Source organism: Nonomuraea sp. NPDC051941 (assembly GCF_044593615.1).
The window spans coordinates 57672-115342 of the sequence record NZ_JBIUCF010000027.1 but is presented as its reverse complement, the minus strand read 5'-3'; the positions used below and the strand labels follow the sequence as shown (position 1 = coordinate 115342).

Below are 57671 nucleotides of genomic sequence, written 5' to 3'. Positions count from 1 at the left end.
TCTGCCGTACGGTGCTGTCGGCCAGGACCAGGTTCTCCTGCGTGTACGGCGCGGGCGGCAGGTTGCCCGGCTCGGTGAGCTGCGGCATCGCCGTCCACGTGGTGACCCAGTGCCCACCGGGCGACGCCGTCCCGTCGGCCACCCCGGCAGTGCCCATGGCGAGTCCCAGAACCCCGACGACGGCCAACTTCAGCGCCCTACCCATAGATCTGGCCTCCCGAAAATTTCGGGCAGAAATCGAACATTTCGGTAGGGAAGGTATGACACGCCGCCCTCGCGGTCAATGCCGGGGGCGGAACATCCTGCGCGACCGGCCGATCCGCGCCTTCCGGGCCGCGCACAAAGACACTACAGATCCCGAAGTTTACTTACCCTTGCCAAGCGAACTACGAAAAATATAGTACTCTTCGGGCATGGAACTAGGTATCGCCCTGCCCACGTCGGGCCCGCTGGCCGGCCCGGAGAACATCGCCCGCGTCGCACGCGAGGCCGAACGACTCGGGTACGACTCGGTGTGGACCTACGAGAGGCTGCTGCGGCCCGTCGCACCCGTCTCGATGGGCGGCGGGGAGCCGCAGCCCGTGCCCGAGGTCTACCGGCAGACCTACGAGCCGCTGGAGACGCTGAGCTACGTGGCCGCGCTCACCTCACGCGTCAAGCTCGGCACCAGCATCATCGACGCCCTGCTCCACCCGGCCGCCGTCCTGGCCAAGCGCTTCGCCACCCTTGACCAGTTCAGCGGCGGGCGGGTCGTCGCCGGGCTGGGCCAGGGGTGGATGCCGCAGGAGTTCGAGGCGGCCGGGGTGCCGATGAGCCGGATCGGGCCCGGCATGGACGAGGTCGTGGCCGCCATGCGGGCCTGCTGGGGGCCGGACCCCGTCTCGTACGACGGGAAGTTCACCCGGATCGCCGAGTCGGAGATCAACCCCAAGCCGGTGCAGGCGCGGGTGCCGATCCTGCTGGGCGCGATGACGCCGGGCGGGGTACGGCGGGCGGCCCGCATCGCCGACGGGCTCAATCCGGTGGCCGTCTCGCGTGACGCGCTGCTCGGTCTCGGCAAGGCCTTCCGGGCGGCGGTCGAGGAGTCCGGCCGCGACCCGGAGTCGGTCACCGTGGTCGCCAGGGCCAACGTGCCGATCACCGCCGAGCCGATGGGTGACGACCGGCCGTTCCTGGGCGGCTCGCCGCGCCAGATCGCCGACGACCTGGCCGGGCTCGAAGGCACCGGCGTGGACCACGTCCTGTTCGCCACGTCCGGCCGCAGCCCCGAGAGCGAGCCGGGCATCGACGAGACGCTCGGCTTCTACGCCGAGCTCATCGACCTCGCCCGGCGCTGAAGCCCGCCGATCAGGGGGCGCACTGCTCGTGGATGTTGTTGCGGGCGGCCCAGGCGTGCAGCTCCTGGAAGGCGCCGCGCAGGTCCTCGCCGATGGGGGTGAGCCGGTAGAGGACCGCCGTGGCGGGGCCGTCGGCCAGCTGGCGCTCGACGAGGCTCGCCGCCATCAGCTCCCGCAGGCGATCGGACAGGATGCCGTCGGTGATCCCGGAGATCGACTTGGCCAGCTCGCCGAAGCGCGCGGGCCGCTGCATCAGCGCGACGAGGATCATGCCGTTCCAGCGCTTGCCGAGCACCTTGAACACATCGACGAACTGCACGTCGCACGAGATGCCATGCGGGCTCCCGTCCGTCGCGACGGTCTCGGAGACGTGTTCAGCCATGGTGACCAGCCTACCTCCCGGTACCACCCGGAACCGGGCGTGCTATTGATTCCATAGCACACTAGCTCATTGCGAGCCTAGCCCCGTGACCTGCCCTCTCACGCGCCGCCGCCGCCGAACAGCACCCAGCCGAACACGTACATGACCGACCCGAGCACGGCCAGCGCCGCCCACAGCAGCGCGGACATCAGGCCCCTCAGGTACGGGTTGCCGCGCGGCGCCGTCCGGCCGTCGGCGATCTCGGCCCAGCGGGATTCGACCAGCACGGCCACCCGCTCGGCGCGCGCGTTCCCGTCCGCGGTGAGGATGAAAGTCTCGCCTGGCATCTGCGGCCCCTCCCGGGAGAAGTCGGATGAGCACCCCGCCGCCCGGCGGGGGTCCGGATGCCCTGCTGGGCGTCCACGGGGCAACGTTAGGCAGACGCACTTGTCGCGGACTTCGCGACTTCTTGGACGCGCGCCGAGCCGCGCCCAACCCGCGGCCAAGTCACGGACAAGCGCGCCACCCAGCCTTGCCCGGTGGCCGGCCCTGGACGGCGGTCAGCGCTGGATGGCGGTCAGCGTGGGTCGGATCGCAGGGCGCCGAGGAGGCCGCAGACGGCCGTGACGAGGTCGTCGCCCAGTCGCCGCCAGGCCGTCGCGGCGGACGCGGCGGTGGCGTGACCGGTGGCCAGATCTCGTCCCCATGCGGTGGTGTCGCCTGCGGCCAGGTCGCGTTCCAGTTCGGCGCACATGTGCACGATGAGCACGCGGGTCATGGCCTCCCGCCGTGCGGCCCGGCCTGGATCGGGCTCGCCCGGCTCCCGCGTGGCGTCGTACAGGCGACGCAGGGACGGCCGCTCCAGGTGAACGCTGACGGCGTACTCGCGCAGCGCGGGCTCGACGACGACCTGGGCGAGGAAGCGGCCGTACCAGGAGGGGACGCCCAGGTCGACGTGGCGTTCGATGTGGGGCAGGACGACGCAGCGGATCCGGTCGCGCGGCGACATCTCACCGGGATCGCCGAGCCGGCTCATCATCGCCAGCCGGTGCACCTCCATGGCCTCGGCGTGCTCGGCCAGGATGGCCTTGACGAGTTCGTCACGGGAGGTGAAGTGATACTGCACCGCGGACTTGTTGCGCTGCCCGGCGGCTTCGCCGATCTGCCGGATCGACACCCCGGCGAAGCCTTCGGTGGCGTACAGGCGTTCCGCCGCACGCATGATCGCGCTCCTGGCGGTCACCGCGCGCGCGGACGCCTGAACGGTCATCGCGAGCTCACCATGTGACCCACACGTCCTGGAGCCCGCCCGACAGCAGCCCGGTGCGCAGCTTCAGCTCGTCGGCGCTGTCGCGCAGGCGCAGGGTGGGCAGCCTGCGGGCGAGCGTGCCGAGCACGACCTGCAGCTCCAGCCTGGCCAGCGGCTGGCCGAGGCAGTAGTGCGGGCCCGCACCGAACGTCAGGTGCTGGTTGGCGTTGTCCCTGCGCGGGTCGAACGCGTCCGGATCGGCGAACTTGCGCGGGTCCCGGTTGGCCGCGGGCCGGCACGGGATGACGGTGCTGCCCACGGGCACCGCGGTGCCGGCGAACTCGGAGTCCTGGGTGGCGACCCTGGGGAAGCCGACCACGCTCAGCGTGCTGTCCAGCCGCAGCACCTCCTCGACGGTGCCGGGGATCAGCTCCGGGTCGTCGACGACCGCCTGGTAGCGCTCCGGCTCAGCCAGCAGCATCGCGGCCATGATGGCGATCATGTTGGACGTGGTCTCGTGCCCGGCCAGCAGCAGCGCCATCACGGTGGTGATCAGCTCTTCGTGGCTGAGCCGGCCGTCCTCGCTGTCGGAGATCTGGGTCAGCTCGCTGAGCAGGTCGTCGCCGGGGTCCGTCCGCTTCTCCTCGACGAGGGCGGAGGTGTACGCGCCGAACTCCTCGTACGTCTTCAGCACCTCCTCCTGCGTGTAGCGCGTCAGCGTCAGCATGACCTGGGACCAGTGCGCGAACTTGTCCTGGTCCTCGCTGGGGGCGCCGACGAGGGCGCAGATGACCCGCACCGGCAGCGGCAGGCCCAGCTGGACCGACAGGTTGGCGGGCGAGCCGGACTTGAGCAGGTCGTCGATGAGCTCGTCGGTCATCTGCTGCACCCGGGGGCGCCAGGACTCCATCTTGCGGATGGTGAAGGACTTGCTGAGCAGCCGCCGCCACCGCAGGTGGTCCTCGCCCTCCCGCATGCGGGTGGTGCTGCTGCGGGAGAAGATCCCACCGTCGTCCGTCGTGGACACCCGCGCCGCGCCCTCGCCTCCGCGCTGGAAGCTGGTGTCGGTGAGCAGCGCGCGGACGTCGTCGTAGCGGGTCAGCAGCGTGGCGGCGTCGCCGCTGGGCAGCCGCACGTGGGCCACGGGGCAGCGGTCCTGCAGCTCGGCCCACTCCTTCGGCGGCTCCAGTGCCGTCGTGCGCGGAAAGGGGTAATCGGGCATGGTTTCGGTCATGACGCCCCCATTGTCGTTGACGAGTCGCCCTCAACCCTAAGGCGACTGCCTTAATAAGGGAAGCACCTTAAACGCCCGTCCCACCGCACGAGGTTGCCCTCCTTCCGGGGAGCGGAGGCAGCCCGCCTCCGCCGCCCATCGCGCCCTGAGCCGCTCCTCCCGAAGGGTGGGCGGGCCGGTCAGTGGTCGGCGGGCTGGTAGTCGAACCAGTCGAAGCTCGCGCTCCCCTCCGTCGCGTACATCCCGATCACCCGCCCCGTGAACCCGGTGGCCACCTCGGTGGACAGGTAGCGCCCGTCCAGCTCGGCCAGGAGCGTGCCGTCCGCCGAGAAGGCGATGGTGTCCGGCCCCCGGCCGTCCACCCCCACCGGCTCGTCGGCCGGTGAGATGACGGACGGCGGCAGGATGTCGCGGGTGCGGATGTCGAGAGCGAGCGTGAGCGGCCCAGGCGGCACCGGACGCTCGGCCAGGCACTGCCGGAGCGGGCCGATGCGCGCGACCACCCGCACCAGCCCCCCTTGGACCTCCAGGTCGTAGTGGTGGGCCTCGTCCATCCGGACCGACACCCCGGCCGTGCCCTCGCCCGGCTCCAGCAGGGCGGTGACGCGGCAGTCGTGGTGCTGCTGGCGGCGGCCGATGAAGGTGTGGCCGGGCCGGTCGAGGGTCGGGCCGGTGGCGTGCAGGGTCAGCCGGCCGGGCCGCTCGGTCAGCGACCAGGAGCCGTCCGGGCGGCCGCGCGGCGAGATCCAGCAGGGCCGTAGCGAGGGCTCGTCGAAGTCGTCGCGGGAGGGCTCGGGCGGGAGCGGGTGCCAGGCGGCGGGCGCCGGGTGGCGTTCCTCGACGGGGCCCACGACCGGCCAGCCGTCCTCCCACCGTACGGGCGTGAGGAACGTCTCCCGCCCGAGCACCTGGTACTCGGGGGTGTAGCCGCGCGGGCGGGTGCCGAGCAGGACCATCCACCAGGTCCCGTCGGCGGCCTGAACGAGGTCGGCGTGGCCGGTGCTCTGGATGGGCCGGTCGGTGCCGCGGTGCGTCAGGATCGGGTTGACCGGGCCGGGCTCGAACGGGCCGCGCGGCGAGCGGGCGCGGGCGATCGAGACGGCGTGGCCGCGCTCGGTGCCGCCCTCGGACATGAGCAGGTACCACCAGCCGTCCACCTGGTAGAGGTGCGGCGCTTCCGGATATTTCCCGCCGGTGCCGGACCAGACCTGGTACGGCCCCTCCAGCACCTTCCCTTCGGCCGGATCGACGCGCGCCACCTGCGTGCCGGAGAAGGCGCACCAGCAGGCGCCGTCCTCGTCCCAGGTCAGGTCGGGGTCGATGCCGGGCAGGTCGATCCAGACCGGCTCGGACCAGGGGCCTTCGGGGCGTTCGGCGGTGACGATGAAGTTGCCGCCGGCCCTCACGTTGGTGGTGATCACATAGAAGCGCCCGTCGTGGTGGCGGATGGTGGGCGCGTAGATGCCGCCGGAGGCGGACACGTCCGGCGGCAGGTTCAGCTGCGAGGGCCGGTCGAGGACGTTGCCGATCTGGCGCCAGTGCACGAGGTCGCGGCTGTGGAAGATCGGCACGCCCGGGAAATACTCGAAGCTGGAGCACACCAGGTAGTAGTCCTCGCCGACCCGGCACACGCTGGGGTCCGGGTGGAACCCGGCGACGACGGGGTTGCCGTACGTACGCACGTTCAGCCCTTCTTCCCGGGATCGACGACCAGCCGGATGGACGCGCTCAGCGGCAGGTCGGCGGCCGACGGCCCGGAGGACAGCACGATCTCCCCCGGTTCGACGATCCGCCGCCCGCCGAGCCCGGTGAACGAGAACGCCTCGGCGGGCACCTCCAAGACCACCTCGCGGCTCTCCCCCGCGTCCAGGGGCACGCGGGCGAAGCCGACCAGCCACTGGACGGGCCGGGCGACCTGGGCCACCGGGTCGGTGGCGTAGACCTGCACGACCTCCTCGGCGCGCCGGTCACCGTCGTTGCGCACGGTCACCCGCACGTCGACCACGCCGGCCGTGCCGTATTCCGCCCTCGACGTCCGCATGGCCTCGTACGTGATCGCCGCGTACGACAGCCCGTGCCCGAAGGGAAAGGCCGGGGTCGGGTCGAGCACCGTGATGCCCTCCGCCTTCTGCCCCAGGGGCGGCTGGAGGTAGGTGGACGGGTTCACGAACGGCGAGTACGGGATCTGCACGGGCAACCGCCCGGACGGGTTCACCCGGCCGCTGAGCACGCCGGCGACCGCGGCCGCACCCTCGACCCCGGGGAAGAACGCCTGGACCGCGGCGGCCACCCGGTCCTGGTAGGCGCCGAGCGCGTAAGGCCGCCCCGACACCACGACCAGCACGGTCGGCGTGCCCGTCGCCAGGACCGCCTCGACCAGGTCGGCCTGGCGGCCGGGCAGCCGCAGGTCGGCCGCGTCGCAGCCCTCGCCCGACGTGCCGCCGCCGAACATCCCGGCCCGGTCGCCGACGAACAGCAGCACGAGGTCGGCCTGGGCGGCGACCTCGGCGGCTTCGGGGATCCCCGACGCGTCGTCGCCCGACACCTCGGCTCCGAGGCAGTGGCGCACGTCGGCGTGGGGGAACTCGGCCGTCAGGCCCTCCAGGATCGAGGCGACCGGCAGGCCCATGCCGCTCTCGGGGAAGCGGTCGAGCACGTGGTTGGGGAAGGAGTAGCAGCCCATGAGGGTACGCGGGTCGTCGGCGCACGGCCCGATGACCGCCAGCCGCCGGGTCACGAGCGGATCGACGGGCAGGACCCGGCCGGGGTTGGACAGCAGCACGATGGAACGTTCCGCGACCTCGGCGGCCAGCTCACGGTTGCGCGCGCTGTCCAGGTCCACCTCCTCGGCCCCGTCCGGGACGAGCGGGCCGCCGTCCAGCAGGCCGAGGTCGACCTTCTGCCGGAGCACGCGGCGTACCGACTCGTCCACGAGCGCCTCGTCGACGTGGCCCGCCTTCACCTGCTCGAGCAGGTTGCGGCCGTACCCGCGGGTGTCGGGGAGCTCCACGTCGATCCCGGCCGACAGCGCGATCGCGCCCGCCGCCGCGACGTCCTCGGCCACCCGGTGCATGGACGCGAGGAACGGGACGGACCAGTAGTCCGACACCACCGTCCCCTCGAACCCCCACTCGTCCCGCAGCAGCCGCCGCAGCAGGTCCGCGCTGGCGGCGGCCGGGACGCCGTCGAGGTCGGTGTAGGAGTTCATCACCGAACGCGCGCCGCCCTCGCGCAGCGCGACCTCGAACGGCGGGAGGATCACGTCGGCGAGCTCGCGCGGGCCGATGCTGACGGGGGCGTGGTTGCGGGCCGCGCGCGAGGCCGCGTAGCCGGCGAAGTGCTTCAGGGTGGCGATGATCCCGGCGTTCTCGAGCCCGCGCACGTAGGCCGCGCCGATCTTGCCCACCAGGTACGGGTCCTCGCCCAGCGTCTCCTCGACCCGCCCCCAGCGATAGTCGCGTACGACGTCCAGCACCGGTGACAGGCCCTGGTGCACGCCCGCGGCCCGCAGATCGGCGCCGATCGCCGCCGCCATGCGCTCGACGAGACCGGGGTCGAACGTCGCCGCCCAGGCCAGCGGCGTCGGGTACGCGGTCGCCCCGAACGTCGCGAACCCGGTCAGGCACTCCTCATGGGCGATCGCGGGCACGCCGAGCCGGTTCGAGGTCACCACGCGCTCCTGCAGCCCCCGCAGCCGGGCCGCTCCCTCGGCCGCGGACAGCGGCTCGGTGCCGTACACGCGGGTGAGGTGCCCGACCCCGTCGCGCAGCCGCTCCTCCAGTCCCTCCACCGCGGCGAAGCGGTCCTGCAGGGGCGCCACGTTGCCGGGGTCGTCGGTCTGGATCCACACGGAGCCGAGCTGCGCGACCTTCTCCTCCAGCGTCATCTCGGCCAGCAGGGCCTCGACGCGTTCGGCGGACGGGCGGCCGCGGTCACGCCACGGCTCATTCACGAATGTCATGACTTCCTTAATGTGAGTTCTCAGCCCTTGAAGGCGCCGTCCATGATCCCCGCCACCATCCGCCTGCCGACGAACACGAAGAGCACCAGCAGCGGCAGGGTGGCCAGGAAAGAGCCCGACATGGCCAGGCCGAGGTCGACGTCGAGGCTGTTCTGCAGTGCCTTGATGGCGATCTGCGCGGTGTACATCTCGGGCGACTTCAGCACGATGAACGGCCACAGGAAGTCGTTCCACGAGGTGACGAAGCCGAGCAGCCCGAGCACGAACGCGGCCGGCCGCACCAGCGGGAACGCGATGCGCCAGAAGATCTGCCAGGTGTTCGCCCCGTCGATGCGGGCCGCCTGCAGGATCTCGTCGCTGATCGTCGTGGACAGGTGCTGGCGCATCCAGAAGATGCCGAACGCGCTGGCCAGGCCGGGCACGATGAGGGCCTGCAACGTGTCCACCCAGTCCAGGGAGGAGATGATCATGTACTGCGGGATGACCGCGAGCTGCGTGGGCACGGTCATGGTGAGCACGACGATCAGGAAGAGCACGTTGCGGCCGGGGAAGCGCAGCTTGGCGAAGGCGAACCCGGCCAGGGAGCAGAGCACCGCGTGCCCGACGGCGATGGTCCCGGCCACGATCAGGCTGTTGACGATCGAGCGCACGAACGGCACGGTCGTGAACACCAGCTCGGCCAGGTGGAAGAAGTTGCCGCCCGGCGTGATCTTCGGCGGCAGCTGGGTGGCGGTCGCCGAGTCGGTCGTGGCCACCACGAACATCCAGTACAGCGGGAAGATGCAGGCGAACGCGGCCAGCCCCAGCAGGAGGTAGGTCCACCAGGGGACCCGATTGCTCTTGGAGGTCATCAGCGCTCCGGGCGGATGCGGGTGGACAGGAGGTAGTTGACCGTCGCGGCGACGATGACGAGGACGAACAGGGCCACGCCGATGGCCGCGCCGTAACCGAACTGGAACTGGCCGAAGCCCTGCTCGTACAGGAACAACGTGAGCGTCTGGCACTGCCGGATCGCCCCGCAGGTCTGCGACCGGGAGATCAGCAGCGGCTCGGTGAAGATCTGCAGCCCGCCGATCGTTGAGGTCACGACCGTGAAGACGATGACGGGACGCAGCGACGGGATGGAGATGTGGCGGAACTGCTTCCACCCGCCCGCGCCGTCCACCGCCGCCGCCTCGTAGATCGCGCGCGGGATCGCCTGCAGCGAGGCCAGGTAGAGCAGGGTCGTGTAGCCGAACCAGCGCCAGGTCACCATCACGGCGATCAGCAGGTGGCTGCCCCAGACCGACTGCTTGAAGTCGATGGGCTCCACGCCGATGAACCCCAGCAGCCAGTTGAGCAGGCCGTAGTCGCGGTCGAACATCTGGGCGAAGACGATCGTGGTGGCCGCCACCGAGGTGATGTACGGCACCAGCATCGACATCCGGAAGAAGACCGCCAGCCGCAGCCGCGCGTGGTTGAGCAGGTGGGCCAGGAGCAGCGCCAGGACCAGCTGCGGGACGGTGGACAGCACCCAGATGCTGATCGTGTTCTTGAGCGCGTTCCAGAACCGGGCGTCGGCGAGCAGGCGGCTGAAGTTGTCGAAGCCGATGAAGACGTGCTCGCCGATGGGGTTCCAGTCGAACAGCGCCACGTAGAACGTGAACAGCAGCGGAACCAGGCCGAAGACCGCGAAGATCAGGAAGAAGGGGGCGATGTAGAAGTAAGGGGCGATGCGCTCGCCGATGCTCTGCCGCACCCGAGTCGTGAGCGCGGGCGGCGTCTCCACCGCCCGCGACGTGCTGAGGCTCGTCGTCACGCTGGTCCTACTTGCCGATGGCCGTCTTGACGTTGGCCAGCGCCGTGTCCCACGCCTTGGCCGGATCGCCCTTGCCCTGCTCGACGTTCGTGATCGCGTTCTGCAGCTCCTGGCCGATGGCGGAGCTGTCCGGGCCGATGTAGAACGGCTTGAGCCCGAGCAGCGAGTTCGTGTAGATCGCGCCGATCGTCGCGCCGGAGAAGAACTCGTCCTTCAGCCCGGTGAGCTTGGCGTCCTTGTAGACCGACGGGGTCGTGGGCAGCGAGCCGGAGTCCAGGAAGTGCGTCAGCTGGCCCTGCGGCGACTGGGTCTTGGTGATGTACTCCCAGGCCGCCTTGGCGTTCTTGGCGCCCTTGGGGATCGCCAGGTAGCTGCCGCCCCAGTTGCCCGCCCCGCCGGGGATGGTGGCGACGTCCCACTTGCCCTTGGTGTCGGGGGCGTTCCTGCGGATCGCACCCAGCATCCACGACGGCGCGGAGATCACCGCGAACTGGCCCTTGCCCATGCCCGCGGTCCAGCCCTCGGTGAACGAGCCCTGCTTGGCCGTGATCCCGGCCTGCACGGCCTTGAGCGACAGGTCGAAGGCCGTCTTGACCTGCGGGCTGGTGCTGTAGACGACGTTGCCCGAGGGGTCGTAGTACTTCTGCGGCCCCTGGTTGACCGCCTGGTAGAACACGCTGGTGGCCGCGTTGTCCATGAACGCCTTGCCGGTCTTGGCGGTGTACTTCTTGCCGGTCTCGATGAAGGCGTCCCAGGTGGGCCAGAGCTTGCCCACCTCCTCGCGGTCGGTCGGCAGCCCGGCCTCCTTGAACAGGTCGGCCCGGTAGGCGACGGCCATGCCGCCCACGTCCGTCGGGATGCCGATGATCTCGCCGCCCTTGGCGGTGCTCGCGCTCATCACCCAGTCGAGGTAGTCGCCCTTGATCTTGTCGGCGCCGAGCTGGCGCAGGTCGTAGAAGTTCTGGGGCTGCTGGACGAACTTGGGCAGGTCGTCGCCCTGGATGAGGACGAGGTCGGGCACCTTGCCGCCGGCCAGTGCCGTGGTGAGCGCCTGCGCCGTCTCGACCGAGCTGCCCACCTCGGTGAGCTTGATCTGCACGCCCGGGTTCTGCTTCTGGTAGTCGTCGACGGAGGCCTTCTGGTCGATCCCGGAGAAGGACCAGAACTCGAACGACTTGCTGTCGCCGCCCGACGGCTGGGACGGGGTGCCGCCACCGCCGCCACCGCAGGCGGCCGTGGACAGGGCGAGGGCCGCGGCGAGCACGACCGGGGTTACGTTGCGGAGCTTCACGTCGGTCTCTTTCGGTGGGGGCCGGCGCTCAGGAGCGGAGCGCTGGGGCGATGTCGTAGTAGGCGGGCGCGGCCGTCACGCCGCGTTTGGAGACAGGTCGATGCATGCCGCGCTCCTTCGAATGGGGGGTTCGCCAGCGCGTCGGAAAGTTTCGGTCCAAGGTCCGATCGTTAAGCCCGGACTCTAGGTCGAATTCCCGAAATCCGTCAAGAACCTCCTCGTAAGACCGCCGAAACAATCGGTCCCACATTCCGAAACCATCCGGTTAGACTGCGGCCATGACCGCCACCGAGGAGCCGTCCGCCACGCCACAGCCGCTGACCATCACGCAGCTCGCCGAGCTGGCCGGCGTGTCCACCGCGACCGTCTCCAAGGTGGTCAACGGCCGTTCCGAGGTCGCCCCCGAGACCCGCGCCCTCGTCGAGGGCCTCATCCGCCGCCACGGCTACCGCCGCCAGCGCCGGCGCGTCACCGCGTCCGCCCTGGTGGAGGTGGTGTTCCACGCTCTGGGCGGTGACTATCCGATCGAGATGATCAGGGGGGTCGACCAGGTCGCCCGCGAGCATCACCTGGCCGTGGTGATCTCCGACATGCAGCAGCGCTCGGGCTCCGGGCACGGCTGGATCGAAGGCGTGCTGAGCCGCCGCCCGGCGGGCGTGATCGCGGTGTTCTCCGGCCTGACCGAGGAGCAGCGCGACCAGCTCGTCACCCGCGACATCCCCATCGTGCTGCTCGACCCGTCGGGCGACCCCGGGCCCGGCGTCCCCTCGGTCGGCGCGGGCAACTGGAGCGGCGGCCTCTCGGCCACCCGCCACCTGCTCGACCTCGGTCATCGCCGCATCGCCCTCATCACCGGGCCCGACTGGGCCCTGTCCAGCCGGGCCCGGCTCGACGGCTACCGCACCGCGCTCGACCTGGCCGGGGTGCCCGTCGACCCCGAGCTGATCGGCTCGGGCGACTTCATCATCGAGGGCGGCCTCGCCCAGGCCCACCGGCTGCTGCGCCTGCCCGACCCGCCGACCGCGATCTTCGCCTGCAACGACGGGGAGGCCGTCGGCGTCTATCGCGCCGCCTACGAGCTGGGCCTGCGCATCCCCGGTGACCTGAGCGTCGTCGGCTTCGACGACCTGCCCTCGGTGCAGTGGGCGGTCCCGCCGCTGACCACGGTCCGCCAGCCGCTCACCGAGATGGCCGCCACGGCCACCGCCATGCTCATGAAGCTCGCGCAGGGCGAGCCGCTGGCGCAGACCCGGGTCGAGCTGGGCACCGAGCTGATCGTCCGGGCCAGCACCGCGCCACCGTCACGCTGACCGAAACTTTCTGGATTCTTGCCGTACGTATCGGCGCTACGCCACCGTCTGGAAGGACCGCTTGGAGAATCCGATCATGTAGCCGTCGATGACCGTCGTCACCGGCCGGTCCACCCGGCCGCTCGCCCCCAGCGTGACGAACAGCGGGATGTAGTGGTCGACGGTCGGATGCGCGTACGGCATGCCGGGCGCGCGGGTCCGGAACGCCGCCAGCTCCCCCACGTCACCCCTGGCCAGGGCGTCGGCCGCCCAGGCGTCGAAGTCGGAGGACCAGGCGGGGACGACACCCCGGTGGAGCATCTCCGAGGTGACGAAGGGGAGCCCGTGCGTCATGAACCCCGAGCCGATCACCAGCACGCCCTCCTCCCGCAGCGGGGCCAGCCGCGCCCCGAGCTCCAGCAGCCGGTCGGGGTCGTGGGTCGGCATGCTGAGCTGCAGCACCGGGATGTCGCCCAGCGGGTACATGGCCATCAGCGGCACCCACGCCCCGTGGTCGAGGCCGCGGCTGGGGTGCTGGTGGACCGGCTCGCTGTCGGGCATCATCGCGGCCACCCGCCGGGCGAGCGCGCCGGCGTCGGGGGTGTCGTACGTCATCGCGTAGTAGCGCGGGTGGAAGCCGCCGAAGTCGTAGACCAGCGGGGTGCCGGCGGCAGGCGCGGACAGGGCCAGCGGCGCGGCCTCCCAGTGGGCGGAGACGATGAGGATGCTCCTGGGCTTGGGCAGCGACTGCGCCCAGGCGAACAGCTCGCCGATCCAGGGCCCGTCGTCGAAGAGCGGGGGCGCTCCGTGGCTGAGGTAGAGAGCGGGGAGCGGGCCGTCGGCGGGCGTCCAGGGGCGCTGGGCGCGCGCCCGGGGCAGCGCGCCGGGCAGGAAAGCGTCGTAGGCCCCGGCGGGGATGTCCGGGTTGAGGATGGACGTCATGAGGGCTCCCGGTTGGGGATTGAGTCGGGGTCGGGCTCCGGGCGCGCGGTGGCCGGGTGCCGGTCGAGGCAGCCGTCGCCGGGGTCGATGGCGTGGGTGATGCGGCGGCCGATCTCGCGCAGCTGCCGGATCTGCGCCTTGGTGAGGGGGTCGAAGACGAAGCCGCGTACGGCCTCGACGTGCCCGGGGGCGGTCTCGACGACCTTCTCCCAACCCTCCCCGGTGAGGATGGCCAGGGTGTAACGGCCGTCGTCCGGGTCCGGGGTGCGGCGCACCCAGCCGCGCTTCTCCAGCCGGTTGACGACGTGGGACAGGCGGGACAGCGACCCCTCCGAGATCACCGCCAGGTCGCTCATGCGCATGGTGCGTTCGGGGGTCATCGACAGCCCGGCCAGCACCTGATACTCGAAGTGGCTGATCCCGGCGTCGCGCAGCAGCTGCCCGTCCAGCGCGGCCGGCAGCTTGATCAGCACGGTGACCAGAGCCAGCCAGCTCTCCATCTCCTCGGCGGTCAGCCAGCGCGGCTCCTGAGGGTGCTCCATGTTCTCCACTCTAACTTGATGGATCAAGTGATCACGCGCCGCCTCACGCTTGACGCTTCAAGTGCGACGTGCGTATCTTCCGGTTGAAGCTTTAAGTCATCTCGCCATCGATCGGACTCCCGATGAACGTCGTTTTGTGGATCATCGCCGGCCTCCTCGCCCTGGCCTTCCTCGGGGCCGGGCTGATGAAGCTGTCCCAGCCGAAGGAGAAGCTGGCCACCTCCGGCCTGGCCTGGACGGAGGACTTCTCCGCCGGCGCCGTCAAGGGCATCGGCGCCCTGGAGGTGCTGGCCGGCATCGGGCTCATCCTGCCCGCGGCGCTGGGCATCGTCCCGGTGCTGACGCCGCTGGCCGCCGCCGGCCTGGTCATCGTCATGATCGGGGCCGCGGTCGTACACGTCCGCCGCAAGGAATACCAGGGGATCGCCATCAACGCGGTGCTCCTCCTGCTGGCCGCCGTCGTGGCCTGGGGTCGCTTCGGCCCGTACTCCTTCTGACCTGACGCCCGCGCGTCAGGCGGGCGGGGCGGTGGAGCGGCGGGTCACCAGGGTGGGCGTGACGGAGAAGCGCACCGCCGTCGTGCGGCCCTCGATCCGCTCCAGCAGCAGCCGCCCCGCCGTCTTGCCCATGATGATCCCGTCCTGGTCCACGCTGGTCAGCGAGATGTGGGAAAGGGCCGCCGCGCGCGCGTTGTCGTAGCCGACCACGGAGACGTCGCCGGGTACGGCCAGCCCGGCCTCGTGGATGGCCGCGAGCGCGCCGAAGGCGGCCTGGTCGGCGCCGGCGAAGATCGCGGTGGGCCGGGGCGTGCGGGCCAGCAGCTCGCACGTCCCCTGGTGGCCGCCCTCCTCGGTGTAGGCGGTGGCGGCGAGAGCGATGTGCTCGGCCAGGCCGTGCTCGGCCATCACCCGTTCGTACGTCCTGGCCCTGATGGTGTGCAGCAGCGTCACGGAGCGGACGGCTCCGACGTCCTTCTGCGTGATGTGCGCGATGCGGCGGTGGCCGAGCGCGATGAGATGCTCGACGGCCAGCTCGGCCCCCGCCTCGTCGTCGTCGAGCACGGAGTCGTAGACCGCCGAACGGTCGTGGCGGCCGAGCACGACGGTGGGCGTGTTCCTGGCCATCTCTTCGAGGCGGGCCCTGGCGATGACGGCGGCGACGACGAGGATCCCGTCCACCTGCCGGTCCACCAGGGCGTCGATGGCGCGGACCTCGGCCTCGGCGTCCCTGCCGCTGCCCTGGACGATGATGGCCTGGTAGCCGGCGCCCGCGATCTGCTCGTCGAAGCCGTCGAGGATGTCGGCGAAGAACGGGTTTCTGATGTGCGGCAGCACCACGCCGAACGTGAACGTGCGCCCCCGCATCGCCCGGGCCGCGGCCTGCGGCCGGTAGCCGAGCTCGTCGATGGCGGCCTGCACTTTGACGCGCATCGCCTCGCTGACCCCGTACGCATTGCGCAGCACCTTCGACACGGCGGTGGTGGAGACCCGGGCGTGGCTCGCCACATCGGTGATCGTCACCCGTCGCCGCCCGTCGCGCGTGACCATGTGACGCACCCCGTTCGACTCGACGCGACCCGATTGTACGAGCTCCAGGCCGGTGCCGCGATGAATAACGTTACCCATTCAAGAGATCGGATATCCAAGAGTCCACCCACTCCACGTGGATCACGATTGGGGACCGTTCCTCAAATCGAGCCTTGACCGCCAGGCCCTGTAACGCTTACGTTAACTCGCATCGGGGGGCGTTAAAACGATTCAACGGACCCGGAGGGGCGTTGTGAAGACCTCTCACCGCGCGCTGGGAGCGGCTCTGGCCGTTCTCACGATGACGGCCCTGACCTCCTGCGGCTCGAGCTCGGGCGCCGAGCCGGCAGCCGACGGCACAGTCACCCTGAAATACCTCGTGGACAACGGCCAGGGCTCGGTCGACACGGCCAAGGCCATGACGGAAGCCTTCATGAAGGCCAACCCCAAGATCAAGATCGAGATGGAGACGCGACCGCCCGGCAGCGAGGGCGACAACATCGTCAAGACCAGGCTCTCGACGGGCGACATGACGGATGTGTTCGCGTACAACTCCGGGTCGCTGCTGCAAGCGCTCAACCCGTCGCAGACCCTGGTCGACCTGGCCGGCGACCCGGCGATCCAGAACGTCCAGAAGGACTTCCTGCCGGTGGTGAGCCAGGGCGACCACGTGTTCGGCGTGCCCTCCGGCACCGCCCTGGGCGGCGGCATCCTCTACAACCGCAAGGTCTACGAGAAGCTCGGCCTGCAGGTCCCGAAGACCTGGGACGAGTTCATGGCCAACAACGAGAAGATCAAGGCGGCCGGGATCGCGCCGGTGATCTCGACGTTCAAGGACACCTGGACCTCGCAGCTGTTCGTGCTCGGCGACTTCTACAACGTCCAGGCCGCGGTCCCGAACTTCGCCGCCGACTACACCGCGGGCAAGGCCAAGTTCGCCACCACGCCGGCGGCGCTGGCCGGGTTCCAGCACCTGGCCGACGTCAAGGCCAAGGGCTACCTCAACGAGGGCTTCGGCTCGGCGACCGCCGACCAGGGCATGAAGATGCTGGTCGAGGGCAAGGGCGCGCACTACCCGATGCTCAGCGCCCAGGTGCCGCCGCTGGTGGACACGATGCCGCAGGCGGCCACCGACGTCGGCTTCTTCGGCGTCCCCGGCACCGACGCGGCCAAGAACGGCGCCACCCTCTGGGAGCCGGGCGGCGTCTACATCCCCAAGAGCACCAAGAACCTGGATGCGGCCAAGAAGTTCCTGGCCTTCGTCGCCTCGCCGGCCGCGACCGAAGCGGTCAGCAAGGTCGTGCAGCCCTCGGGGCCGTACCGCATCACGGGCGCCAAGCTGCCGGACGACGCCGTACAGGTGGCCAAGGACCTTCAGGCGTACATCGACAAGAGCGCCACCGCGCCCGCGCTGGAGTTCCTCTCCCCGGTCAAGGGCCCGTCTCTTGAGCAGATCACCGTCGCGGTCGGCTCGGGGCTGACGCCGGCCGCCGAGGGGGCGGCCCAGTACGACAAGGATGTCGAGAAGCAGGCCAAGCAGTTGGGGCTCGCGGGGTGGTGACCAGGCAGGACGCCGGGCCCCGCTCGGGGCCCGGCCCGGCACTCGCGCGGCCGCCCGCCGGCCCGGCCAAGCGCAGGTCGGCCTACCCGTACGCGCTCTACCTGCCGGCCGCCGTCGTCTACCTGGTGATCTTCCTGGTGCCGACGGTGATGGCCTTCTACTTCGCGCTGACCCGCTGGACCCTGTTCGACAGCACCTTCGTGGGCCTGGACAACTTCCGCGACTTCCTGTCCGAGCAGAACCTGCGCATCGGCTTCACCAACACGCTGTTCTACGCCGTCGTCACCAGCGGCCTCAAAGTGATCCTCGGCCTGCTGCTCGGCGTGCTGCTCACCAGCAAACTGCGGCTGCGCGGCTTCCTGCGCTCGGTGGTGTTCTTCCCCGTCCTGGTCTCCACGGTCGCGGTCGGCATCACCTTCAGCGCCCTGCTCAGACCCGACACCGGCCTGGTCAACAAGGCCCTGGCCGTGGTCGGCATCGACGGCCCCGACTGGCTCGGCGACGCCGGCACCGCGCTGCTGTCGGTCGCCCTGGTGGATGTGTGGAAGGGCGTCGGCATCGCCACCGTCATCTACATCGCCGGCATCCTGTCCATCCCCCGCGACTACTACCAGGCCGTGGCCGTGGACGGCGGCGGGGCCTGGCACCGCTTCCGCCACGTCACCCTGCCCCTGTCCTGGCCGGCCACCTACTCGGTGATCATCCTGTCGTTCATCGGCGGCCTGCGCTCCTTCGACCTGATCTGGACGATGACCCGCGGCGGGCCCGGCTTCACCAGCGACACCATCGCCTCGATCATCTACAAGCAGTACCAGGCCGGCTTCTTCGGCCTGTCCACCGCCGGCAACGTGCTGCTGTTCGTCGTGGTCACCGCCATCGTCGTCCCGCTCAACTACGTCCTCGGCAAAAGGCAGGTGCCCGCATGACCGCGCTGAGAAGGCTCGGTGCCGAGGCGATCGCGCTGGTGCTGGCCGGGGTGATCTTCCTGATCCCGTTCGCGCTCATGCTGCTGACCGCGGTCAAGGACCAGACGCAGGCCACCGACCTGGACTTCGCCTGGCCGGCCAACTGGCCGATCGTGCAGAACTTCGTGGACGTGATCGAGGCCCGCGACTACGTGCTGCTGCGCGCCTACGTCAACAGCACCGTCCTGACCGTCGCGTCGGTCGTGCTGATCGTCGTGTTCGCCTCCATGGCCGCGTTCGTGCTGCAGCGCCGCACGGGCAGGCTCGGCTCGGTGGCCAACTTCCTGGTGCTGACCGGGCTGATCATCCCGCCTGCGATCGTGCCCACCATCTGGCTGCTGCAGGCGCTCGGCCTGTTCAAGACCCTGCCGGGGCTGATCCTCATCGAGGTGGCCTTCCACATGGCGTACTCGGTGCTGCTGTTCCGGGCGTTCATCGCGGCCATCCCGCGCGAACTGGACGAGGCCGCCCAGATCGACGGCTGCACCGGGCTCGCGCTCTTCTTCCGGGTGATCTTCCCCCTGCTCAAGCCGGTCACCATCACCGTGGTCCTGACCACCTCGGTGGCCATCTTCAACGACTTCGTCAACCCGCTCTACTTCACCCCCGGCGACGACAACGCCACCGTGCAGGTGACCCTCTACAACTTCCAGAGCCAGTACAACACCCAGTGGAACCTGCTGTTCATGGACATCGTCCTGATCACGATCCCACCGCTGCTGCTCTTCATCTTCTTCAACCGCAAGATCGTCGCCGGCATGACCGCCGGCGCCATCAAGGGCTAGGAGACCCGTGACCCTCGTGCATGTCGAAGCGCCCGTCTTCGAACACCACCACGACCCCATCGGCATCGGCGAAAGCGCTCCGCGTCTGTCGTGGACCGTCGCCACCGAACTCCCCGGCTGGCGGCAGCAGGCGTACGAGATCGAGCTCAGCGACGGCACGGCCACCGGCCGGGTCGAGTCGGCGGAATCCGTGCTCGTGCCCTGGCCGGACGGCGAACTCGGCTCGCGCGAACGGCGCGGCGCCCGGGTGCGCGTGCACGGCCGCGACGGCTCGGTCAGCGACTGGAGCCCCTGGTCGTGGGCGGAGGCCGGGCTGCTGGAGCCGGCCGACTGGACGGCGGGCGCGGCGGCGCCGCCGCTGGAGCTGCTGGGTCTCCCCGACGGCCCCGCGCTGCTGCTGCGCCGCGACTTCACCGTCCGCGGCCCGATCGAGCGGGCCCGCCTGTACGTCACCGCCCACGGCGTCCACGAGACCGAGATCAACGGCCGCGTCGTGGGCGACGACGTCCTGGCCCCCGGCTGGACCAGCTACGGCCACCGCCTGCGCTACCGCACGCACGACATCACCGACCTGCTGACCGAGGGTGCCAACGCGATCGGCGCCACCCTCGCCGACGGCTGGTATCGAGGCCGGATCGGCTTCCGGGGCGGCAAGAGCGACCTGTACGGCGACCGTACCGCGCTCATCGCCCAGCTCGAGATCGCCTACGCCGACGGCACCACCGACGTGCTGGCCACCGACGGGAGCTGGCGCTGCGCGACCGGGCCCGTCACCGCCGCCAGCCTGTACGACGGCGAGAAGTACGACGCCCGCCTGCTGCCGTCCGGCTGGTCGGGCCCCGGCTTCGACGACGCGGCCTGGCTGCCCGCCGACTCCCTCCCGCACGACCCGGCCCTGCTCGTCGCACCGACGGGCCCGCCGGTCCGGCGCATCGAGACGCTGGCGCCGGTGGAGACGCTGACCGGGCCGGACGGGGAGACGATCCTCGACTTCGGCCAGAACATCGCCGGCCGCCTGCGCATCCGCGTCCAGGGCCCGGCCGGGCACACGGTCACGCTCCGGCACGCCGAGGTCCTGGAGAACGGCGGGCTGGCCATCCGCCCGCTGCGCGACGCCGCCGCGCTCGACCAGTACACGCTGCGCGGCGACGACGGGCCGGAGGAGTGGGAGCCGCGCTTCACCACGCACGGCTTCCGCTACGCGCAGATCGACGGCTGGCCCGGCGAGCTGGACCCGGCCTCCGACGTCGTGGCCGTGGTCTGCCACACCGACATGCGCAGGACCGGCGACTTCACCTGCTCGGACCCGCTGCTGTCCCGGCTGCACGACAACGTCGTGTGGAGCATGCGCGGCAACTACGTCGACCTGCCCACCGACTGCCCCCAGCGCGACGAGCGGCTCGGCTGGACCGGCGACATCCAGGTCTTCGCACCGGCCGCCGCGTTCCTCTACGACTGCTCGGGCCCGCTGGCGTCCTGGCTCGCCGACCTGGCCGTCGAGCAGGTCCAGGAGGGCACCGTGCCGCATTACGTGCCGTGGGTGCCGCTGCTGTTCGGCAACTCGCCGACCGCCGCGTGGGGCGATGCCGCGGTGCTCGTGCCGTGGACGCTCTACCAGCGCTTCGGCGATCTCGGGCTGCTACGCCGGCAGTACGCGAGCATGAAGGCGTGGGTGGACCAGGTGGACGGGCTGGCCGGCGACGACCACCTGTGGAACGAGGGCTTCCAGTTCGGCGACTGGCTGGACCCGGCCGCGCCGCCGGACGACCCCGGCAGGGCCCGTACCGACCACGCGCTCGTCGCCACCGCCTACCACGCCCACACCGCCGCGGTCCTGGCCGAGACGGCGGCCCTGCTGGGTCACGACTCCGACGCCGGGCACTACGCGGCCCTGGCGCGGGAGGTGCGCGAGGCGTTCCGCCGGGAGTTCGTCACCCCGTCGGGGCGGCTGGCCTGCGACACCCAGACCGCCTATGCCCTGGCCCTGACCTTCGACCTGCTGGACGGGGCCGAGCAGCGGGAGCGGGCCGGGCGGCGCCTGGTCGAGCTGGTCGGCCAGGACGACCACCGCATCGGCACCGGGTTCGTCGGCACGCCGCTCATCTGCGACGCGCTCTGCTCGGTCGGAGCGTACGACACGGCCTACCGGCTGCTGCTCCAGCGTAACTGCCCGTCCTGGCTGTACCCGGTGACGATGGGCGCCACGACGATCTGGGAGCGCTGGGACAGCCTGCTGCCCGACGGCTCGGTCAACCCCGGTGAGATGACCTCGTTCAACCATTACGCGCTCGGCGCGGTGGCCGACTGGATGCACCGCACGGTGGCCGGGCTCGCCCCGGCCGCCCCCGGCTACCGCCGCCTGCGCATCGCACCCCGGCCGGGCGGCGACCTCACGCAGGCCTCGGCCCGCCTCGACACCCCGTACGGCCTCGCGGCCGTCTCGTGGGAGCGGGACGGCGAGACGCTCACGGTCACGGCGACCGTGCCCCCGGGGACGGTCGCCGAGGTGGACCTGCCGGGCGCCATCCCGCAGGAGGTGGGCGCCGGGACCCACACGTTCACCACGACGATGTGACCCTCGATGCCGGGCTGGTGGCGGGTCTACCGCCACCAGCCCGTGCTGCTCCTGGAGGCTAGCCACGCGGACGTTGCGTATCCGTTCAGCTTCCGCCTGGCGTGCGATAGGAGACGACCTTGTCGCCGTTCGCCGGGTAGGCCATGATCAGCAGCCGCTGGGTGCCGTACTTGTCGCCCTTCCAGGGGACCCAGGCGAAGTGCACCCGGATGCGGTAGTGGCCCTTGCGGCCGTAGAGGGACAGGTCGGGCAGTTTGGTGCCGCTGAGGCCGTCCGACAGCACCATCTGCCCGGACGAGCTCAGGTAGCCGACCTCCACCACCTGGTCCCAGCCCTTGGTCTCCACGGGCGGGCGGCGGGTGTAGGTCTCGAGGGTGACGCAGACGTGAGCGTCGGAGTGGGTCATCACGGCCAGGTGGCCGGGGCCGCTCCCGACCAGTCCGTTGTCCGCGGCTTCGGCGTAGACCTCCGCCGGGTCCTCGCCGTCGTCCGTCTCGTCGTACATCTCCAGACCTCCCTCGGGCCACTCGGGCTTCTTGAGGACGGAGGATCGGGCGGGCGGGACGAGTGGGCGGTGGCGCGGGGCCGCGTCGCATTTGCGCTGTTCCTCCGCCTCCCATTCCTCGAACTCCCGGTCCGCGGCGGCGCGTTCGGCCTTGATCGCCGCGTCGGCGCGCGGGCAGATCCCGGCGAGCGTCGAGGCCAGGCTCTCGGCGTTCACCCGCAGGCGGGCCAGCTCCCGCCGGTCGTCGCGGGTGTAGGCGTCGCACAGGCGGCGGCCGTGGGCGAGCAGCACCTGGTCGGGGGTGGTGGCGGCGAACGTACGGCCGGTGCGTACCGCGCACACGAACGCCCGCTCGCCGGTCGGCGGCGGAGGCTCCTCGTCGTACTCCCAGGAGTCGCGCGGCGAGCAGTCCTCGGCCGTGGTGACGGGGCCGCGCGCCAGGTCGGCGGCCGGGACGACGCACAACGCCGCGGCCACGGCCAGCAGGTGGTGCAGGGGGCGGCGCTTCGGGGTGGCACCGTACAAAACGGTCAGGATGAGGGCGGAGGTGGCGAGCGCGGCGCCGTACCACAGCGGCGAGAGCCCGAACCGGAACCCGCCGTCCTCGCCCCTGCTCAGCAGCGCTTCCGGGTAGATCAGCATCCTGTGGGAGAGGGACTCCTCGACCGGGTCGGGTTCGTACGTGAGGAAGGAGACGGCGCCGATCACGGCGGCCAGCGCCAGGGCGTTGACCGTGGCGCGCAGCAGCGGCCGGGTCCTGCGGACGACCGCGATCAGGATCAGCGCGGCGGGCGCCCCCACGCCGACGAGCACGTCGAAGGCGAACCACGTCATGATCGCGCCGGCGCCTGTCTCCTCGCGCAGGAACCTCTCGATCACGCCCCTGGGGCCGATCCACAGCACCGAGCCCTGCGCGAGATTGACGGCCGCGGGGACGAGCGGGAGCGCGACGGCCACGGCCGCGAGCTGCCAGGGCCGCGCCGCCGCCCGCTCGGGCGCGGGCCGGACCAGGGGCGACTGCGGGATCGGGTTGGCCAGCTCGTGGGCGGAGCGGGCGTCCCACACGATGCCGAAGACGCTCGCCGCGCCCAGGAGGCTGTGGTACAGCAGGGAATAGTTGATCTCGTCGTACACCAGCATGTACGAGTACGACGACGGCGACACGAACGACATCGCCCCCGAGATCGCGCCCGTACACACCGTGGTCCGGCTCCAGCGCGGATCCCTGGCCTGGCCCACCAGGATCGGCACCATCCACAGGACCCAGATGAATTCGTCCAGCCCGCCGAACGAGCCGATGCTCATGAGGGCAGCCAGGTCGAACCAGTAGGTGATGCTGGTGGCGATCAGCGAGACGGCACTGAGCGTGCCCGCCACGAGCGCGAGGAGCCGCCATCCCCGGGACAGCACCGGGGCGAGGACCAGCGGAAACAGCCAGACGACAAGCAGCTGGAGCAGGCCGCCGAGCACGCCCGTCCACCATGCGTACGGGATCGGGAGCCGGACGACCAGCGTCAGGGCGAGGCTGACGTACAGGGCCGCTCGGAGCAGCGCGACCCGCCTGCCCCTGCCGGTCAGCGCTCCGGCGGCGCGCCCGCGCAGCGCCTGCCAGTAGGCCCAGCCCTGCAGCAACCCGGCCGCCACGACGAGGAGCTCCGCCCACCAGACGAACGGAACCTCGCGCGGGTCCCACTCCCCCACGACCAGCCGCCGCAGCAGCGCGGGGTCGCGGGTGACCAGCGCGACGACGCCGAGCGCGACGACCAGGGCCGCGTAGGCGAGGGCGAGCGGCGCGGCGATCCGGCCGAAACGGTAGCGGCGCACGGGACATCCTCGGGGGGCGGTTCGGACCGGGCAAAGGCGCCCAACCCTAGCGAGCCACCCCGAAGATGATCAAGTATCGGTGGTCAGCCGATGCGGAGCGGGAGCGTACGCGGGCCGCGGACCTGGCCCGTGGCCCAGGTGACCGCCGCCGGGTCGTCGAGGCCGAAGACCGGGGTGCGCTCCAGCCACACCTCCAGGGCGATCCGCAGCTCCATGCGGGCCAGGTGCGACCCAACGCAGCGGTGGATGCCCAGGCCGAAAGCGGCGTGCCGGTTGACCTCGCGGTCGATGACGACCTCGCCGGCCCGGTCGAACTGCTCCGGGTCGCGGTTGGCCGCCGGGAACGACAGCAGGACCCAGTCGTCGGCCTTCATGTCGACGCCGTTCCAGCGCATGTCCTCCTTGACCAGCCGCGCCATGGTGACCGGCGCGTAGGCCCGCAGGAGCTCCTCCATCGCGGCCGGCAGCAGCCCGGGCTCGGCCACCAGTCGCTCGCGGTCGCGCGGCGTCTTGGCCAGATGCCACAGCGACGCCCCGATCGCGCTCCACGTGGTGTCGATCCCGGCGATCAGCAGCAGCGCCATCGTCCCCGCCACGTGCGAGGACTCCAGCTTCTGCCCGTACAGCTCGGCGTCGACGAGGTAGGTCGTCAGGTCGTCGCGCGGGTGGTCCACGTGGTCGCGGATCTGGACGAGCAGGTAGTCGAACAGCTGCTCCATCCCCTCCATGCGCTTCTCCGCCGGCCGGTTCACGCCTTCGAGCGCGTTCTCGATGAACTCGCGGAAGCGGGGCCCGTCCTCGGGCGGGAAGCCGAGCATGTCGGCGATGACCCGCATCGGGATGTGCTGGGCGTAGTCGCGGGCCGCGTCCACCACGTCCTGGCCGGCTAACCCGTCGATGAGCTCATGGCAGAGCGCCCGCGTCGACGCCTCCCGCCTGGCGACGGCGGTCTTGGTGAACGCCGGCAGCAGCAGCCTGCGCGCGTCGTGGTGGAACGGCGGGTCGGAGGAGATCGGCGGCGAGCCGCCGATCGGCGCGACCTCGCGGGGCGGCCGGAAGTTGCTCATGATGATCGAGCGCGAGGAGAATCGCTCGGTGTCGTACGCGATGGCCGCCACGTCCTCGTGCCGCGTCGGCAGCCAGCCGCCGCCGAAGCGGTCGGTGTGCGCGATCGGGCAGCGCTGCCGCAGCTCGTCCTGGATGGGGTACGGGTCCGCGGCCCACTCGGGCTCCAGGTGGGAGAAGTCGGTCGCCCAGTCGGACACCGGGCCGGTGACGATCTCGTTGCGCGTGCCGAGGGGCGGGTCGTCTCCCGTGCCCCGGAAGTCCTGGCTGAAACGGTCGTCAACGGTCATCTCACGCCTCCTCCTCGAGGTCGATCGCCCGCTCCGGGCAGTTGGCCACCGCCAGGCGCGCCGCCGGCTCCTCCCCCGGCGGCACGACGCCGTCGCCGACGACCTGCCCGTAGCCCTCGCCGTCCTCGCCGAACAGGCCCGGGGCCAGGTCGTAGCAGCGGCCGTGTCCCTGGCAGCGCCCGGGATCGATCTGTACTTTCACTGCGGCTTCTCCGCTCTCTCTGGTGGGGCGATGGGCGGGTCTTCCGCTCTGTCCGGTGGGGCGATGGCGGCCACGACGCGGGTCAGCAGCGCCGACCACTCGGCGTCGTCGACGGCGTGCAGGTCCGGCGTGATGAGCGCGCTGCCCATCGCCAGCAGCAGGCAGAAGTGGGCCAGCGCGTCCGGCGACAACCCGGGGTCCAGCTCTCCGTCTCGCTGGCCCGTGCGTACCAGCTCGGCGATCCAGTCGGCCCGCTCCCCCACGTAGTCACGCATCGGCCGGGCGACGTCCTCGTCCCGCCTGGCCGCGACCAGCGCCTCGACGACGAGGTAACCGGGAGCCTCACGGGGCCGCGGCAGCCGTCGCCCGAGAACCAGGAGCAGCTCCGCGGCCGACCGATCGGGGTCGGCGGCGAACAGGCCCGCCAGGATCCGCCGCCCGTGGGCGCGCAGCGCGGCGACGAGCAGTTCGGCCTTGGAACCGAAGTGCGCGTACAGCGCGCCATTGCTCACCCCGGCGGCGGCGGCGATGTCGGCGACGCGCGTGCCGTCGTACCCGCGTGCGGCGAACACCTCGGCGGCCGCCTTCAGCAACCGCTCACGCGTCTCGGCGGCCGTGACGCCCGCGATGCGACCCATGAGTGAATTTAAAGATTGTTCATTTGATACGTCAAGCACATCCCGGTCGCTGTCCCTCTGTCTGAGTCGCTTGCAGGTGTCAGTACGGCACGGGAGATGTCAGTGGATTTGGCAGTAGGCCATCGGAGATTGACGTTGGGGGCGCTAGTTGGCCCATGGGGGTGATAGGTGGCCCCGCGTTTCCGCCAGGCAGGTCCGACTGAGCGCCTGAGTCGGCGGGATGTGCGCTTGAGTTGGCGAGTTCTGCTCATACGAGGAGCGAGGAGAGGCTGCTTCGGTCCGGCTCGATCTGCTGTCTTCGCTGGCGAGAGGGATGTTAGGCCGTTTGCGAGCTTGATCCAGATCTGCCGTATGTCTGTGCCGCCGAGACTGCTGGGCCAAAATGGCCCGCATGCCTACCATGCCCGAAGATCACGTTGAGACCGCAAACCCCTCCGCACTCAACGCCTATGACATGATCGCCGAGGGGTACACGGCCGAGAACGAGACGAGCCTCCTGAACGCGTACTACGAGCGGCCCGCGATGCTGGAGCTCGCCGGGAACGTGGCCGGAAGGCGCATCCTCGACGCCGGCTGCGGCTCGGGTCCCCTGTTCTCTGAGCTGCGCGATCGAGGCGCCATCGTGACCGGCGTCGACGCGAGCGCCGGGATGCTGGAGCAGGCCCGGCAGCGGCTGGGCGCCGACGCGGATCTGCAGGTCGCCGACCTGGCCAGCCCGCTGCCTTTTCCCGACGAGGCGTTCGACGACGTCATCGCGTCGCTGGTGCTGCACTACCTGGAAGACTGGGGACCGACACTTGCCGAGCTTCGACGCGTGCTGAGGCCTGGTGGCAGGCTCCTCATCTCGATCGACCATCCTTTCAGCGTCGTTCTCTTTCAGCACATGGCCGGGAAAAGGCCCAAGTACTTCGAGACCCGCAGCCGGACCGAAGAATGGGTCATGGGTGGGCAGACCGTCCAGATGAGGTTCTGGAACCGGCCACTGCACGCGATGACCGAAGCCTTTACCGCGGCGGGCTTTCGCATCAGCGTCATCAGCGAACCGCCGTTCGTGCCGGAAGCCCGCGAGCTGTTCCGCGAGGAGCTCCGCGAGATCGAGCCCACCCGCACGAGGTTCCTGTGCTTCTTGTTCTTCGTTCTCGAAGCCAGCTAGGCGCCTCGTAACGATCAATCGTGGTGACTGAGCGTTTTCAGCGGGCGATTCCCGAATTGAAGCGCTCAGTCACGGCAGGGAAGGCCCTCCAGAGGTCCTGTTCTTGGCGGAATCGGTGGTACGTCTGCTTCAGGAGTGCTGTGGTTGAGTGATGACAGTACGCGACGCTCAGGAGGTGCGGTCGGAGTCCTGCGGCTTGGAAGAGCTGTTCTGCGCTCACACCTCCAGTGAGCAGTCGCCGGGTTCGCTGTTGCTGAACTCGCAGTGGCCACGCCGATGGAGTGGGACGTGGCGGACGCCAGCAGGTGAGCTCGTCTGCCCAGTCCGGGACCTGGCGGCCGTGCCGGCGTTGGAGTGCATACCGGTTCGCCGGTTCTCCTAGCGAACAAACCTGCGCCACCGCCCAGGCCTGGAATTCATGGTGTCGACCGGCCGGATGCACGGGTTCGAGTCGCTGGAGGAGCAGAAACTGCTGCTGGCGCTGGACTTCGCCGGCGCCGTGATGGAGGTCCTGCCGCAGCCGTTTCGGCTGCGGTTCGAGGCCGACAACGGCTTCGGCGAGCATGTCCGGATTTCTTGGCGGTGCTGCGAGACGGATCAGCATGGCTGTTCGACGTCCGGCCCGCTTCGTTGATCCGAGATCGGGATGACGTCGCCTTCGCCGCGGCGCGGGAGGCGGCGTGGGCGGTCGGGTGGCGGTATGCGGCGGTGGCGGGGTGGCGCCCGCACGTGCTGTCGGTGATCGACGTGATGTCCGCGCAGCGCCGCCCGCTGCAAGACCCGCTGGGCTTGCAGGGGCAGCTGCTGGAAGCGCTGGCGGCTGGGCCGGCCGGGTTCGGGAAGCTCGTGGCGCGGACGTCGCTGCCGGCCGTGGCCCGCGCGCATGCCCTGCATTTGCTCTGGCACCGTCAGCTCGGAGTCGATCTGTCGCGTCCGCTGGCGGATCGTTCGCTGGTGTGCTCGGCGGCTGAAGGGACCGAAGAATGATGCGACCGGCGGGGCTGCTGGGCCGCTGCTCAGCGCCGCTGCAATGCTCATCGTCGACGAGATCCGCTTTGGCGGCATCCTGCTGGACGCGCTGCGCTTCTTCATGGACCAACGCCGCTTCGACCCCTGGGCCGGCACCCTCTGGCACGAATACTGCGACGACTATCACCCCACCGCGGTCACCAGCCGGGTCCTCAACCACCTCAAGATGAGAACCGTCGACCCGGCACTGCTCAAACCGCTTGCCCTCTGGGAACCAGGCGCGCCTCATCACCTGCACCCGCCTGAGACCGTCGAAGACCTGACTTGCCCGAGGCAGCGCTGCTCCTGGCCGGCGAAGGACTACGCCTCTGGGAGAGGGTTACATCTCCCCAGGTCGGGCCCGTCGGGAGAATCGCAGGGCAGACAGGGCATCAAACCTATCGGTAGTTTCTGATCATGCCCGATGCCGACTTCACCCCCCTCCGCGTCACCTACCGGACGCCCAAGCTCGGCCGCACCCAGATCCGGGACTGGGCGAGAGCGAACGGCTATCCGGTCAGTGAGCGTGGCCGGATAGCTCCAGAAATCACCGAGGCCTTCTTCGCCGCCCATCCCGAGATCCTCGAGCAGGCGAGCACGTTCGAGATGGTCCGCGCCACCGCGAGAACTCCCGGCGCGTCGCCAGAAGATTACGGGTGGGAAAAGGGCAGCGGGCTCGGCGACATCTACACCATCGTCTTCGTCCGCGGCCTCGACGAGCATGAGGTGCTTCGCCGGATCGGGGCCGCAGACGACGACATTCGGCTCATCACGGATGAGGACTACTCTCAGCCGGAAGGGCCGGAGATCATCACCGTGAGGCGAATCGAGGACTGGACGATCGCCATCGAGGACTGCGGCTGGCGAGCCTCGCACATGGAGGCCCTCTGCCCTCTTTCCCGCGACGGCGGCCAGGCGGTGGCGGTAATGCGACATGATTACGCCGCCCGGCACCGTCTTGCCTACGCGGTCGACGGCGCATACCTCACCGACATCGACCCGACCGTCCCCAGACGACGGCATGGCGCAGATCCTGACCGGCTCAATCGACACCTTCGTGAGCTCGGCATTGATCCAGCTGCCGATGACCACATCGAGAACGCCATCCCGGCGGCCCTGGCAATTGCCAGTCGGATCACCAATGTCATGATCACCCCACAGCACCTGCGCCGCCCTGCCCTTGGCGCCGCCATACCCGGGGCCTACTGATCACCTTGACCACCCTTCGTGATCTCGGCACCATGCCGACATGAGTGCTGGCCTGATCATCGCGATGCCTCTCCGCCAGTGGGGACTCATCGACGCATCCATGGACAACGACGCCAGCGTCGAAACGGTGAACGGCAACCGCCGCCGGGCCGACCTCGCGCGCAGCATCCGAAGGGCCGGTTGGGATCAGATCGCCCACTGGACACCGGGCGTTCCGGGCTCCGGTTCGTGGCCGCCGCCGGACGAGATCGTGAAACCCAAGCTCACGATCGCTCAATGGCTTCTCACGAGCGACGTCCTCGAACGCTGGGCCGCAGCCGCCGATCGCACCGGGCGTCACGACACAGCCGCGCAAGAACGCGAACTCCGGGAGCTGATCATCTCGCGGCTTCGAGCGCACGGCGTTCAGACTCACTGAAGTCGCCGCAACATGCTCACTAACAGGAGGAACCAAGGGATGAAGCAGGTGCCGCACCCCGACCGAGTGGTATTCGTTGACTGGCACGGCGTGCTTTCCTGCGACCCCTTCTGGGCGTCCATCCGAGAGAACGCCCGGCATCCGCTTCACTCGCAACTCGTGGAGAGCCTTGCGCTGATCTTCACCGGCGAGGGGGCTCACGCCTGGATGAAGGGCCAGGTGTCCTCCGCTCAGGTGATCGCAGGCATGGGCATCAAGCTGGATCGCCGGTTCCGCGACGACTTCCTCCAGCGCCGGCTACTGGCCGACTGCGCCCGGATGCGGGTCAACGTTCCGTTGTTCGAGATGCTCCGCGAGCTCAAGACGAGTGCCTCGATCGTCGTGTCCACCGACAACGCGGATTGCTTCGCCGACACTTTCAGGCGGGTACGCAAGACCCAGCGCCCGGCTGGCCACCGTCCGGCGGCAACGTTGGCCGAGTGGGCCTTCGTCTGCGACGACATGATCTGTTCCAGCGACGTCGCAGTACTCAAGAGCGAAGGTATCGTCCGCTTCTTCGGACCTTGGCTGAGCCGGCACGGCATGTCCTTCCAAGACGCGCTGCTCATTGATGACTCAGCGAACAACTGCGCCGCTTTCCGAGAGCGGGGAGGAACCGCTCTGTGCTGGAAGATGGGCGCCGACGACATCACCGAGGCCGCAACCGCGGTCAGCCGATGGCTCGACGGGTCTGCCGCATCCGAACTCTCCTACGCTGCCGCTCGCGGCGAGGAGAACGGATAGAGACACCCGTCTGGAGGCGGCGCCGGCAACTTTCGGTCAGATACTTCGCAGCCTGGAGCTATAGCCCTCAACCCACGCACGCATGATCTTCGGCGGGGTACTGTCAACTTCGATGACGCGAATGCTGGTATTTCGACGCCCGTCGTAATGACAGTATCCAGGTCAGCCGCAGGCCCCACCGTCATGTTCAGTGGCTCCAGACACCCTCTGTCCGAGTCGCTTGCAGGTGTCAGCACGGCACGGGAGATGTCAGTGGAGTTGGCACTAGGCCATCGGAGATGTCAGTAGGCGCGTGTATGGCAGGATGTCCGTTCTCACTGGTCCTTTCAGCGTCTCACTGTGTTGCGCGCAGATCTGGCGAATTCTCAGGTGGCGGCCTAGTTCGCCTGGTTTGCACCAGTCTGGGCTGAGTTGGCGTTTCTCATCAATGTCTGCCGAGGCTGAAGCGATCATGACCGTGCCCGTCGCACGCACATGCCGAGTTCAGGGTGTTTGCGGGAGCGTGGACGCGATTTCGGTCGTGCCGATGAGTTTTGTGCGGACCCGTGGTCGATACGGCTGGACACACCGACAGAAGCATATGGAGGCAGTGATGAGCGTCGACGACTCCAAGCAGGAGCACACCATCCGGACTGGCGGGCAGGGGACGCGGGTGAGCGGTCCCAGGGTGTTGGTGGCGGGGGCGAGCATCGCGGGACCCGCGCTGGCCCATTGGCTGCGCCGGCGGGGGGCCGAGGTGACCGTGGTGGAGCGGGCTCCTGAGCTGCGTCCCGGCGGGCAGGGGGTGGACGCGCGCGGGGTCGCCAGGGAGGTCATCGGGCGCATGGGGCTGGACGCGGCGGTGCGCGCGGCGTGCACCGACACCGCCGGCGCGCACACCGTGGACGCGGACGGGCAAGTGCTGGAGACCTTCCGTGCCGACGACGACGGTGGGGACGGGTTCATCGCGGACATCGAGATCCTGCGCGGGGACCTGGCCCAGGTGCTCTACGACGACACCCGCGACGGCGTCGAGTACGTCTTCGGCGACCGAATCGCGGGGCTCGCCCAGGACGCGGACGGGGTCGACGTGGTCTTCGCGGGCGGCGACCGGCGGCGCTTCGACCTGGTGGTCGGGGCCGACGGGTTGCACTCGGAGCTGCGAGCGATGGTCTTCGGGCCGCATGAGCGGTTCCTCCGCCACCTCGGGCACGTGCTGGCCTTCTACAGTGTGCCCAACGAGTTCGGGCTGGACCGCTGGCTGCTCGAGTACCAGGATCAGGAATCCGGGCGCTCCGCCCTCCTGCGGCCCATCCAGGACGCCACCCGGGCGATGGCCATGTTCTACTTCGCCTCGGCCGACGTCGACGTCGACTACCGCGACGTCGCGGCCCAGAAGGTCCTGCTGCGTGAGCGGATGGCGGGCCTGGGCTGGTTGACCCCGGACATCCTCGCGCACCTGGACGACACCCCGGACTTCTACCTCGACCAGGTCGCCCAGGTGGTGATGGACCGCTGGTCGAGTGGACGGGTGGGGCTGCTGGGGGACGCGGCGTTCAGCTCCTCGCCGATGTCGGGGCAGGGCACCGGGCTGGCGCTGGTCGGCGCCTACGTGCTGGCCGGAGAGCTGGCTGCCGCCGGGTGGGACCCCGACGCCGGGTTCGCCCACTACGAGGCGCGGATGCGCTCGTTCGTCGAGGCCAACCAGGAGATCGGCCGGTTGAACGCCCGCAGCCGCGACGTCCCCGGGCCAGACGCCGAGCCGAGCCCCGATTTCGCCGGCGAATGGTTCGCCGAGCTGGTCGGGCGCGCGATCAACGGCATCGAGCTGCCCGACTACGCGGGGGTGCCGGACTCCGCAGCCCCGGCCGGATCGTCGATCACCTCGTCGGCCAAGCGGTAGGTGTCACCCGGCCTCGGCGGTTGGCGCTGGTAGTTGCTCCAGCGCCCGGGGAGTCGTTCGCGTCCTGGGTAGAGCGGTTGGCGGTACGCAATGGATGCCCGTCGTGGGCGATCGTCGAGGCGTTAGGGCTGGATGTTTGCGGGACCTCCGGTGATGTCCGCGCATTGGCGTACGGCATCGTCTCGACTGCGGAGATGTGCGAGGCGGTTGAGGCCGCTTCCGGGGTGGGTGCCGAGATCGTGCAGGCAATGTACCTGGACGTGTTCAGCAGCACGGCAGTGGACCTGACCGGCGTTCGTATGGAGACAAGGAGTCGGTCCGGCGGGCAGATGCTCGGGAGTGGGCGCAGTTCTTCGGGGGCCGGGCCTGACCGGAGTGTGTGGCGGTCTCTGGGGAGCGTGGCAGGTGTGGTGGAAGCTGGGTTGGGCTGCAGTTTGTCCGATTCACCGGATGCTGCCGGTGGATGGCCACCCGAGGTGCGGTGTTCGCCTGCGACGAGGACCTGCTGGTCAACCATGTGAAGCCTGCTGGATGCGCTGCGCTACTTCATGGACCAACGCCGCTACGACCCCTGGGCCGGCATCCTCTGGCACGAGTTCTGCGACAACTATCACCGACTGCGGTCACCAACCGGGTCCTCAACCACTTCAAGATCAGAGCGTCGACCCGACGCAGCTCGAACCGCTCCCTCTCTGGGAACCCGGCCGGCCCCACCACGACGGCACCCGAGCTCAGGATCGATCGGAAATGTCAGCACATGACCACCACTCGCACCGTCTCGTTCGACCTCTGGGTTTCCTACGGGCAGGCATATCTCGTTGATGACACTGACGACAACCCGGGCTATGCCACCTTTGCCGATGACCATCCAGATCATCCCGTCGGAATCATCCGCGTGGAGGACGGCGCCGCTCTCTTGCTCACGGGCACACACACAGGCACCCTCGTTTTTTCGGCAACCGTGGCTGACCACGACCCGGGAGCGAACACCAACGAGTATGAGGACGTTGTGGAGATCAGCTTCCAATCGCAGGCCGGACGGCTTTCGTTGTGCGAGTGGGGAGGCGGACGCGTTCACGAAATTCCCGAGCTGCCCTCGGGACCAGGGTGGTATCGGTTGCGCTATCACGCGGTGAACATGGACGAGGATTCGGAAGCGGAAGACCGTTATCTGCTGCAGATCTGGCCGCAGCCTGAGTCCATCCCACGGGTGGTCAAAAGCACAAGCGCGCAACTCGCCTACTGGCGCAGCGCGGGCTGACGCCCCTCTTGGCGACGTCCTCCCGCCGACCCGCCGAGGCGGTCCCGTGGCACATAGATCACCGGCGAGACAGGGCGAGCCGACGCCGCAGCGTGTCGATCTCGATGATGATCACGCTGACCTCGTCGCCGGCCCGAACCTCGTCGCCTGATGCCTCGGCCGTCGGGGCGGTGAGTTCGCTGAGATGGATCAGGCCTTCGACGCCGTCTGCCACGCGGACGAAGACACCGAAGGGCACCACTTTGATGACCGTGCCGTGCAGGATCTGCCCGACATGAGCGGGCGGCGATCCACGCCGACGTGATGAGCGACGTCGCGACGGCGGCGGAGGCCCGGAGATCGATACCCGGGGTGTGGTCATGTACGCGGTCGCCGCGACGGTGGTGGTCGGCCTTCGGGGAGGATCGGACCGGATTCTGGCGCTACTGCATTCGGTACCTATAGGGGGTTGACGAGCATCCGAACGAAAGTCGCTCTTGGAAGGCCATGGGGCCGACCTGGCGTGGATGGCCGTTCCGATGGTCTCTACCTGTGCAACCATGCTGGCCGACGCTCAAGGCCCGCATGTCCGGCTCGGTGTGGCTGGAAGGGGTTGCAGCGTGGCCGGCGAGCAGACCAGGCCGGGAGATGGACAGCTGTCTGTACACCGGTCGCATGCGCGACGGCGTCCAGCCCATCCCTGTTGGGGAATACCCCGGCATCGGCAAGCCCTGGACTCCACCCGTGACCGGGTAGGGGCCGCCGCTACGCCTTTTCGGTGGGCATTCAGGCATGGCTTGTGCGTCTGTTTCGCTCTTGATGCCCTCTCGGAGGGTCGACTACGAGCCTGCCCTGGCCCGTCCTGTTCCTCCCGCCCCTCTCGGTGCGCCTCGGCCGTTGATGGGAGGGTCGCGGCGATGCAGTCGAGGACGCGCTGGAGCCCGTACCGGAACCGGTCGTCGCGGCTCAGGTACGGTCGGCGCTCGCACTGGTTGGATCGTCCGGCTCCAGCGGGTCGAGGTTCTCGTCAAAGGCGAACGCCGCGTTGCCAGGCTGATCGGCCAACTCCGCGCCTTGCAGATTCAGCACTAAGAGTCGCTTCCTGACGATTGGCGTATGGGTCGAGGTGACTCAACCAATGCGCGGCGGGCGGCGGAACGACGGCGCCTTGGTGGGCGGTAAGCCCGGAGTGCCTCACGTGCTACGGGATGAGATGTTCCCTGGGTCAACGCCTCACGAGTGGCGGAATCCGCAGGCCGTCGCAACAAGGTGGGACGGCCTGCGCGTCAGCCGCGCCGGACGCCGTGCTGGCGGGCCGTGGTTGATGTATTCGTAGCGAAGCCTCTTGTCATCAACCACACGGCGAAGACAAAGCTCTGCAGGCCCAGTGGCGCATTCATGGCCAGGTAGAGCGGCGTGACCACGTCGGTCAGGCGAAGCAGCACCAAGAAGCTCGCCGATATAGCTGCTCCGATTCCCAGAAATCCCCACCCGGACAGCCATCGAGGGACAGATCTCGACCGCCATAGAATGCGGAACAACAGGAGATCTCCGAGGCTCAGCGAGATGATCAATGCGACGTGATTGACCAAGTCGCGCGCCGTCCGCAGCAGCTCGCCCAAGACCTCGAGGTGGGGTGCGTCCGAAGCGCCGGCTTGGGTGAATCGATGGCCCAGCACAAGAAACAAGGGCAGGAGAATCACGCCCATGAAGTGGAACGTCGCTGCGATCAGCCGGAAACCAAGGAAACCCTGACTGAGCGCTTCGTTCTCCGCCCTCAATGTCGGATAAAGGTACAGTGCGAACCCGACATAGGCGGGGATCATGATGGACTGAGCAACTGCGCCGACGATGACCTGGCTCTCGTGTGCGGAAATGAGAGCGAGATAGCGTGGCTCCTCGAGAGCGGGAACGATGCTCAGTGCGCCGGCGATCATGCCTACGATGACCAGTGTGCCCGCAATTGCGGTTGCCCGCCTGTTTATGTGCACGTTGCTTGTCCTGTGATTGTCGTGGTGGCGGAGTGTGTCGGCGCCGGATCGGCGAGCCGGTTCAGGCTCCCCGACGCGCAAGACGGGGACCGCCGGGGCGGCGGCCATGGGTCAGCCTGTGAGCAGGTCCATGCGGAGGAACTCGGTGATGCGGAGCAGCTTCGGTGGGCGTGCCACCTCATCGGGGAGGGCCTGGAACGCCTCGTCCTTCCCGGCAAGACGTGGGGCGGTGAGTTCCACCTCTCTCCCGTCGACCCGGAGCCGCGCACCTCCGGCCGCCAGGACGTTCTGCACCCAATCGGAGCGTGATCCATACACCAGAACGAAAAGATAACCGCCGGCGACAGGATGCGCATCGAGCGGCGTGCGATAGGTAGCGCCAGAAATGCGACCGATGTGAATCAGCACCGGCCATCTCCCGCCGGCTATCGCGCGAGGGTTGAACATCCTCTTGTTCACGTGCCCCCACCATCTCGGCATCGGCATCGAATTCTCCTTCTCTCGCCCCGGCGGGGCGCGTCACAGGGCAGGTATCGGCTGGCCCCTGGCTGACTCGAACATGGAGAGCCTTACACACGTAAGGCAACTTACGGATGTAAGGTAGGCTTACGCTCGTAAGGCTGTCAACCCGCCCACACCCCGGAGCCGTCGTGCCACCACCACCACAACCGCTCAGCAGAGGCCTCGTGCTGGAAGCCGCGATCGGGGTCGCGGATCGCGGCGGCGCGGAGGCGATCACCATGCGCCGGGTGGCGCAGGAACTGGGCGTGGAGGCGATGTCGCTCTACCACCACGTGCCGAACAAAGACGCGATCCTCGACGGCGTGGTCGACATGGTGTTCGCGGCGATCAAGCTACCCGGTGCCGAATGCGACGATTGGCGCGATGCGATCCGTACGCGTGCCTTCTCCGCACGCATGGTCCTGTCGCAGCACAGCTGGGCTCTCGGCCTCATGGACTCCCGTCGCGATCCGGGGCCGGCGACGCTGCGCCACCACGACGCCGTCCTGGGCGTCCTCCGGAAGGCGGGGTTCACGCTGCCGATGGCCGCGCACGCCGTCTCGCTCATCGACAGCTACGTCTCCGGGTTCGTCCTGCAGGAGGCGAACCTGCCGGTGACGACGCCGGACGATGTCGAGGAAGTGGCCGGCGGCATCCTCCGGCATCTGCCGGCGGAGGAGTTGCCGTACCTCACCGAGATGATCCGCGACCACGCCCTGCGGCCGGGCTACGACTACACCAGCGAGTTCAGCTACGGCCTGGACCTGATCTTGGATGCCCTCGAAGCTCGCCGGAGGGCGGCAGGAACTGCAGAGCCAGATCGACGCGCTGCAGGACGCGGGCTGCCAGCCGATCTTCTCGGAGAAGATCAGCACCCGCGTTAAGGTGCGGCCGGAGTTCGCCCAGGCGATGGAGTACGCGCGCACGATCAAGACGGGCGTCCCGCACCAGCGTGTGATCTTCACGGTTCATGAGATGAAGCGGCTGAGTCGCGGCGCTGCTGAGCTGCAGGCCATCGCCGAGGAGTTGCGCCTGCATGACATTCAGCTGGAACTGCTCACCGGCCCGCTGCAGGGAGTCTACGACCCGTCCGGGCATGGGGCGGCGCTGTTCAGGTGTTCGACGACGACATGATCACTTATGCGCGGACGTTGCGGGCTCGCGGCGTGGCGGTACCCGAGATCGCCCGCAAGCTGGTCATCCCTACCGGCAAGAACAAGGGCCGGCACCCCTCCGTCGCCAGCGTCTACCGCGTTCTGGCCGACGGGCAGGCCGGTTGAGGTACCAGGGCAAACAGTCGCCGTCACCGAATCGTCGTCAAGATCGTCCGTCTCGCGCCAAATTCGGTCCGATCCTCCCCGGAGGCCGGTCGGTCGGGCTTCTTGGTCCGGACGTGTCGGGGGCGCGGCGTCGGGACGCGGTACGGCCCGTGCCCCCGACCAGGACTGGCCGGGGGCACGGGAGAGCCCGCTAGCGGGCGCGGTAGGACAGGATCAGGCCGAGCCCCTCGAGAGCGGACTTGTCGCCTTCCAGGACCAGACGCCAGGTCCCGGCGGTGAGGCCGGGGGTCGGCAGGAGCTTGCCCTCGTTGAGCGTCAGGCGTCGTTCGCCGTTGAGGAGGAAGCGGACCGAGCCGTCGCCGGCCGGCGAGTACAGGGCGTACACGCCGGTGATGGCGCGGCCGGTCATGCCGGGGAACATGTCCGGGGTGAACGGGAGCGTCAGCGTGTCGTCGGAGCCGTCGACGAACGTCGACCACTCTTCGGGGAACTCCGCCGGGATGTCGCAATAGCGAGCCGTGGCATAGGGCTTGAGCATGCCCTTGACCGCGCCGGCGAAGAGCTCACCGCCCTGTTCGGCGGAGTACTTCACGGTGACGGTGACGTCCAGGAGTTGCGGGGCGCCGCCGGAGGGCAGCTCCAGGCGCCACCGGGAGACCGCGCCGGTGCCCTCGAAGGGAAGGTAACGCTCGTCGTCGTAGCGAAGGTCGAAGAGGCCGTTGTTGTCCTTGTACTCCTCCAGGTCCGACAGTGCGATCTGCTGGCCGCCGCGCCAGTCGGCGCGCAACGTCGCCGGCATCGGGCCCTTGGGGTCGAGGAGGTACTTGACGGCCTTGGGATCGGCCGCGAGCACCGTCCTGCTGTCCAGCTGGGTCAGCACGGCGTTGAGAGCGATCGGCCCCTCCGGGCCGGTGAAGGTGACCGACACCGTCTTGACGCGCCGGCGGTAGTGGCCGGGGAAGTCGCGGTCGAAGAGGGCCTCGGTCAGGGCGAACTCGCAGCGGCCGGTCGTGCGGAGGCCGAGCGCGGCCACCGGGTCCAGCGCCAGCAGCGACACCTTCTTGATGATCTCCAGGCCGCGGCGGTCGCTCTCGACCCACGCCTTGCCCAGCCGCTCCAGGTCCAGCCCCAGGCTTTCCGCGGCGAGCAGGCCGTTGCGCCGGCTCTCCCAGTAGAGCGGCTGGATGTAGTCGGCCTCCCCCTCGGGGACGCCCCGCTCGTACTGGAAGGACCGTTGCGCGGAGCGCGCCATGTCGTACGCCATCGAGTAGGTCTGGAAGTACAGCCCGGCCAGCCGCCCCGACATCCACTGGTACAGCTGGAGGTTGGTGAACTTGCCGGTCATGAAGGCGCCGACGGCCTCCTGGTTGGCGATCTGCTGATCCAGGATCTGCAGTTCGTGCTGGGCGGCCTTGAGCCGGAACTCGGCTGCCTTCACCTGGTGGCCGAGCTGCTCCACGTCGTTGCGGGCGACGGCGAGCTGGAAGGCCCAGTCGCCCGCCATCCGCTCCTGCTCGGCGCGGATGCCGAGCAGCTCGCCGATGACGTTCAGCGCCTCGGCCGCCGACGACGAGGCCTCGCCGCCGTGCTCCAGGGCCTCCGTCACCTGCTCGCGGCCCAGCTTGGTGCCCATGATGAACAGGCCCAGCAGGACGTCCGGCAGGCCCGAGGCGATGGCCGCGCCGGCCTGGAAACCGGTCGCGACGACGTGGGCGACCACCGCCGCGGACATCATGCCGAGCTGCGCCTGCTCCAGCGGCGTCAGCCCGGCGGCGATCAGCCCCTCGTAGTGGTCGACGCGGTTCTGCGCGCCCTGCTCGCTGACCTGCACCTCGCTCAGGCCCTGGGCGGCGATCTCCACCTCCGCCTCGCGCACCGCGCGGGTGAGGGCCAGGATCGTGCCCTCGTGCCGGTTGTTGAGCAGCGCCAGCTCCTCGGAGTCGCGGCGCTCCAGCACGCTGAGCAGGTCGCCGCCGAACTGCCGCAGCTTGTCCACCAGCTCCTGCGCCTTGCGGAAGACGGAGGAGAAGCGGTAGTGCGGCACCGGCAGGGTCGCGGCGGCGGCGAGCCGGTCGAGCGAGGCTCCCGCCGCCGCCCCGCGCACCAGCGCCATCACGTCGGCCGGCGGCTCGAACAGCGGCAACGGCCGGCTGACGCCCATGATGTCGAGCGAGGCCCGGATCTTGCGCAGCCGGTCCTCGACGCGGTCCCAGTACTCCAGGAAGACGCCGTTGGCGGGGACGTGGAAGTACGGTCCCGCGACGCTGGCGTGCACCTCGCCCGCCTTCTCCAGCATCGCGCCGCCCGCGGTGAGCTCGGGGAGCCCATCGTCCTCGGGCGCCCGGCGCAGCTCCTCGTAGGTGAGCGCGGGCGTGAGGGCCCGCGGGCCGAGGTCCTCGGGCGGCCGCTCGCCGAGCAGGTCGTAGGCGAAGATGTAGAGCATCCTGGCCTCGTCGACGCTCTCGGCGGTGTACTGCCGGAAGAGCAGGTCACCCCAGTCGAGCAGGTTGTCGACGTACGCCATCACGACCGCGCGCCGGTAGGCCGGCGGACGCAGCTCGGCGATGGCGTGCGGGTCGAAGGGATCCTCCAGGTACGCCTTCAGCAGCGCGGCCCGGTCGCCCATGAGGTCGTACTGCTGGCGCAGCCGGCCGAGCAGGGCGATGCGTTCCAGCAGGCCCTTCAGCGCCGGCCCGGCCCCCGGCGGCGCCTCCAGCGCGTTGAGCGCCTCCTCGATCGGCGGCACCCCGGCGGTCGACGGCCCGCCGGACGGCAGCTCGGCGAGGTAGTCCTTCTCGGCCTGGCTCAGCTCGCGCTGGTGCTGGAAGGCGGGGGCCATCGGCTCCACCTTGACCAGGATCGCCTCCAGGTCGGCGGCCGGCTTGCTCACGTCGGCCCCTCGGCCGGCGAGCTCGGCCAGGTCGTGGCGGCAGCTCTGGACCAGCGCCTCGACGTCCGCCGCCAGGAACGGCAGGAAACGCCAGTATCGCGGCATGGTGGGGTCGAAGACGTACTCGTACCAGGTGCGGGCGTCGTCGAAGCGCTGGGCTGCGTTGAGCGCCTGGGCGATGAGCGTGGGAGCGTGGAAGAAGACCTCCCAGTAGTAGATGCCGTTGCCGCTGTTGAAGTCCAGGTGCGTGCCGGCCGGCACGCCCTGCTCCGCGGTCGACTCGGTGACCATGATCGTGGTGGCGTCGGAGACCCGCGTGCTGAAGGCCGGCAGCTCGTCGAGCTCCTGGATCTCCGGCGCGAGCAGCGCGGGCACGCCGCCCTCCAGCAGCGCCTTGTTCAGCCTGTACGCCGTGCTGGAGGTGAGCCTGATGACCTCGTGCGGCAGCGCGGCGATCTCGTACGGCCGCTGGACCTTCACCGACGATGGGTAGGTGACGTACGTGGAGCCGAGGAACAGGTAGAGGTCGGTGCTGTCGAGCACGCCGTCCAGCCCGGTCTCCCAGCCCTCGGGCAGGCCGCCCCAGTTACCGCTGACCGGGGAGAACTCCTTCATGGACGCCGGCTCTTCGCCGGGCCGCAGCACCGTGTAGTCCTGGTCGCTGAAGACGTAGCGCAGGCCCGAGCGCTGGAAGACGGCCCGGACGCGGCGGCTCATGGGCTTGGGATAGCCGGGGTCGGCCAGAGCGGCCACCTCGCCGCCCTTGAGCGTGTAGCGGACGTACTCGAGGTTCCTGGCGAGGAACAACGTGGCGTCCTTGCCGCCGGTGCCGGGGACGACGTAGGCCGCGTCGACGCCCTCGTCGGTGACGGCCGTCCTGGCCACTCCCAGGGGCTTGATGGGGGACGGCTCGCTCTGGACGTATTCCCTGGAACCGTTGCCGGACTGTCCGCGGCCCTTGCCGGGTTCCTCGCGGGTGATGGACAGGTAGGTGTGGGTGTCGTTGTTGAAGAAGTAGACGCTCTCGCCGTGGCGGAAGGGGGCGCTGACGGGGCCGGACTGCGGCAGGCCGTCCTTGTTGCCCCGCAGCGGGATCGTGCGCTCGTTCTGGCTGTCCCCGCGCCGGTAGGAGTCGCCGTTCACGAGGAAGACGTCGTCGCCGCGGATCAGGAGCGCCCCCACCGGCGTGTTGCCGATCGCCCACGGCGGCTGGAAGGTCTCCAGGGGGTTGCCGGGACTGGTGCGGCGCATCCACACGTGCTGTCCGGCCGAGTGGTAGTACTCCACGCCGTTCGCGTCGACGGCGGCGGCGTCCACCTTGTCCCACTGCGGGAAACCCTCTTTGTTGCCGTTGATCAGCTTCGGATAGCCCACGTCGATCCTGCCGAAGGGGGCACCGGAGTAGCGGTAGTAGTACGCGCCGGAGAACAGGTAGAGGAACCCGTCCTTGACGATGGCAGCGTCGACCCCGGCCTTGTCGTCGTACAGGGGGGTGGGGACGTGTCCCCAACGTTCCGCCGTCAGCGGCTTGCTGAGGCGGGTGGCGGTCGTCCGTGTCGCGGAGACCTCCACGTAGTAGGGACCGGAGCCGCTCTCGCCGGTGTTGTTGAAGAAGTACCTGACGCCGCCGGGCAGCTCGACCGCGGCGTGGATCGGGGACCACACCGGCAGCTTGTCAGGATTGCCGCTCAGCTGCCGCGGCTCCTCGCCGCTGCCCTCCGGGGCGATCGGCCGGCACAGGAAGCTGCCGCCCTTGTGGTCGACGCTCATCCACGGGTCGCTCTCGGCCCCGGCCGGCAGGGTCAGCTGGACGACCTTGGACTCCTCGATGGGCTCGGCGAAGATCTGCTCCAGCCGGGACGGCCGCACCGGCTCGGGCACGCCCTCGGCGCGGATGGCGTACAGCTCGGGGGTCAGCGCGAACGCCGACTGCACCTTCTGCGGGCCCTCCGGCTCGGCGACCGTGTAGGTGCAGGTGATCAGGATGGTGTCGTGCGTGCCGCCGTCCGGCACCGGCACGGTGGCGGACGCCTGGACGTACAGGCTGACGGCGTCGACGGGCGCGTCCAGCACGTCCTCCAGGGGCAGGACCTGCGAGGGCACCCATTCGCCGTTGAGGTTGCGGAAGGAGTAGTTGACGCGCACGCGGTACTTGGGCGGCGGCGGGGTGAGCGTACGGTTGTCGCCGCTCTGCTGCTCGGTGAGCGTGGTCTGGGCGCCGGGCTCGGGCGCGACCGCCTCGGCCGTGGGCCAGAAGACGAAGATGCGGCCGAAGGCGTGCACCGGATAGACGACCTCGGCCTCGACCTGCGCGTCGACCTTCAGCCACGGCTCCCAGGTGGCCGACAGGCGCCCGTCGTCCCTGAACTCCGCCTCGCGGCAGTAGTAGCGCCTCGGCTCGGTCCTGGTCCGGCCGAACAGCACCAGCCGCCGGACGCCCGCCTCGGCGCCGTCCGCGCGGTAGACGTAACCGCCGGCGATCGAGAGCCTGGAGACCTCGGTGTACTCGTCGAGGTAGCGCTTGTAGGCCTGCTCCACCTTCTCCTGGGTGATCTCGCCCTGCAGCAGGTCGTCCTCCAGGGCGCGGAAGGCGGGCGTCTTGGAGCCGCGCAGCTCGGGGCGCAGGTAGTTCTCCGGGTAGAGGAAGACCTTCCTGTTGGCCTCCCACAGGCGGTAGTTCTTCAGCCAGGCCCACCAGGTCCTGATCCGCCGCCTGGTCTCCTCCGGGTCCCGCCCGCCCGGGACCGTCACCCGCTCCAGGTCGAGCAGGTAGCGGTGCACGTAGAGCTGGGCGGCCGCGATGGCCTCGCGCACCCGTGAGGTGCGGCCCTGGCCGCCCATCTCGACGTCGGCCAGCAGCAGGTCGCACAGCTCTCCCGGGGTGCCCGGGGCGATCGAGACGAGGGCGTCGCGCTTGAACACGTTGATCTCGTCGTGGACGGCGGCCGACAGCGCCTCCCACTCGCCGGTGTACAGGCGCTCCATGATCCCGTAGAGGGCGGTGTTCGCGGTCGCCAGGGCGGGCGCGTCGCCGAAGGCGGGCCGCCACACGTCGGTGTAGAGCGTGGACGGGGCCTCCCCCATCCGGTCGGTGAGCGTGAACAGCTCGACCAGGCGGAGCAGGAACTCGACCTCGAAGCGGTCCTCCTCCCGCCGCACCGGTGCGGCGCTCACCGCCGCGGCCGCGATGGCCTCGGGTTCGGCGGTCAGGAGCGCGGCGTTGCGCTTGGCCCACCTGATCTCGTCGACGTCCCAGCCGAACAGGTCTCCCAGGTACGCGTACGGGTCCTGCACCACGGCCGACGGGTCCAGCAGGAAGGCGGGCAGGCCGTCCGGGTGCCGGCGGGCGAGGTCGATGAACCTGGAGATCGTGTGCACGTCGCTCAGCCGGTAGTCGGCCGTGCCGCCCCAGCGGTAGCGGAACCGCTGCGGGTAGGTGCGGTCCACCTCGTGATAGCCGCGGGAGTAGCGTACGTATTCGTCGCCCTTGCACAGGTACGTGCGGTCCTCGAAGACGAAGGCGCCGTCGACGCCGGACTCGAAGCGGCCCGGCAGGTCGCCCCAGTCGTCCCGGACGGTACGGGGGTGGCCTTCCTCCACGAACTCCAGCGCGCCCGGACGGTAACGGACGTACTGCTCGCCCTTGAAGGCGTACAGCTCGCCGGTGGGCGCGGCGAAGGCGGCGTCGATCAGCCGGTGGCCTGCGTCGGCGAAGGCGTTGCGCACCTTGCCGAACAGGGCGTTGACAGGCTGCGCGGCCGGTTCGCCGACCCGCAGGCAGAGGTCGCCCTTGATCAGGTGGACGACGCCGGCGGGACCCGGGGTGCGGAAGGCCGCGTCGAGGCCGTCGGCGAAGTCCGCGGGCGGGTCCTGCATGCGCAGATCGAAGGCGAGGCCGGGGAGGATCGCGCGGGGGTAGCCGTCGTCGGCGTACGCGTAGTCGGTGCCGGTGTAGCGGACGTACTGGTCGCCGGAGAACAGGTAGGTGTGCGCGCCGGTGACGATCGTCGCGTCCACCTTCTCCCTCTCCACGAGGTTGTTCCGGACGCGGCCGAGGACGGCGAGGTCGCGGGTGGCGGTCGCGGCGCGGGAGACGACGTGGCAGGAGCCGCCCGCGAAGAGGTAGGCGGTGCGGCCGTTGGCGATGGCGGCGTCGATCGTGCGGCCGGTGACCGCGTCGTCGAACGACTCCGGCAGGTTGGCGAAGGCCGCCTCGCGGCGCAGGTTGCCGACGATCTTCTTCGGGTAGCCGGGATCGATGTAACGGTATTCGGAGCCGGTGTAGCGGACATACCGGTCGCCGGAGAACAGGAACGTCGTGCCGTCGCCGAAGACGCAGGCGGCGTCGATCCTGGCGGTCGCGTCGTCGGGCACGAACGGGTTGGGCGACCTGCCCCACCGGTCGCGGATGACGGCGAGCGGGGCGAAGTCGTGCCCGTCATGGCGGGAGTACTGCTCGGAGAGGAAGAAGTACGTCGAGCCGTCCGGCGCGGTGAACGCCGTGCGCAGCGCGTCACCGTCTTCCCTGCTGGATGCGAGGGTGCGCTCGAACCCGGGCCAGAGCCGCTCGATCGGGCGCGGGTAGGACCAGGCGCCGGCCCGCTCGTCGTACTGCACGCAGTGCTCGCCGAGCAGCAGGAGCATGGTGTCGCCCGCGAACAGCACCGCGTCGGGCACGGAGTGTCCGGGTATGCGGTACTGCTCGGGCACCCGCCAGAAGCCCTCGTCGGCGAGCTGCGGCTCGCCGTCGGGCTCGGTGTAGTCCGTGCCGGAGTAGACGAGGTAGCGCATGCGGCCTTCCTCGTCGGGCGACTCGAAGACGTACGTCTTCGTGCCGCGCACGTACGCGAGCGCGACGTCGTCCAGGCCGCCCCAGTGCTCGGAGATGAGCCGTGGCTCGCCGTCGATGGTGAGGCCGGGGTTGGGGGCGGCGGTGTCGGCGGGGCCGGGGTCGGCGTAGGCGACGAACTGGTCGCCGCTGAACAGGTACGTCCTGCCGTCCCGGCCGACGAACGCCGCGTCCACCTTGTTGTCCTGATAAATCGTGTTACGTGGCTTGCCCCACTCCTCGGCGAGGAGGTACGGCCTGTTCAGCCGCGTGTTGACGCAGTTCGGCCCCTTGAACAGGTACGTGGTGCCGTCGGCGCCGCGCAGCACGGCGTCGAGCCCACTGCGGAACTCCTCCGGCGCCGCGCGCAGCGACCGCGGCGTACCGGTCTCCTGCGCGAACCCGAAGCCTTCGACGGCCTCGACGCCCGCGCGATGGCGCCAGCCGCCGCCGTCCTCCGCCAGCAGCTTGCCGTCCTCCAGGAACGCGCAGCTCAGCCCGCTCAACGAGGCGTCGTCGTAGCAGCGGTAGAGGCCGTCGGACACGATGTGGCAGCGGCCGGCGCGGAAGAGGTGGACGTTGCGGCGGTCGGCGAAGGCGGCGTCCACGCCGTCGAGCGTGACGTCCAGGGCCGCCATCCCGGGCTCCCGCGACAGCGCGGACAGCGCGGCCGGATAGCCGTCCTGCACGTGGTCGAGCTCCGTGCCCAGGTAACGCACGTACTGGTCGCCGGAGAACAGGTAGGTGTAGTGGTTGTCCACCTTCCTGCCGTCGATCTCCTCCGTCACGGTCCTGGTCAGCGCGGCGTCCACCAGGCCCGTCCGGGCGATCCTGTTGACCACGTTGCCCCAGTACGCCGGGACGGAGGCCGGGTAGCGGTCGTCGGCCCTGGTGTAGTCGCCACTGGAGAAGCGGATGTACCGGTCGCCGGAGAAGACGTAGGTCCGGCCGTCCTTGCCGACGAAGGCGGCGTCCACCCAGGTGAAGGGCAGCAGGCTGTCCCAGTGGCCGTCGATCGTGCGCGGCTCCGACCACCAGCGGTGCCGGGCGTCGGACACCACGAAGCTGTTGCCGGCGAAGAGGTACGTGCGGCCGGTGCCGTCGGTGAAGACCGCGTCGATGACCGCGAAGCGGGGGTCGTCGGCCAGCGAGGCGGGCAGGTTCCACCAGTTGTCGGAGACCGGCTTGGGGTAGCCGGCATCCGGGGTGGCGTAGTCCCTGGTGGAGTAGCGGACGTGGAAGTCGCCGCCGTCGGCGTGCACCTGGATGTGCAGCGGGTTCCTGCGGAGCGTCAGCGCGATGCCCTGCTCGGTGCCGACGTGCCACGTCCGGTACTCGTCCGTGCCCTCGGAGGTGACGGTGGCCTTCTCGGCCAAGGTCAGGCCGTGCTCCAGGAAGTGGCGGCGCAGCGCGGGCGACAGGCGGCCCTCGTTCAGCTCCGGCTCCTGGGCGAGCGGCACGTCGAACAGGTGGCCACCCTGGCCGAACAGGTACGTCTTTCCGTCCATCACGAAGGCGGCGCCGACCTTGCGCAGCCCTCCCCAGTCGCCGGCGATCCTACGCGGGTAGCCGAGGTCGACGACGGCGTAGTCGGCGCCGGAGTAGCGGATGTACCTCTCGCCGCTGAACAGGTAGGTCTTGCCGTCCATGCCCACGAGCCCGGCGTCCACGGCGCCGCCGGCCAGCACGTCGGCGACCTTGCCCCAGCGCTCGGCCGTCGGCTGCGGCACGCCGCCGCCGGAGGCGGCGAAGGAGACCGTCCTGCCGTCCTTGAACAGGTGCACCATCCCCGAGACGGGCTCGGTGAAGGCCGCCTCGACGCCGGTGTGGAACTCGCCGGGCAGACGGGCGAACTCGGTCTCGATCCGCCGCGGATAGCCGTCGTCCACCCGCACGCCGTCGTTCTCCACGCTGTCGGTGTAACGGACCACCTGGTTGCCGCGGAACAGGTACGTCCTGCCGTCGGGGCCGGTGAACGCGCAGTCGAGGCTCTGCGCGCCGTCGAAGGCGTTGCGGATGCGGCCCCACCGGGCGGAGATCGGCTGCTCCTGCCCGCCGATCTCGAAGTAGCGGCCGCCCGCGAACAGGTGGACATGCCCGTCCACGTCCTGGAAGGCCGCGTCGAGCGCCCCGGTGAACGCCTCGGGCAGCGGCGTGTCGTGGCCCTCCGCCTGCCACCACTCGGTGACGCCGCGCGGGTAGCCCTCGTCGACTGTCGTGAAATCGGGGCTCGAGTATCGGATGTACTGGTCGGCGCAGAACAGGTAGGTCTTGCCGTTCTCGTCCACGTACGCGCTGTCGATCCGGCGCGGGGCCTCGAAGTTGTTCCTGACCTTGCCCCACAGCTGGTCGCGGGGGGCCCAGCGGATGCTGCCCGGCTCCTTGACGAACAGCCGCGACACCTCCCGTTCGGGGACCTCGTCACCCTCGTTCCGCTCGACGGCGCGGCCGACGATCCACTCGGCGCCGCCGGGGAAGGCGAAGGCGGCGTCGACCCGGGTCAGCCCGGTGAACCGGGGCGACAGCTCGGTCAGCGCCTTGGACCTGGGGTCGAGCAGGGCGTACGTGTCGGCGGAGTAGGCCCAGTAGACGTCGCCGGCGAACACGTAGATATGGCCGTCGGAGCTGCGCAGCACCGCGTCGACGACGTCGACGCCCGGCGGCAGGGCCAGGGGTTCGGGGTATTTGCCGGTCAGGTCCTGGTCGTGGAAGGCGACGGCGACCTCGGTCTCGTCCATGCCGAGCTTGCCGGCCAGCAGCGCGAAGCGGCGGATGCGCTCGTAGGCGGCCTGGAAGTGCGGATCAGACAGCCGCCGGGGGACGGCGATGACCGGCGGGATGAGGATCTCCATCGCCTCGGGCAGCCCGCCGGCGACGCCCGCGCAGATCGCCGCGGCGCTCTCCTGAGGCACGCCGAACGCGTCGGCCAGCGCGGAGGTCAGCGCCTCCTGCTGCTGCCCGGCGCGGCTCTCCAGCGTGGCGGTCACCTCCTCGACCGCCTCGGCGAGCGCCACGGCGACCGCGTGCAGCAGGAAGAACACGTCCCGCTCGAAGTCCTCCAGCCCCTGCAGGGCGAAGCTGACGACGTTCGCCGGGTTGGCGAAGAAGGGGACCGCCTCGCGCGGCACGGACAGGCCGTCGGTGAGGTGTCCCTGCGCGATCAGCTTCTCGACGACCAGGCCCTGCTGCTCGTCGTCGAAGCCGAGCTCGCCCAGCGCCTCCAGGTGGATCCGGTACGGCCGCTCGTCCTGCGCGCACTCGGCGACCCGCCGGGCCACGACGCCGGTCTCGGCCGCGGTGAACCCGTCGCCGAGCGTCTCCACCTCGGCGACCGGCCAGCCGTCGCTCAGATAGACGCCCTCCATCGCGGCCATCGCCCGCTGCGCCATCGCCAGGTCCGCGACCTCGGTGAAGTCCTCGGGGGTGAAGGTGTAGAGCTCGGCCTCCAGCTCGCCGATCTGCCGTTTCGCGGCGTCGAGCACGGCGTTCCGGTGCGGGTGGAATTCCGGCGGCAGCGCGAAGTCGGCGGGCCGGAGCGCGGCCAGCGCCTGCTTGTTCAGATAGCGGCCGTTCTCGTCGATGTAGCCGTTGAAGCGCAGCCCGTCCATCAGCCGGGCCAGCCGCGCCTCGCTGAGCCGCAGCCCCGTGAGGAGCCCGGGGTCGAGGACGAGCGGCTCGGCGCGGAAGGCGTCGATGCGCCGGCGCAGCAGGGTGAGCACCTCGGGGGCGACGTCGGACAGGCCGGCGTTGACGCGGAACGCCTCGACGTTCTCCTCGTCGGCGAAGAACGCCGGATCCTGGACGGCGCCCTCCTCGTCGACGTACCCGTGGTAGATCAGGTTGTCGTACAGCTCGTCGAGCTGGCCCTGGGACAGGTTGCCGACCGTGGCCAGATCGGAGGGGTAGAAGGACGAGGTGCCGTTGCCGACGCTGTTGATCAGCTTGAACAGCGCCTCCTTGAACGACGCGAAGTCCCGCTCCAGGTTCAGGGCGTAGTCGGTCTCGGGCATGCCCTCGGTGACGAGCGTGCCGTCGGCACGCAGCCGTCCGCTGAAGACGAGCTGCGCACGGATCTTGCCGGCCAGCCGCTCACCGAGCCCCAGTCCGATGAGGTCGTCGTCGACGATCATGCCGAGGGAGGTGATCGCCTCGTGCGCGGCCACGGCCACCGTGTCCGGGTCGAGGCGCAGCAGCCGGGCGTCGCGTTCCGACACCACCGCGCCGGTGTGGGTCGCCAGCACGTCGTGTACGGCCTGCGCGGCCCGCGGCCCGAAGCGCTCGCCCTCGAACATGGCCGGCTCCATGGCCACCGCCTGGAACCGCTGGTCGAGGCCCTCCAGCACCGCGAGCCGGTCATCCCCGCCGGACGCGCCGGGCCCACTGGACCCGCTGGACCCGCTGGACCCGCTCCCCAGGATCTCGGCCAGTTCCTGGGCGCCGAAGCCGCCGTCCTGCATCCACCGGGCGACCGCGAGCAGCGTCTGGGCCAGCCACAGGCCGGAGGCGGGGTCGCCGCCCTCCAGGATGCGGTAGCAGTCCTGCGTCTTCGGCTCGACCCCGCCCAGGAGGGAGAACGTGGAATACCGCCACAGCGAGGGGTCGCTCTCCAGCACCCCCAGCAGGTCGAACAGCTCCCCTGCGGACATGCCGAGCGCCGAGGTCAGCCTGCCGGTCCGCCGCAGCAGCGCGATCTGTGACGACCCGATCGGACCACGGTCGAAGGGGCTCGGCTCCAGGGCGCTGTAGCGGTCGCGGTAGCGCCGCACGGTCTCCACGATGTCGCTCTCGGAGGTCCCGATCCCGATGGCCAGCTTGCGTCGGTACTCCTTGTTGTGCGGGCTGAGGATGTCGCCCGACATCGCGGGCAGCTCCTCGGGCACCGGCTCGACCTCCGCCACCAGCCCGCACACCGCGTCGACGGTGAGGTCGTAGCCCTGCCGCAGGTGCACGGCGAGCGCGGTGATCCGCAGTGCGGCCGCGTCGAGCGTGCCCCCGCAGCACGTGGTCAGGACGCGATCGAGGTCGCTGAGGCCGAGCCCGGTCCACCTGGCCAGCCGGACGATCCGGCTGATCCGGTCGTACCAGCCGGAAGTGGCCCCCTCCAGCCGCGTGCCGTCCGGCGACATGGTGACCGGCTCGCTGCCCTGGTTGACGTACGAGTCCTTGGGCGGGCGCACGAGGTCGTCCGGCTCGCCGAGCAGCTCCCGCAACTGCAGCGCCGACAGGCCCGTCGTCTGCTTGAATCGTTCCACATCCGCGAGCGAGCTCAGCGGATCCTGCGGTGCGAGCCCGTAGAACGCCTTGATCCCCGCCTCGTCCGCCGGCGACGTCAGATGCGTGACGGCCTCCGCGGACAACCCCAGGAACAGCCGGGCCACCGTGTCGGCGTCGGCGACCGGAGCGAAGATCTGGTAGAGCTCGTCCGGTCCGGTCCTGAGGTGCCGGAGGTAGGTCTTGAAGCGCTCCTCGTCCAGCGAGAACGGCATCCCGAACGGGTACTTCAGCCGCTGCCGCATCCGCTCGTACGGCTGGTCCCCGGCGAGCCTCTCCAGCAGTTCGATGACGATGTCCAGGTAGGGAGCCTCGCCGAAGGTGTTCTCCCCGTCCAGCAGGACCCTCTTCAGGTCGGCGCGCCGGTCGTCGCCGAGCAGCGACGGCTGCTCCAGAACGGTCTCGAGCAGCCCCAGGAGATCCGCGAGATAGGCCCCCGGCGAGTAGACCGTCCTGGCCTCGTCCTCCTGCCGATGATCGAGATTCGTGTCGTCGAACAGTTCCTCGTAGCTCGGGATCGGCTCGTTGCCCGCCATGCGTCCCCCCTCAGAGAAGCCTGTGTAGTCCGGACCGACTCCACAGAGCGGCCCGCGCCCTCACAGATACAAGCGCAGAAACCGCGCCACGAATATGGCGACAAAGCCACCTGTGCTCACCCGGCTCAGCGGTGGACCATTCCTCCCGTCGCCGGTTCGCGCGCGCGACAAGTCACCGGATGCGATGAAGCTGCGCGCGATCGTCGACCGGACCCTGGGCATCAGGGAGCCGCAGCTCAGAGAAGCGCGCCACGAATGTGGCGGACAGGGAACCTTTGCACGCTCGGCCAGAAGGTGGACGATCGATCGGTCATCAGGCAGGGGGAGCCTTGAGCAGAATGGCTGGGGGGTCATGAAAAAGAAACCGACCATCGGCGCGACCAAGAACAAGCGTCAGCGCAGGCGAACGATCGGCGGACCAGAAAAGATCACGCCTGGCATATCCGACATGTCTGACTTGCCTATCACGAAGCGTGACGTGTCCGTCGCCTCCGCACCGATCTCCACATCGACGCCGCCGGGCTGGCAGAAGTTCACCGAGAAGCCCGACCCGGCCACCGCCAAGGTGGTGGCGAAGGCGCTGCAGGACAATGCGTTCTCCGCGCCGCGCATGGCCGAGATGCTGGCCCAGCGCTCGGCGCATGAGCGCAGCACGATGTCGCGGCTCATCGTGACGCAACTCAGAGGCAACCTCGCCCTCGACTTCCTGAAGGCGACCGCCGGGGTCCGTCTCGTCAAGCCCAAGACGCCGCAGAAGCAGCCTGAGGGCGATCGCGCGCCGGGCCGCAACGAATCGTTCGAGGCGCTCGACCTCGCCACGCCGGTCAAGAGCACCGTCGACCTGGTCGAGCTCGCGAAGCGGACCGACGACGCGGACGACGCCTCGTCGATCGCCTACCTCAAAAAGGCGTTGGCTGACATCACCTTGATCAGCAGCGGCAAGGAGCCGTACTCGGAGCTGCGCCGCACGGCACTCAGGAAGGTGGCGGCCCCCGCGCAGGAGCACATCGTCAAGCAGGTGGGCTTCCGTACGGCGGGCAGCAAGCGCACCGGCCAGAGTAACCTGACGACCCAGCACGACGTCGAGTCCAGCTACTGGCGCACGTCCTTCGGCGAAGCCCTGGAGGACTTCGCCGAGAAGCTGCAGGCGGACCACAAGCTGCAAGAGGGCGACATCCTGGTCAACAGCCCGCGAGTGCTGCGCAAGCTCGAAATGGTGCTGGACCCGAAGGTGCTGGCCAAGCTCGAGATCCGGCCGCTCAAGGGAGATACGGGCATCAGCGTGCTGAGGGGCGCCAGCGACCCCTCCTTGAAGTGGAAGGAGATCCTGGAGGGGATCGGCGCGACGCCGTCGGCGTACCAGCTCTACGAGCTCATGGACGCGGGCAAACCCTCGCTTCCGCCGAACTTCACCGTCGACGCGCACGCCGACCTCGCGCAGCTCATCACTTCCAGCGCGTTCTCCCGTCTGCAGGACACCGCGCGCGGCAAGGGCGAGCTGGCGCCGGTGTGCGCCATGGTCGAGCACCTCCTGCTCGGCCTCACCGACAAGCTCGGCCCGGACCGCCGCGACGCGCTGACCGCCGACGCCCTGCGCTCGCTGAGCCGGCTCCTCGACATCGTCGTCGAGGAGCCGAACCCGTCGACGGCGTTGCGCGCGGTCGACCTCATGATGGACGAGATCGCCGTCGTGCTCGCCGCTGCCAAGAACTACGGACGTGTCGACTATTGGAAGACGATGCAGGACGTCCTGCTGAAGCGGGCGCCGAGCATCGCGCCGTACGTCGGCAGGGAGATCGAGCTCAGCAGCCACCTCATGACCAGCGGCATGGACGCGCTCGGGACGGCGCTGTACATCGCGCTGTCGTCGCGGCGCACCGACCAGGTCTCGCGGCCCACCGAGGGCATCGACTACTTCGAGACCGGGATGCTGCTCGGCAACCTCAAGAAGGGGGAGATAGCGAAGCCGCGCGAGGATGTCATGGTCGCGGCGCTGAACCCGAGCACGCCCTTCGAGTCGTCACCGGCGAAGACCCTCGTGGATGGCGTGCTCAAGAGCCTGAAGACACGCAAGCGGGATGACCCGCCGTTCGCGCTGATACTCGACACCACCGTCGAGGACGGGCTCGACCCGTCCACCGGCCGGACCCGGCTCGACGAGGTGCTCAACGGCCTGAAGGACGCCATCGCCGACGGCAGCCTCGAGGTGTTCCTGTGCAAGAGCTTCCAGAAGTACGCCTCCTTCGGCACCGGCAAGGTCGCCGCCGGCGACCTCACGGTGTTGTCGAAGCAGGACGGCTACGCATCCCAGCGCACGCAGGCTGAGGCGCGGCTGCAGGAGCTCGACCTCGATCTCGCCCGGCATGACGAGGGACAGCTCGTGATACACATGCTCAAGCACGGCAACCAGGACGAGCAGGCGCTGATGCGCAGCGCCTCCGGTAACGCCGAGTTCGTGAACAGGTTCTGCTGGCCGGTCACGCATACGGACCTGGGGTCTCCGTACGTGGACGGCATCCCCCTGCTCCTGCGCTCGAAGCCCGAGGGCGAGATCGCCGCGCTGTTCCAGAAGCTCGCCCTGGTCGACTGGCGCGGCAGCTTCTCGTTCCTGCGGACGTCGTTCGTCGACCTGATCCCGGGGCCGTGGGGAACACCGACAGAAGGTCAACAAGAGGACTGGTACACGCGCATCAACACCGGCCACGAGTCGAAGCAGGCGATGGTCGAGTACTTCTACGCGCTCGGCCACCTGGCGACCGGCATGCCCCCTGGCGAGAAGAAGCCGACGACGGAGGTCAGCCTGACCCTGAAGGGCGTGAAGGACCACTGGAAAGCGCTGGGCGGCGTCAAAGACGAGGCCGATGCCGACATCGCGCGGTACCGGGCCAGCATCATGGCCTCGTACTGCGCGTTCGCGTGCCAGAACGCGCGGTACAAGCCGGACGTGCTGCCGATGCTCCTCACGTTCTTCGCGACGCCGACGACCGGCGTCTCGATGGAGACCCGGCGCTATCTCGCCGGCGAGCTGATCGCGATGACGAATTTGACAGGCGTGAAATCCCTCGATCTCGACGCCCTCACGGTCCTGGGTGCGCAGGCGAAGGATTTCACGATGCCAGGCATGGAAACGCTCGACGCGACCGGCGCCCTCGCTGCGCTGCGTCGCGCGGCGGAGGTCCTCCCCAGCTGGTCGATGAAGCCCTTCGCCCAAGTACTCAAGGACAAGCTCCAGCTCAAGCCCGAGCCCCGCGACGATTCGGAGGAGGAACACCGGATGCGTGATCTCATCGACCGAGCCCTCAAAGCCTGAGGCCGGCGGGCGGTCAGCCGGTCGATCACGATACCCGGGACGCCGCGAGATCGACACCCGGCGCACGACAGGCGTCCCGCGTGTCATCGCCCGTCTCGGAGAGCGACCGCCTCGGCGCGAGACAGTACCTGCTCCAGTTGTGCCGGATCGGCCGCGCCGCCCGCCGACAGGACGGTGCCGGTGCGGTCGGTCACCACGACGTACGGCGGCCACGGGATGTCGTTGCGGTCGAAGACCTCCGGGTCCACGATCACGGGCAGCCCGGCGCCACCGTATCCCTCCACCGCGCTGACCAGCGCGACATCCAGGCGGTCGGCTGTCGCGACGAACTCCGGCAGCATCGCCTTGCACAACCCGCACGCCGGCGAGACCAACGCGTACATCGTCCGGTCGCCTGCCGGCTCCGGCCTGCCGTTGAGCGCGAAGCGCGTGCCGGGACGCGGCCCGTACGAGGCTCTCTCCGCACGTAGCAGCCGCGCGGGCAGGAAGGACAGCCCGAGCAGGACCGCCGCCACCGGAAGCTGGACGGGCGCGAACGCGACCGGCCCGGTCAGAGCCGCCGTCACCGCGAGGACCAGCAGCAGGCCGGTACGCAGCAGCGTGCCGGCCCCGACGAGGTCGCGGCCGCCGAAGCACCCGCAGTCCACGGCCATCCGGCGCCGCATCACGGAGGCCATGGCCGCCAGGAACGCGGCGAACAGGACCGCCGCCACCACGGCGCCCCACCGCCGGCCGCCTGGAGCGAGCAGCAGCCCGCCGGCGGCCAGCTCGGCCACGAGCACGCCCACCGCGGCCGGCCGGGCCAGGCTGCCCGGCAGCACCTGGTAGCCGGCCACCGACCGGGCGAAGCCGGGCACGTCCCGCAGCTTGACCAGCGCCGCGACCAGCAGCACCGCGGTCACGGCGAGGTACGCCGACTCGGCGACGATCATGGCACCGTCTGGTGGTAGGCCGAGGCCTGCAGCTCGTACATGCCGGCGTACAGGCCGTCGCGTTCCATCAGCTCGGCGTGCGTGCCCTGCTCGGCGATCGCGCCGCCGTCGAGCACGTAGATGCGGTCGGCGTAGCGGACGCTGGCCAGCCGGTGGGTGATGAGCACGACGGTGCGTCCGGCGGCGTGGCCGCGGATCCGCTCGAACAGGGCGTGCTCGGCACGGGCGTCCAGGGCCGAGGTCGGCTCGTCGAAGATGACCAGCGCGGCATCGTCGCGGTAGAAACCGCGTGCCACGGCGATGCGCTGCCACTGGCCGCCCGACAGGTCGTGGCCACCCCGGAAGCGGCGGTCGAGCAGCGCGTCGTAGCCGTCGGACAGCCGTGCCACCACCTCGTCGGCACCCGCCGCGGCGGAGGCGGCGGCAAGCCGATCCTCCTCCAGGGGGTGCCCCATGACGATGTTCTCGCGGACGGTGAGCGGCCAGCGCGTGTGATCCTGGGCGATCACGGAGATCCGCCGCCGCAATGCGTCACCGTCGAACGCGTCGAGGTCCACGCCGTCCCAGCGGATCGTGCCCTCCTGCGGCTGGTACAGCCCGGCCAGCAGCTTGGCCAAGGTCGTCTTGCCCGAACCGTTCTCGCCGACCAGGGCTATGACCTCGCCCTGGCCGACCGTCACGCTGACGCCTGACAGTGCGGGCCGGTCGGCTCCGGGGTAGGTGAACGTGACGTTCTCGGCCGTCAGCAGGCTGAACGGCGCCGGCTCGGCAGGGGTTGCCGGCGGCGGGGGGACGCGCTCCCGGGCGATCTCGCAGAAGGCCAGGTAGTCGCCGAAGTAGAGGCCTGCCTCGTAGAGCCGGTTCATGGTCTGGATCAGGGCGGTGAGCGACACCTGCCCGGTCCTGATCGCCAGCACGGCCGCGCCGGCCACTGACAGCGGGATCACGCCGATGGCCAGCAGCACGCCGAGCACCACGTACACGCCGGCCGTGGCCAGGCCGGTCAGCAGGTCGCCGCCCGCCTTGGTCGCGGCCCGCCGCCGTGCCACGTCGAGTTGGACGTCCTGTTCCAGGTCGGCGACCTTGGCGTACTGGCCGAGCAGGAAGTCTCGGAGCGTGAACGCCCGCACTTCGGCGGCGGGCTGCCGTTCGGCCATCAGGTCCGACAGCATGAACTTGCGCCGCCGCGCGGCGGACAGCCGGTAGAACGCCTGGTAGCCCAGCCGCGCCATGCGTACTGCGGCCCATCCCGCCGGCACGGCGGCGACCAGCAGCAACGGCATGAGGACCGGGTGCAGCAGGCCGAGCGCCACGGCCGAGGCCAGCACGCCCACCGCGCCGGTGACCGCGGCGATCGTCGTCTCCACCACGGTGGCGGTGTCGGGCACGCCGCTGTCGCGGGCCCGGCGCATCGCGTTGTGGAAGTCGTGGTCGTCGAACGCGGCCAGCTCCACCCGGGTGGTCAGCTCGAACAGGCGGGTCTCGGCCAGCCGTTCGACCAGCGGTTTGAGCCTGGCCTGCGCCCATCCGGCACCGGCCAGCAGCGCTCCGCGCAACCCGGTGGCGGCGGCCACGAGCAGCAGCGAGGGCAGCGCGGTCCATACCCGATCGGGTGTGGGACCGGCGGCCAGCAGCGAGGCCAGCACGTCGGAGGTGGCCACCAGGCCGAAGACCGTGAAGACGCCGGCCGCGAGGTTGCCCGCCAGGGCCACGACCGTGTCGCGGGGACTGGCCTCCCACGCCATCCGCAGCGCGGCGGCCACCAAGGACGGCAGCCTGCGGGCGATCGTGCCGAGGGTGGCGGTCAGCAGGTGCTCGTCGTGGCTCTCCCAGTACGCGACCATGAGCCCTGAACGGTCGTCCGGGACGCTCGTCCTGCGTCGGCGACGCCAGAGCCTCACGCGAGGGCGCCGTTCGGAAACCGGCGCGCCAGAGATCCCCCCATCACGCACGTCAATCTAGAAGATCCAACTCCCACTGTAAAGGCGCATGTAAACACATTTTTGGCTGTTACGGCTACCTCTGGACATGCTTCCGGATATATGCACATAATGCGTCCGTTTGCTTGCGACGCGGGAACATCTAACCGGTTCCCGGTCGCAGGCGGAGCGCGGGAAAGGTGCCTACCGGCGCCATCCCGAGGCTCGGATCCCTACATCGGCCGCCCATAGGTGGCCAAGGAAGGAGCCCTCATGTCGGTCCTCGCCCTGGAGCCCCGCGACGCCGGAGTCCTGGAGTACGAAGACCTCGCCGTCGACTTCGAAGGCGAGCTGAACAAGCTGCTCCACGGCCCCCAGGCCTGCGTCAACACCTGCAAGCGTACGGTCTGCAGCAGCTTCCCGTGCTGCCCGTCCATCGTGTGAAGCACCTGATCCCACGCGGTCAAGCGTGGTGACGAGAGGTGCTGGGGAAAGGCCGTCGGCGGTGCTCTGATGGCCTTTTTCTCATATCAGGCCGATGCGCTCCGTTATCGAGGGATGACCGTGGACTTTAATGTGC

At 69.7% G+C, this 57671-nt stretch carries 46 protein-coding genes (2 of these 46 cut by a window edge); 22 read left to right on the top strand and 24 right to left on the bottom strand.

Annotated elements, in window-relative coordinates:
* Positions 1-205, bottom strand: partial view of an SGNH/GDSL hydrolase family protein gene (locus tag ACIHFD_RS37805; protein WP_397371069.1) — the 5' end (the start) only. The gene continues 1064 nt to the left of window position 1, outside the view; only the first 205 of its 1269 coding nucleotides appear in the window; the start codon lies at positions 203-205; its stop codon lies beyond the left edge, outside the window.
* A 208-nt stretch (positions 206-413) separates the two neighbouring features.
* Here ACIHFD_RS37805 and ACIHFD_RS37800 point away from each other — a divergent pair, with 208 nt between their 5' ends.
* Entirely contained in the window at positions 414-1337 is a 924-nt protein-coding gene (locus ACIHFD_RS37800; protein WP_397371068.1) for a TIGR03619 family F420-dependent LLM class oxidoreductase, read from the top strand.
* A gap of 10 nt (positions 1338-1347) precedes the next feature.
* Here ACIHFD_RS37800 and ACIHFD_RS37795 read toward each other — a convergent pair whose 3' ends face one another.
* From ACIHFD_RS37795 to ACIHFD_RS37755, 9 genes are all read right to left on the bottom strand, one after another.
* A complete protein-coding gene (locus tag ACIHFD_RS37795) occupies positions 1348-1719 on the bottom strand; it encodes a helix-turn-helix domain-containing protein (RefSeq protein WP_355211188.1) in 372 nt (123 codons plus the stop codon).
* Between the two features lie 98 nt (positions 1720-1817).
* The gene (locus ACIHFD_RS37790) at positions 1818-2045 is read right to left on the bottom strand and encodes a hypothetical protein (protein ID WP_397371067.1); all 228 of its coding nucleotides are present in this window, start codon (positions 2043-2045) and stop codon (positions 1818-1820) included.
* A 230-nt stretch (positions 2046-2275) separates the two neighbouring features.
* Positions 2276-2968: a helix-turn-helix domain-containing protein gene (locus tag ACIHFD_RS37785; protein WP_355211191.1), complete on the bottom strand. Its 693-nt coding sequence runs from the start codon at positions 2966-2968 to the stop codon at positions 2276-2278.
* Positions 2969-2975: 7 nt separating this feature from the next.
* Positions 2976-4181: a cytochrome P450 gene (locus ACIHFD_RS37780; protein WP_350740909.1), complete on the bottom strand. Its 1206-nt coding sequence runs from the start codon at positions 4179-4181 to the stop codon at positions 2976-2978.
* 179 nt (positions 4182-4360) lie between these two features.
* A complete protein-coding gene (locus tag ACIHFD_RS37775) occupies positions 4361-5863 on the bottom strand; it encodes a glycoside hydrolase family 43 protein (RefSeq protein ID WP_397371066.1) in 1503 nt (500 codons plus the stop codon).
* 2 nt (positions 5864-5865) lie between these two features.
* Positions 5866-8142, bottom strand: a complete 2277-nt coding sequence (locus ACIHFD_RS37770) for a glycoside hydrolase family 3 N-terminal domain-containing protein (protein ID WP_397371065.1) — start codon at positions 8140-8142, stop codon at positions 5866-5868.
* A gap of 20 nt (positions 8143-8162) precedes the next feature.
* Positions 8163-8993: a carbohydrate ABC transporter permease gene (locus ACIHFD_RS37765; protein ID WP_363982272.1), complete on the bottom strand. Its 831-nt coding sequence runs from the start codon at positions 8991-8993 to the stop codon at positions 8163-8165.
* Positions 8993-9940 carry a carbohydrate ABC transporter permease gene (locus ACIHFD_RS37760; RefSeq protein WP_397371064.1) on the bottom strand — a complete coding sequence of 316 codons (948 nt, stop codon included), beginning with the start codon at positions 9938-9940 and terminating at the stop codon, positions 8993-8995. Before ACIHFD_RS37760 ends, ACIHFD_RS37765 begins: the two co-directional genes overlap by 1 nt.
* 7 nt (positions 9941-9947) lie before the next feature.
* The gene (locus tag ACIHFD_RS37755) at positions 9948-11231 is read right to left on the bottom strand and encodes an ABC transporter substrate-binding protein (protein ID WP_397371063.1); all 1284 of its coding nucleotides are present in this window, start codon (positions 11229-11231) and stop codon (positions 9948-9950) included.
* A gap of 278 nt (positions 11232-11509) precedes the next feature.
* Here ACIHFD_RS37755 and ACIHFD_RS37750 point away from each other — a divergent pair, with 278 nt between their 5' ends.
* Positions 11510-12541: a LacI family DNA-binding transcriptional regulator gene (locus ACIHFD_RS37750; RefSeq protein ID WP_397371062.1), complete on the top strand. Its 1032-nt coding sequence runs from the start codon at positions 11510-11512 to the stop codon at positions 12539-12541.
* A gap of 36 nt (positions 12542-12577) precedes the next feature.
* Here the strand turns inward: ACIHFD_RS37750 and ACIHFD_RS37745 are convergent, their stop codons facing one another.
* A complete protein-coding gene (locus tag ACIHFD_RS37745; RefSeq protein WP_397371061.1) occupies positions 12578-13462 on the bottom strand; it encodes a dioxygenase in 885 nt (294 codons plus the stop codon).
* Complete coding sequence (locus ACIHFD_RS37740; protein WP_397371060.1) at positions 13459-14004, bottom strand: MarR family winged helix-turn-helix transcriptional regulator; 546 nt, start codon at positions 14002-14004, stop codon at positions 13459-13461. Before ACIHFD_RS37740 ends, ACIHFD_RS37745 begins: the two co-directional genes overlap by 4 nt.
* Before the next feature lie 122 nt (positions 14005-14126).
* Here ACIHFD_RS37740 and ACIHFD_RS37735 point away from each other — a divergent pair, with 122 nt between their 5' ends.
* Positions 14127-14501, top strand: a complete 375-nt coding sequence (locus ACIHFD_RS37735; RefSeq protein WP_350740892.1) for a DoxX family protein — start codon at positions 14127-14129, stop codon at positions 14499-14501.
* A gap of 15 nt (positions 14502-14516) precedes the next feature.
* Here ACIHFD_RS37735 and ACIHFD_RS37730 read toward each other — a convergent pair whose 3' ends face one another.
* A complete protein-coding gene (locus tag ACIHFD_RS37730) occupies positions 14517-15551 on the bottom strand; it encodes a LacI family DNA-binding transcriptional regulator (RefSeq protein WP_364257079.1) in 1035 nt (344 codons plus the stop codon).
* Positions 15552-15783: 232 nt separating this feature from the next.
* On the opposite strand from ACIHFD_RS37730, the gene ACIHFD_RS37725 reads away from it, so the two are divergent.
* From ACIHFD_RS37725 to ACIHFD_RS37710, 4 genes are read left to right on the top strand one after another with little or no spacing between them, the layout of a single operon-like run.
* A complete protein-coding gene (locus ACIHFD_RS37725) occupies positions 15784-17091 on the top strand; it encodes an ABC transporter substrate-binding protein (RefSeq protein ID WP_397371059.1) in 1308 nt (435 codons plus the stop codon).
* Complete coding sequence (locus tag ACIHFD_RS37720) at positions 17088-18017, top strand: carbohydrate ABC transporter permease (protein ID WP_397371058.1); 930 nt, start codon at positions 17088-17090, stop codon at positions 18015-18017. The genes ACIHFD_RS37725 and ACIHFD_RS37720 overlap by 4 nt, the downstream gene beginning before the upstream one ends.
* The gene (locus ACIHFD_RS37715) at positions 18014-18841 is read left to right on the top strand and encodes a carbohydrate ABC transporter permease (protein ID WP_397371057.1); all 828 of its coding nucleotides are present in this window, start codon (positions 18014-18016) and stop codon (positions 18839-18841) included. The genes ACIHFD_RS37720 and ACIHFD_RS37715 overlap by 4 nt, the downstream gene beginning before the upstream one ends.
* A 7-nt stretch (positions 18842-18848) precedes the next feature.
* Positions 18849-21416, top strand: a complete 2568-nt coding sequence (locus ACIHFD_RS37710) for a family 78 glycoside hydrolase catalytic domain (RefSeq protein ID WP_397371056.1) — start codon at positions 18849-18851, stop codon at positions 21414-21416.
* Between the two features lie 85 nt (positions 21417-21501).
* Here the strand turns inward: ACIHFD_RS37710 and ACIHFD_RS37705 are convergent, their stop codons facing one another.
* The 4 genes from ACIHFD_RS37705 to ACIHFD_RS37690 all read right to left on the bottom strand — a co-directional run bounded on the left by ACIHFD_RS37705 (position 21502) and on the right by ACIHFD_RS37690 (position 25940).
* Positions 21502-23745, bottom strand: coding sequence for a hypothetical protein (locus ACIHFD_RS37705; protein ID WP_397371055.1), 2244 nt, complete (start codon positions 23743-23745; stop codon positions 21502-21504).
* Between the two features lie 83 nt (positions 23746-23828).
* Positions 23829-25100 (bottom strand): cytochrome P450, encoded by a 1272-nt coding sequence (locus ACIHFD_RS37700; RefSeq protein WP_397371054.1) that lies wholly within the window; start codon positions 25098-25100, stop codon positions 23829-23831.
* Position 25101: 1 nt separating this feature from the next.
* Positions 25102-25302 (bottom strand): ferredoxin, encoded by a 201-nt coding sequence (locus ACIHFD_RS37695; protein ID WP_355210443.1) that lies wholly within the window; start codon positions 25300-25302, stop codon positions 25102-25104.
* Positions 25299-25940, bottom strand: a complete 642-nt coding sequence (locus ACIHFD_RS37690; RefSeq protein ID WP_397371053.1) for a TetR family transcriptional regulator — start codon at positions 25938-25940, stop codon at positions 25299-25301. The genes ACIHFD_RS37695 and ACIHFD_RS37690 overlap by 4 nt, the downstream gene beginning before the upstream one ends.
* 382 nt (positions 25941-26322) lie before the next feature.
* Between ACIHFD_RS37690 and ACIHFD_RS37685 the strand changes: the two genes are divergently transcribed.
* The 9 genes from ACIHFD_RS37685 (at position 26323) to ACIHFD_RS37645 (ending at position 33654) form a co-directional block, all read left to right on the top strand.
* On the top strand, positions 26323-27093 hold the full coding sequence (locus ACIHFD_RS37685; protein ID WP_397371052.1) for a class I SAM-dependent methyltransferase: 771 nt from the start codon (positions 26323-26325) through the stop codon (positions 27091-27093).
* A gap of 418 nt (positions 27094-27511) precedes the next feature.
* Positions 27512-27727 carry a hypothetical protein gene (locus ACIHFD_RS37680; protein ID WP_397371051.1) on the top strand — a complete coding sequence of 72 codons (216 nt, stop codon included), beginning with the start codon at positions 27512-27514 and terminating at the stop codon, positions 27725-27727.
* Positions 27728-27822: 95 nt separating this feature from the next.
* Positions 27823-28080 (top strand): hypothetical protein, encoded by a 258-nt coding sequence (locus tag ACIHFD_RS37675; protein ID WP_397371050.1) that lies wholly within the window; start codon positions 27823-27825, stop codon positions 28078-28080.
* 43 nt (positions 28081-28123) lie between these two features.
* The gene (locus ACIHFD_RS37670; RefSeq protein ID WP_397371049.1) at positions 28124-28516 is read left to right on the top strand and encodes a hypothetical protein; all 393 of its coding nucleotides are present in this window, start codon (positions 28124-28126) and stop codon (positions 28514-28516) included.
* A gap of 2 nt (positions 28517-28518) precedes the next feature.
* Positions 28519-29310, top strand: a complete 792-nt coding sequence (locus tag ACIHFD_RS37665; protein WP_397371048.1) for a histone-like nucleoid-structuring protein Lsr2 — start codon at positions 28519-28521, stop codon at positions 29308-29310.
* 40 nt (positions 29311-29350) lie between these two features.
* On the top strand, positions 29351-29728 hold the full coding sequence (locus tag ACIHFD_RS37660; protein WP_397371047.1) for a hypothetical protein: 378 nt from the start codon (positions 29351-29353) through the stop codon (positions 29726-29728).
* A 39-nt stretch (positions 29729-29767) separates the two neighbouring features.
* Entirely contained in the window at positions 29768-30511 is a 744-nt protein-coding gene (locus ACIHFD_RS37655) for a hypothetical protein (protein WP_397371046.1), read from the top strand.
* 592 nt (positions 30512-31103) lie between these two features.
* Entirely contained in the window at positions 31104-32393 is a 1290-nt protein-coding gene (locus ACIHFD_RS37650) for an FAD-dependent monooxygenase (RefSeq protein WP_397371045.1), read from the top strand.
* Between the two features lie 757 nt (positions 32394-33150).
* Positions 33151-33654 carry a hypothetical protein gene (locus ACIHFD_RS37645; RefSeq protein ID WP_397371044.1) on the top strand — a complete coding sequence of 168 codons (504 nt, stop codon included), beginning with the start codon at positions 33151-33153 and terminating at the stop codon, positions 33652-33654.
* A gap of 58 nt (positions 33655-33712) precedes the next feature.
* Here ACIHFD_RS37645 and ACIHFD_RS37640 read toward each other — a convergent pair whose 3' ends face one another.
* The 4 genes from ACIHFD_RS37640 to ACIHFD_RS37625 all read right to left on the bottom strand — a co-directional run bounded on the left by ACIHFD_RS37640 (position 33713) and on the right by ACIHFD_RS37625 (position 36071).
* Positions 33713-34015 carry a S1 RNA-binding domain-containing protein gene (locus ACIHFD_RS37640; protein WP_397371043.1) on the bottom strand — a complete coding sequence of 101 codons (303 nt, stop codon included), beginning with the start codon at positions 34013-34015 and terminating at the stop codon, positions 33713-33715.
* A 584-nt stretch (positions 34016-34599) separates the two neighbouring features.
* Positions 34600-34722: a hypothetical protein gene (locus ACIHFD_RS37635; RefSeq protein WP_397371042.1), complete on the bottom strand. Its 123-nt coding sequence runs from the start codon at positions 34720-34722 to the stop codon at positions 34600-34602.
* A 197-nt stretch (positions 34723-34919) separates the two neighbouring features.
* Positions 34920-35732: a DUF4386 domain-containing protein gene (locus ACIHFD_RS37630; RefSeq protein ID WP_397371041.1), complete on the bottom strand. Its 813-nt coding sequence runs from the start codon at positions 35730-35732 to the stop codon at positions 34920-34922.
* 3 nt (positions 35733-35735) lie between these two features.
* Entirely contained in the window at positions 35736-36071 is a 336-nt protein-coding gene (locus ACIHFD_RS37625) for a nitroreductase family deazaflavin-dependent oxidoreductase (RefSeq protein WP_397371117.1), read from the bottom strand.
* Positions 36072-36310: 239 nt separating this feature from the next.
* Between ACIHFD_RS37625 and ACIHFD_RS37620 the strand changes: the two genes are divergently transcribed.
* From ACIHFD_RS37620 to ACIHFD_RS37610, 3 genes are read left to right on the top strand one after another with little or no spacing between them, the layout of a single operon-like run.
* The gene (locus ACIHFD_RS37620; protein WP_397371040.1) at positions 36311-37009 is read left to right on the top strand and encodes a TetR/AcrR family transcriptional regulator; all 699 of its coding nucleotides are present in this window, start codon (positions 36311-36313) and stop codon (positions 37007-37009) included.
* The gene (locus ACIHFD_RS37615; RefSeq protein WP_397371039.1) at positions 36900-37259 is read left to right on the top strand and encodes a recombinase family protein; all 360 of its coding nucleotides are present in this window, start codon (positions 36900-36902) and stop codon (positions 37257-37259) included. The genes ACIHFD_RS37620 and ACIHFD_RS37615 overlap by 110 nt, the downstream gene beginning before the upstream one ends.
* Entirely contained in the window at positions 37256-37405 is a 150-nt protein-coding gene (locus ACIHFD_RS37610; RefSeq protein ID WP_397371038.1) for a hypothetical protein, read from the top strand. Before ACIHFD_RS37615 ends, ACIHFD_RS37610 begins: the two co-directional genes overlap by 4 nt.
* A gap of 190 nt (positions 37406-37595) precedes the next feature.
* Here the strand turns inward: ACIHFD_RS37610 and ACIHFD_RS37605 are convergent, their stop codons facing one another.
* Complete coding sequence (locus ACIHFD_RS37605) at positions 37596-50930, bottom strand: hemopexin repeat-containing protein (RefSeq protein WP_397371037.1); 13335 nt, start codon at positions 50928-50930, stop codon at positions 37596-37598.
* A 448-nt stretch (positions 50931-51378) separates the two neighbouring features.
* Between ACIHFD_RS37605 and ACIHFD_RS37600 the strand changes: the two genes are divergently transcribed.
* The gene (locus ACIHFD_RS37600) at positions 51379-54240 is read left to right on the top strand and encodes a hypothetical protein (protein WP_397371036.1); all 2862 of its coding nucleotides are present in this window, start codon (positions 51379-51381) and stop codon (positions 54238-54240) included.
* Between the two features lie 83 nt (positions 54241-54323).
* On the opposite strand, the gene ACIHFD_RS37595 is transcribed toward ACIHFD_RS37600, so the two are convergent.
* Together ACIHFD_RS37595 and ACIHFD_RS37590 are read right to left on the bottom strand one after the other, a co-directional pair.
* Positions 54324-55172, bottom strand: coding sequence for a MauE/DoxX family redox-associated membrane protein (locus ACIHFD_RS37595; protein ID WP_397371035.1), 849 nt, complete (start codon positions 55170-55172; stop codon positions 54324-54326).
* The gene (locus tag ACIHFD_RS37590) at positions 55169-57073 is read right to left on the bottom strand and encodes an ABC transporter ATP-binding protein (RefSeq protein ID WP_397371034.1); all 1905 of its coding nucleotides are present in this window, start codon (positions 57071-57073) and stop codon (positions 55169-55171) included. Before ACIHFD_RS37590 ends, ACIHFD_RS37595 begins: the two co-directional genes overlap by 4 nt.
* Before the next feature lie 291 nt (positions 57074-57364).
* Here ACIHFD_RS37590 and ACIHFD_RS37585 point away from each other — a divergent pair, with 291 nt between their 5' ends.
* Positions 57365-57535, top strand: coding sequence for an SflA family class IV lanthipeptide (locus ACIHFD_RS37585; protein ID WP_165974944.1), 171 nt, complete (start codon positions 57365-57367; stop codon positions 57533-57535).
* A gap of 69 nt (positions 57536-57604) precedes the next feature.
* Positions 57605-57671, top strand: partial view of a class IV lanthionine synthetase LanL gene (gene lanL / locus ACIHFD_RS37580; RefSeq protein ID WP_397371033.1) — the beginning only. It continues 2747 nt past the right edge of the window; the window shows 67 of its 2814 coding nt (coding positions 1-67); it begins with the start codon at positions 57605-57607; the stop codon falls past the right edge of the window.

Bases quoted from the DNA above. Each gene is read 5' to 3' on its own strand.
- ACIHFD_RS37585 (WP_165974944.1), top strand. From the start codon at position 57,365: ATGTCGGTCCTCGCCCTGGAGCCCCGCGACGCCGGAGTCCTGGAGTAC.
- ACIHFD_RS37735 (WP_350740892.1), top strand. From the start codon at position 14,127: ATGAACGTCGTTTTGTGGATCATCGCCGGCCTCCTCGCCCTGGCCTTC.
- ACIHFD_RS37660 (WP_397371047.1), top strand. From the start codon at position 29,351: ATGAGTGCTGGCCTGATCATCGCGATGCCTCTCCGCCAGTGGGGACTC.
- ACIHFD_RS37640 (WP_397371043.1), bottom strand. From the start codon at position 34,015: ATGACCACACCCCGGGTATCGATCTCCGGGCCTCCGCCGCCGTCGCGA.
- ACIHFD_RS37615 (WP_397371039.1), top strand. From the start codon at position 36,900: ATGCCCTCGAAGCTCGCCGGAGGGCGGCAGGAACTGCAGAGCCAGATC.
- ACIHFD_RS37730 (WP_364257079.1), bottom strand. From the start codon at position 15,551: ATGGTCACGCGCGACGGGCGGCGACGGGTGACGATCACCGATGTGGCG.
- ACIHFD_RS37670 (WP_397371049.1), top strand. From the start codon at position 28,124: ATGCTCATCGTCGACGAGATCCGCTTTGGCGGCATCCTGCTGGACGCG.
- ACIHFD_RS37685 (WP_397371052.1), top strand. From the start codon at position 26,323: ATGGCCCGCATGCCTACCATGCCCGAAGATCACGTTGAGACCGCAAAC.
- ACIHFD_RS37700 (WP_397371054.1), bottom strand. From the start codon at position 25,100: ATGACCGTTGACGACCGTTTCAGCCAGGACTTCCGGGGCACGGGAGAC.
- ACIHFD_RS37750 (WP_397371062.1), top strand. From the start codon at position 11,510: ATGACCGCCACCGAGGAGCCGTCCGCCACGCCACAGCCGCTGACCATC.
- ACIHFD_RS37600 (WP_397371036.1), top strand. From the start codon at position 51,379: ATGTCTGACTTGCCTATCACGAAGCGTGACGTGTCCGTCGCCTCCGCA.
- ACIHFD_RS37745 (WP_397371061.1), bottom strand. From the start codon at position 13,462: ATGACGTCCATCCTCAACCCGGACATCCCCGCCGGGGCCTACGACGCT.
- ACIHFD_RS37765 (WP_363982272.1), bottom strand. From the start codon at position 8,993: ATGACCTCCAAGAGCAATCGGGTCCCCTGGTGGACCTACCTCCTGCTG.
- ACIHFD_RS37800 (WP_397371068.1), top strand. From the start codon at position 414: ATGGAACTAGGTATCGCCCTGCCCACGTCGGGCCCGCTGGCCGGCCCG.
- ACIHFD_RS37650 (WP_397371045.1), top strand. From the start codon at position 31,104: ATGAGCGTCGACGACTCCAAGCAGGAGCACACCATCCGGACTGGCGGG.
- ACIHFD_RS37625 (WP_397371117.1), bottom strand. From the start codon at position 36,071: ATGTTCAACCCTCGCGCGATAGCCGGCGGGAGATGGCCGGTGCTGATT.
- ACIHFD_RS37605 (WP_397371037.1), bottom strand. From the start codon at position 50,930: ATGGCGGGCAACGAGCCGATCCCGAGCTACGAGGAACTGTTCGACGAC.
- ACIHFD_RS37770 (WP_397371065.1), bottom strand. From the start codon at position 8,142: ATGACATTCGTGAATGAGCCGTGGCGTGACCGCGGCCGCCCGTCCGCC.
- ACIHFD_RS37715 (WP_397371057.1), top strand. From the start codon at position 18,014: ATGACCGCGCTGAGAAGGCTCGGTGCCGAGGCGATCGCGCTGGTGCTG.
- ACIHFD_RS37795 (WP_355211188.1), bottom strand. From the start codon at position 1,719: ATGGCTGAACACGTCTCCGAGACCGTCGCGACGGACGGGAGCCCGCAT.
- ACIHFD_RS37645 (WP_397371044.1), top strand. From the start codon at position 33,151: ATGACCACCACTCGCACCGTCTCGTTCGACCTCTGGGTTTCCTACGGG.
- ACIHFD_RS37790 (WP_397371067.1), bottom strand. From the start codon at position 2,045: ATGCCAGGCGAGACTTTCATCCTCACCGCGGACGGGAACGCGCGCGCC.
- ACIHFD_RS37665 (WP_397371048.1), top strand. From the start codon at position 28,519: ATGCCCGATGCCGACTTCACCCCCCTCCGCGTCACCTACCGGACGCCC.
- ACIHFD_RS37595 (WP_397371035.1), bottom strand. From the start codon at position 55,172: ATGATCGTCGCCGAGTCGGCGTACCTCGCCGTGACCGCGGTGCTGCTG.
- ACIHFD_RS37655 (WP_397371046.1), top strand. From the start codon at position 29,768: ATGAAGCAGGTGCCGCACCCCGACCGAGTGGTATTCGTTGACTGGCAC.
- ACIHFD_RS37780 (WP_350740909.1), bottom strand. From the start codon at position 4,181: ATGACCGAAACCATGCCCGATTACCCCTTTCCGCGCACGACGGCACTG.
- ACIHFD_RS37690 (WP_397371053.1), bottom strand. From the start codon at position 25,940: ATGGGTCGCATCGCGGGCGTCACGGCCGCCGAGACGCGTGAGCGGTTG.
- ACIHFD_RS37610 (WP_397371038.1), top strand. From the start codon at position 37,256: ATGATCACTTATGCGCGGACGTTGCGGGCTCGCGGCGTGGCGGTACCC.
- ACIHFD_RS37630 (WP_397371041.1), bottom strand. From the start codon at position 35,732: ATGGCCGCCGCCCCGGCGGTCCCCGTCTTGCGCGTCGGGGAGCCTGAA.
- ACIHFD_RS37740 (WP_397371060.1), bottom strand. From the start codon at position 14,004: ATGGAGCACCCTCAGGAGCCGCGCTGGCTGACCGCCGAGGAGATGGAG.
- ACIHFD_RS37785 (WP_355211191.1), bottom strand. From the start codon at position 2,968: ATGACCGTTCAGGCGTCCGCGCGCGCGGTGACCGCCAGGAGCGCGATC.
- ACIHFD_RS37680 (WP_397371051.1), top strand. From the start codon at position 27,512: ATGGTGTCGACCGGCCGGATGCACGGGTTCGAGTCGCTGGAGGAGCAG.